Source organism: Streptomyces sp. MZ04, assembly GCF_004684775.1.
Taxonomy (GTDB): Bacteria; Actinomycetota; Actinomycetes; order Streptomycetales; family Streptomycetaceae; genus Streptomyces.
The window spans coordinates 1-45,937 of record NZ_SRIC01000038.1 but is presented as its reverse complement, the minus strand read 5'-3'; the positions used below and the strand labels follow the sequence as shown (position 1 = coordinate 45,937).

Genomic DNA, 45,937 nt, shown 5'->3' with positions numbered 1-45,937 from the left:
GGGTGGTCATGCTCCACGGGGGAGTTGTTGGGCGTGGCGGTTGTCCGTGGTGGATATAGCGGGGGTGCGCGAAGGCCGGGGACGTGCAGGGGGGCGATCGCCGCGTCCCGCACCGCCCCATTCCCGCAGGCCCGGCCGCGTATCCGGTGAACTCCCCCTGCGGGGGCACTAGATTGACCCGCGGAACAGCAGAGCGGCAGGTCAGGGGGCAAGGGGCATGGACTCCGACGGCACTTACGACGCACGCGGCACGCACGCCACACCGGTGCCGCGGCCGGCGGTGCCACCGTCCGGTGCCGCGGGGCCTCCGTCACGGGTGCCCGCCGCGCCGCCGATGCCCCGGCAGGCGCCCGGCGCCGACAGCGCCACTTCCGTCGCCGAATGGTTCGCCGCGCCGCGCCCCGAGGTGGCTCCGGGTCTCTGGCGCTACGCCTACCGGCCTCCCGCGCCCGAGGCCGACGGCGAAGGCACCGATCGGCGGCTGATCGTCGGCATGGTGATCTCCGCCCTGCTCGGTCTGCTGTTCTGGTCGCTGTGGCGGCAGGGCAGCATCCCCTATCAGTGGGCCCCGCTGAAGCTGTTCACGCCGGGCGACTGGTGGTGGGCCGGCAGCGTCCGGCCCAAGGGGTTGCAGGGCGGGGACGCCCGGATCGTCTACGACGGGGTGGTCTTCGGCGCGGTGCTGTACACCGTCGGACGGCTCGGCGCCTGGCCGGACGCGATCCAGCACTTCGTGGTGCGGCGCCCCCAGCCGGCCCGTGCCGTGCTCGCCTCCGTCGCGGCGGTCGGTGTCCTGGCTTCCGTCTGGCCGAGCGACCTCGGGCTCGACGTGCGGCCGCTGCCCGTGGTCCGCCCCGTCTTCTCACTGATCGCGCTCGTCGCGGGTGGGTACGAAGTCTTCGAATCGCGCCTGGTCACCGAGGTCCTGTACGTCCTGATCACCCTCGCCGTGCTGTGGCCCTTCGTGCGGATCGGCGGGTGGTGGCAGGCGATCCGCGACGCCAAGGCCGTGAAGGAGCGGCTGCCCGTCACGCCGCCGCGCCCTGCCGACGGCCCGGCGCGCGCCCACTGGCCCGAACTGCGCGCGGCGGGATACGACAAGGCAGCGGACCTGCTCTCCGCCGAACTGGTCGGCGGACGCATGAACGACGTCGACTGCGCCCGCGTGGCCCACGCCTGGCGCACGGCCGCCCCCGACCCGGGGGCGCTCGCCACCTTTGTGGACACGGTCGCCCGGCACGGCCGCGCCGCCTGGACCCACCCCTCCGGCCGGCGTGACCTGCCCGCTCGCAGCGCCGTCCACGACCTGCTCACCGGCCAGGTCAGGATCGGCCGCTACGCGAAGGACGAGCGCAACCCCTACGCCGTCCGCAACGCCGCCGCCGCGCTCGATCCCGCCGTGCTCGGCACCTCGCTGCTCGCCGTGGGCCCGTCCGGCGCGGGCAAGACCGGACGGCTCATGCGTCCGGTGGCCGAGTCGCTCGCCCTGGGCGCTCTCACCGGGCAGTGCGCCGTCGTCGCCGTGGGCGCGGCCGGCACGGCGCTCGGTGCCGACGACGCGTACGACGTCGTGGTCAAGCCGGGCGATCCGGGGTCGGTCCACGACATCGACCTGTACGCGGACTGCGCCGACGCGGACGAGGCCGCTGCCTTCCTCGCCGAGGCGCTGGTCGGCGACCTCGAAGCCGTCGAGACGCGGCGCGCCGTCACCACCCTCGCCCAGCTGCTCGGCCCCTACCGCGCCCTCCACGGACGCTTCCCCTCCGTCCCCGTGCTGCGCGAACTGCTCGAAGGGGATCCCGCCGGCCTCGCCGACCTCGGGGCGGGCCTCGCCACGGGCGAGCACACCGCCATGCGCCGCGAGCTCGACGCCCGTGTCCGCCAGTCCGGCTCTCCCAACGACCCGGGCCCCGCCCTGGCCGACCGGCTCGCCCTGCTCGACCGGCCCGCCTTCGCCGACTTCTTCGACCCAGGCGGCGAGGGGCGCCCCTTCTCCATGCGCGCCGTCGCCCACCACCCGCTCCGGGTCAGAGTGGATCTGCCCGAGCACGGACACGAGGACGCGTCGAGGCTGCTGGCCCGACTGCTGCTCGCCCAGTTCACGTACGTCGTCCGCGGCCGTGCCCGGCGACCGCACTTCGCCTGCCTGATCCTCGACGACGCCGCGCGCACCCTCACCACCGAGAGCGTGCGCGCCATCCAGCGGCTGCGGTCGCTGAACGCGGGCGTCGTCCTCGGTCTGCGCACCATCGGCGAGGTGCCGGAACCGCTCCAGGGGCCGCTCTACGCGGCGGTCGGCTGCCGGATGGCCTTCTCCGGCGTGACGACCTGGGACGGGCGCCGGTTCACGGAGGCGTGGGGCACCGAGTGGATCGAGACCAAGGAAGTCGCACAGCACACGGTCTTCGCCGATCAGCCGATGACGCGGGCGCTGCACTCGCTGCGCAAGCTCGTCACCGGCAAGGCGGTCACGACCGACGCCGTCACCGTGCGCAAGGTCGAACGCGAACGCTGGTCCGCCTCCGACCTCGCCCACGCCCTGCCCCCCGGCCACGCCGTACTCTCGCTCACCGACGTGCGCGGGGAGCACGCGCCGCCGCTCCTCGTGGACCTGCGGGGTTAGCCGGTCGGGCATAGGCAGGGATGTACGTACGGGGTAATCGGTCTCGTACGTACCGTACGGTGAGGCAGAATCGACACAGGTCGTTCATACGTACCGGCCAAAAGATCCACAACTCGTCCGGGATTCCATGTACGGACCGCCGGGCGGGTGCAGCCTCACCCTCACCCTCACCCGACGCCGACCCCAGACCTGCCACTGACCCGACCTGAAGGTCCCATGCCGCCCACGCTCGCCTCCCTCGTCCACCACTCCGCGCTCAAGCTCACCGTGCGTGCCGGTGAGGAGCATCTGGACGCGCCTGTGCGCTGGGCGCATGCCAGTGAGCTCACCGACCCCGTGCCCTACATGGAGGGCGGCGAGCTCCTCCTGATCACCGCGCTCAAGCTGGACGCCGAGGATCCGGACGCGATGCGGCGCTATGTGAAGCGGCTCGCGGCGGCCGGCGTCGTCGGGCTGGGTTTCGCGGTCGGCGTGCACTACGACGACATTCCGCAGGCGCTGGTCGAGGCCGCGGAGGGCGAGGGTCTTCCGCTCCTCGAAGTGCCCCGGCGCACGCCGTTCCTCGCCATCAGCAAGGCCGTGTCGGCCGCGATCGCCGCCGATCAGTACCGCGCGGTGACGGCGGGCTTCGCCGCCCAGCGCGAGCTGACCAAGCAGGCGCTGAGCGACGGCCCCGAAGGGCTGCTCGCCGCGCTGGCCGGCCAGGTCGACGGCTGGGCCGCGCTGTACGACGCGTCCGGCGCCGTCGTCGCCACGGCACCCGAGTGGGCGTCCCGCAGGGCCGCCCGGCTCACCTCCGACGTCGAGCGGCTGCGGGACCGGACGGCCCCCGCGAGCGCGGTCGTCGCCGGCGCCGAGGACCGCGTGGAGCTGCACTCGATCGGCACCGGACGGCGGCCGCGCGCCGCGCTCGCCGTCGGCACGGCGTCCACCCTCGGCACGGCCGAGCGGTACGCCCTGCACTCCGCCATAGCGCTCCTGACCCTCACCACGGAGCGGAACCGCTCGCTGCACGCCGCCGAGGCACGGATCGGAGAGGCGGTCCTGCGGATGCTGCTCGCCGGGGAGCCGGATCACGCGCGGACCGTGGCGGGCGAGCTGTACGGGAGCCTCCTCGACGCCCCGTTCCGCCTCGTGGTGGCAGAGGTGCCGGCCTCCGCCCCCGAGGGCGGTGACCCGCTGGCCGGGCTCACCGACGCCGTCGAATCGGCCGCCGCGCGGGCCGGCGAGGCGCTCCTCGTCGTGCCCTACGGCGAGCGGCTCGTGCTGCTCGTCGTGGACGGCGGAGCGGGAGCGGCCGCCTGCGTCGCGCACGCGGAGTCGCTGGAGACCGGGCGGACCGAGGCGGTGCGGGAGCAGGGCAACGGCGACGACGCCGCCCTGCTCATGGGCCTCTCCGCGCCCGCCGGGCCGATCGCCGCCGCCACCGCGTACAAGCAGGCCGACCAGGCGCTGTCCGTCGCCCGGCGGCGCGGTCGCACGCTGGTCGAGCACGAGGAGCTGGCGGCGGGTTCCGTCCTTCCGCTCCTCGCCGACGACGCGGTGCGGGCGTTCGCCGACGGGCTCCTGCGTGCGCTGTACGAGCACGACGCCACCGGCCGTGGCGACCTGATCGCCTCGCTGCGGGCCTGGCTGTCCCGGCACGGCCAGTGGGACGCGGCGGCGGCGGACCTCGGCGTCCACCGGCACACGCTGCGCTACCGGATGCGGAGGGTCGAGGAGATCCTCGGCCGGAGCCTGGACGACCCGGACGTCCGCATGGAGCTGTGGCTGGCCCTGAAGACGACGTCGAGCGGCACGGAGTAGGCGCCGCCGGGCCATCGGCGGTGCGCAAGTCCCCGGCCCCTGCCAAAGAGGTGCAGACCCGGTGGCCAACGCTCCGCGTCGGACAAACGCCCCGCACCCTTACCGCCCCTACGGTGGGGAACGTACCCCCCAAGACACACCTTCGCGGAAGGGCCGGGAATCGACATGACTTCCATCCACGCCTTCTGGCTCGCCGGTCGCCAGACCACCGGTGAGACCACTCTCGACGTCACCTCGCCCTGGGACGGGCGGCTCGTCGGCAAGGCGGCCGTCCCGACCGACGCCCAGGTCGAGGAGGCCGTCGCCGCCGCGTACGCCGTGCGCGACGAGTTCGCCGCGACCCCGGCCCACGTGCGCGCCGCGGCCCTCTCCCACGTGTCGAACCGCCTGGTCGAGCGCACGGAAGAGATCGCCCAGCTGATCTCCGCGGAGAACGGCAAGCCGATCAAGTGGGCCCGTGGCGAGGTCGGCCGCGCGGTCTCCGTGTTCCGGTTCGCCGCCGAGGAAGCCCGCCGGTTCAACGGCGGCGAGGCCCAGCGCCTGGACACCGACGCCGGCGGCCAGGGTCGCCTCGCCCTGACCCGCCGCTTCCCCAAGGGCGTCGTCCTCGGCATCGCGCCGTTCAACTTCCCGCTGAACCTCTGCGCCCACAAGATCGCCCCGGCCATCGCCGTCGGCGCGCCGATCATCCTGAAGCCGGCGCCCGCGACCCCCCTGTCCGGCCTCATCATCGGCGAGCTCCTCGCCGAGACGGAGCTCCCGGCCGGTTCCTGGTCCGTGCTCCCCGTCGCCAACGACAAGATGCCCGCCCTGGTCCAGGACGAGCGCATGCCGGTCATCTCCTTCACCGGCTCCGACAAGGTCGGCTACGCGATCATGGACTCGGTGCCGCGCAAGCACTGCACCCTGGAGCTCGGCGGCAACGGCGCGGCCGTCGTCCTGGACGACTTCTCCTCCGAGGAGGACCTGGACTGGGCCGCCTCGCGCATCGCGACCTTCTCCAACTACCAGGGCGGCCAGTCCTGCATCTCGGTGCAGCGGGTCATCGCCGACGCGACCGTGTACGACCGGCTCGTGCCGCGCATCGTCAAGGCCGTCGAGGCCCAGGTCACCGGCGACCCGTCGGACCCGGCGACCGAGGTCGGCCCGCTGGTCAACGAGGACGCCGCCAAGCGCGTGGAGTCCTGGGTCGACGAGGCCGTCAACGCGGGCGCGAAGCTGCTCGCGGGCGGCAAGCGGGACGGCGCCGCGTACGCGCCGACCGTGCTCGCCGACGTACCGGCCGATGTGACCATCGCCTGCGAGGAGGTCTTCGGACCGGTCCTCACGCTCAAGAAGGTGGACGGCGAGGCGGAGGCGTACGCCGCCGTCAACGAGTCCAAGTACGGCCTCCAGGCGGGCGTCTTCACGCACGACCTGCAGACCGCCTTCCGTGCCCACCGCGACCTCGAGGTCGGCGGCGTGGTCATCGGCGACGCCCCGTCCTACCGCGCCGACCAGATGCCGTACGGCGGCGTCAAGCAGTCCGGCGTGGGCCGCGAGGGCGTGGCGTTCGCGATGGCCGACTACACGTACGAGCGAGTCATGGTCATGACGGGCCTCGCCCTGTAAGGCACCTCACGAACCGAACGGTCGGAGCCCACTGTGCGGGGGCTCCGGCCGTTCTCGTGTTCGGGCCCGGCGGGGCAGGCGCGGGCCGGACGCGGTGCGGCCAAACGCTGCGCGAGGGCTGGTGGGGTTCGGGCGAATCGGGTACATACGATCCATACGATCGAGTAGCACCAGTCAGTAACCGACCGGGTCACGATCGGTCCCATCGGCACCGACGGGCCCCACTCCGCGGCGAGGTGAGCTCCTCATGTCCGCACCAACCCCCAAACCGTCCGTCAGCGAGCGCGAGGCCCGGCAGGTCGCCGAGGCCGCCCGCGAACAGGACTGGCGCAAGCCCAGCTTCGCCAAGGAACTCTTCCTGGGCCGCTTCCGGCTCGACCTGATCCACCCGCACCCGCTGCCCGCGGCCGAGGACACCGAGCGCGGCGAGGAGTTCCTGGCCAAGCTCCGCGACTTCTGCGAGACGAAGATCGACTCGGCCCGCATCGAGCGCGAGTCGAAGATCCCCGACGAGGTGATCAACGGGCTCAAGGAGCTCGGCGCGCTCGGCATGAAGATCGACACCAAGTACGGCGGGCTCGGCCTCACGCAGGTCTACTACAACAAGGCCCTGGCCCTCGTCGGCTCCGCGAACCCCTCGATCGGCGCGCTGCTCTCCGCCCACCAGTCGATCGGCGTACCGCAGCCGCTGAAGCAGTTCGGCACCCAGGAGCAGAAGGACGAGTTCCTGCCGCGCTGCGCCCGCACGGACATCAGCGCGTTCCTGCTGACCGAGCCGGACGTCGGCTCGGACCCGGCGCGCATGGCGATGGCGGCCGTGCCGGACGGTGACGCATACGTCCTGGACGGCGTGAAGCTCTGGACCACCAACGGAGTCGTCGCCGACCTCCTGGTGGTCATGGCGCGGGTGCCCAAGTCCGAAGGGCACAAGGGCGGCATCACCGCCTTCGTCGTCGAGGCCGGGTCGGACGGCATCACGGTCGAGAACCGCAACGCCTTCATGGGCCTGCGCGGCCTGGAGAACGGCGTGACCCGCTTCCATCAGGTCAGGGTCCCCGCGGCGCACCGCATCGGCCCGGAGGGCGCGGGCCTGAAGATCGCCCTGACGACCCTCAACACCGGACGCCTCTCCCTGCCCGCGATGTGCGTCGGCGCGGGCAAGTGGTGTCTGAAGATCGCCCGCGAGTGGTCGGGCGCCCGCGAGCAGTGGGGCAAGCCGGTCGCGTTCCACGAAGCGGTCGGCGCGAAGATCTCCTTCATCGCGGCGACGACCTTCGCCCTGGAAGCCGTACTCGACCTGTCCTCCCAGATGGCCGACGAGGACCGCAACGACATCCGCATCGAGGCCGCCCTCGCCAAGCTGTTCGGCTCGGAGATGGGCTGTCTGATGGCGGACGAGCTCGTCCAGATCCGCGGTGGCCGCGGCTTCGAGACGGCCGAGTCCCTGGCCGCCCGCGGTGAACGCGCGGTCCCGGCCGAACAGGTCCTGCGCGACCTGCGCATCAACCGCATCTTCGAGGGCTCGACGGAGATCATGCACCTGCTGATCGCCCGCGAGGCCGTGGACGCGCACCTGAAGGTGGCGGGCGACCTGATCGACCCGGACAAGTCCCTGTCCGACAAGGCGAAGGCGGGCGCGAAGGCGGGCGGCTTCTACGCACGCTGGCTGCCGAAACTGGTGACGGGTCCCGGCCAACTGCCGCGCTCGTACGCGGAGTTCCACCCCAGCGGGCACCCGGATCTCTCCCCGCACCTGCGCTACGTGGAACGGGGCGCCCGCAAGCTGGCCCGCTCGATCTTCTACGCGATGTCCCGCTGGCAGGGAAAGATGGAGACCAAGCAGGGCTTCCTGGGCCGCGTGGTCGACATCGGCGCCGAACTCTTCGCGATGAGCGCGGCCTGCGTGCGCGCCGAGCTGCTTCGGACCACGGAGGACCACGGCCGCGAGGCCTACCAGCTGGCCGACACCTTCTGCCGCCAGTCCCGCATCCGCGTCGACGAGCTCTTCGACCGCCTGTGGACCAACACCGACGACATCGACCGCAAGCTCGTCAAGGGCGTCCTCTCCGGTACGTACACCTGGCTGGAGTCCGGCGTCGTCGACCCCAGCGGCGAGGGACCCTGGATCGCGGCCGCGACTCCGGGCCCCTCGAAACGGGACAACGTCCACCGTCCGATTCGCTGAACGGAGGCCGGGGTGCTGGAGCTTCGGTCGAAGTTCCCGCCCCGGCCACGACTCCGAGAGACCGGATCGGGGCGCAGCGCCCGCGCACACAGTCGGCTAGGCAAGAATGGGGGCATGAGCGACAGCCCTGCCCCCCTCGCGGACCCGCATCTCGTCTTCGACCCCGTGGTCACGGACGGCCCGCGGGACATCGTCATCCTCGGCTCGACGGGGTCGATCGGCACCCAGGCCATCGACCTCGTCCGGCGCAACCCCGGCCGCTTCCGCGTCACCGCGCTCTCCGCCGCCGGCGGCCGTGTCGGGCTGCTCGCCGAGCAGGCGCGGCAGCTGCGGGTGCGGACCGTCGCCGTGGCCCGCGAGGACGTCGTACCGGCGCTGCGCGAGGCGCTGGAGGGGCAGTACGGCGGTGAGCCGATCCCCGAGATCCTCGCCGGGCCCGACGCGGCCACCGAGCTCGCCGCGTCCGCCTGCCACACGGTCCTGAACGGCATCACCGGCTCCATCGGGCTCGCGCCCACCCTCGCCGCCCTCGAAGCGGGCCGCACGCTCGCGCTCGCCAACAAGGAATCGCTGATCGTCGGCGGCCCCCTGGTGAAGGCCCTCGCCAAGCCGGGGCAGATCATCCCCGTCGACTCCGAGCACGCCGCCCTCTTCCAGGCGCTCGCCTCCGGCACCCGCGCCGACGTACGCAAACTGGTCGTCACCGCATCCGGCGGCCCCTTCCGCGGGCGGACGAAGGCCGAGCTGGCCGACGTCACCCCGGACGACGCGCTCGCGCACCCCACCTGGGCCATGGGCCCGGTCATCACCGTCAACTCGGCGACGCTCGTCAACAAGGGCCTCGAGGTCATCGAGGCGCACCTCCTCTACGACATCCCGTTCGAGCGCATCGAGGTCGTGGTCCACCCGCAGTCCTACGTGCACTCCATGGTCGAGTTCACGGACGGCTCGACGCTGGCCCAGGCCACGCCGCCCGACATGCGCGGCCCCATCGCCATCGGCATCGGCTGGCCCGAGCGGGTGCCGGACGCGGCCCCCGCGTTCGACTGGACGAAGGCGTCGAGCTGGGAGTTCTTCCCGCTCGACAACGACGCCTTCCCTTCGGTCGGGCTCGCCCGGCATGTGGGGAAGCTCGCGGGCACGGCCCCGGCGGTGTTCAATGCCGCCAACGAGGAGTGCGTGGACGCGTTCTTGAACGGCGCCCTGCCCTTCAACGGGATCATGGAGACCGTCACGAAGGTCGTCGCCGAACACGGCGACCCCGGTATGGGGGTGTCGGGAACTTCCCTGACCGTCGCGGACGTCCTCGAAGCGGAGACCTGGGCGCGTGCCCGGGCCCGTGAACTGACGGCGAAGGCGACAGCGGAGGCCCGCGCATGACCATCTTGATGACGGTCCTCGGCATAGTCGTCTTCGCGGTCGGGCTGCTGTTCTCGATCGCCTGGCACGAGCTGGGTCACCTGTCGACCGCCAAACTGTTCGGCATCCGCGTGCCGCAGTACATGGTCGGCTTCGGCCCGACGATCTTCTCGCGCAAGAAGGGCGACACCGAGTACGGCGTCAAGGCCATCCCCCTGGGCGGCTACATCCGCATGATCGGCATGTTCCCGCCGGGCCCCGACGGCAAGATCGAGGCCCGCTCGACGTCGCCCTGGCGCGGCATGATCGAGGACGCGCGGTCCGCCGCCTTCGAGGAGCTGCAGCCCGGCGACGAGACGCGGCTCTTCTACACGCGCAAGCCGTGGAAGCGCGTGATCGTGATGTTCGCGGGCCCCTTCATGAACCTGATCCTCGCCGTGGCGATCTTCCTCGGCGTGATGATGACGTTCGGCATCAGCACCCAGACGAACCAGGTCGGCAAGGTCTCGGACTGCGTCATCCAGCAGAGCGAGAACCGCTCGACCTGCGAGAAGGGCGACAAGCCCTCACCCGCCAAGGCCGCCGGACTGAAGCTGGGCGACAAGATCGTCGGCTTCCAGGGGCAGCCCGTCGAGGACTGGTCCACGCTCCAGTCCAAGATCCGCGAGACCATCGGCCCGGCCACCATCACGGTCGAGCGCGACGGCAAGCGGGTGGACCTGCACGCCACCCTGATCAAGAACCAGGTCAGCAAGACGGACGGCGACGGCGGCTACGTGGAAGGGAAGTACGTCTACGCCGGCTTCCTCGGCTTCACCCCCGCCACCGGCATCGTCCAGCAGGGCTTCGGCGACTCCGTGGACCGTATGGGCGACATGATGGAGAACGGCGTCGAGTCGCTCATCGCCCTGCCCTCCAAGATCCCCGACCTGTGGGACGCCGCCTTCGGGGACGGCGACCGCAAGCAGGACTCCCCGATGGGCGTCGTGGGCGCGGCCCGCGTGGGCGGCGAGGTCTTCACCCTGGACATCCCGCCGGAGAACCAGATCGCGATGATGCTGTTCCTGGTGGCGGGGTTCAACCTGTCGCTGTTCCTCTTCAACATGCTGCCGCTGCTCCCGCTGGACGGCGGCCACATCGCGGGCGCCCTGTGGGAGTCGGTGCGGCGGAAGGCGGCCAAGCTCCTGAAGCGGCCCGACCCGGGCCCCTTCGACGTCGCGAAGCTGATGCCCGTCGCCTACGTAGTGGCGGGAATCTTCATCTGCTTCACGATTCTGGTGCTGATCGCCGATGTGGTGAATCCGGTCAGAATTTCCTGAGAACGTCCCGGTTACGAGAAGTTTGCGGCGGCCGGGCACTGTATGTGTCCGGCCGCCCACTATTGGGTGGACTCCGGGACGTGATGTGCCCGCGCCCTGTGGGGTGCCGTAATCTCGAAGCCTGGAGCCCGCCGATCTCGGGACCTTGATCCACACTGTGATCCACACTCTTGGGGATGCTCGCCAGATGACTGCCGTTTCTCTCGGAATCCCGTCCGTTCCGACCAAGCTCGCCGACCGCAGGGTCAGCCGGAAGATCCAGGTCGGAACGGTCGCCGTCGGCGGCGACGCGCCCGTGTCGGTGCAGTCGATGACGACGACGCGTACGTCCGACATCGGGGCGACGCTGCAGCAGATCGCCGAGCTGACGGCGTCCGGCTGCCAGATCGTCCGCGTGGCCTGCCCGACGCAGGACGATGCGGACGCGCTCGCCACGATCGCGCGCAAGTCGCAGATCCCGGTGATCGCGGACATCCACTTCCAGCCGAAGTACGTGTTCGCGGCGATCGACGCCGGGTGTGCGGCGGTCCGCGTGAATCCCGGCAACATCAAGCAGTTCGACGACAAGGTCAAGGAGATCGCGCGCGCCGCGAACGACTCCGGCACCCCGATCCGCATCGGCGTCAACGCGGGCTCGCTGGACGCGCGCCTTCTTAAGAAGTACGGCAAGGCGACTCCGGAGGCCCTGGTCGAGTCGGCCCTCTGGGAGGCGTCCCTCTTCGAGGAGCACGGCTTCCGGGACATCAAGATCTCCGTCAAGCACAACGACCCGGTCGTGATGGTCAACGCCTACCGCCAGCTGGCCGCGGCCTGCGACTACCCCCTGCACCTCGGCGTGACGGAGGCGGGCCCCGCCTTCCAGGGCACGATCAAGTCGGCGGTCGCCTTCGGCGCACTGCTCTCCGAAGGCATCGGCGACACGATCCGCGTCTCCCTCTCCGCCCCTCCGGCGGAGGAGGTCAAGGTCGGCATGCAGATCCTGGAGTCGCTGAACCTCAAGCAGCGCCGCCTGGAGATCGTCTCCTGCCCCTCCTGCGGCCGCGCCCAGGTCGACGTCTACAAGCTGGCCGAGGAGGTCACCGCCGGCCTCGACGGCATGGAGGTCCCGCTCCGCGTCGCCGTCATGGGCTGCGTCGTGAACGGCCCCGGCGAGGCCCGCGAGGCCGACCTCGGCGTCGCCTCCGGCAACGGCAAGGGCCAGATCTTCGTGAAGGGCGAGGTCATCAAGACCGTCCCTGAGTCGAAGATCGTGGAGACCCTCATCGAGGAAGCCCTGAAGATCGCCGAGCAGATGGAGAAGGACGGCGTGGCATCGGGCGAGCCGACGGTGGCGGTGGCGGGCTAGGGCCTGTCCGATGGGTCCTGCCGGGGTCGCGGCCCCTGGCACGCACTCCCCCAAGCTCTCGGCTTCGCTCGAGCAGGGAGGTGCCCCCTCCTGCGTTGTCGTCGGTTGCCAACGCTCCGCGTTGCTGCCGCACGCACCAGGGCCCGCTCGGCCCCGGTGAACCGGCGCCCGGCGCGAAGGCCGGCCTGACCCATCGGACAGGCCCTAGCCGCTGCGCGCTTTGACCGTTGCGTGGGCCCTGTCACCGGGTGGTGGCGGGGCCTTCGCGCGCGTGGCCGCGACTTCGGCAGGAGAGGCGACAAAGGCCCCTCCAAGCCACCCCACGGCACAAGGCGCCCCCGCCAGGTACAGTGCGGAGATCAGCAGCCCGCCCCCGTGAGGCCCCCCGCACGTGTTGACTCAGACCACCTCCCGGGTCCTCGAACCGAGTGACCTGGACGCCGCGCTCGCCGTGCTCGACCGCGAGCCGGTGGCCAACGCCTTCGTGACCTCGAGGGTCCGCGTCGCCGGCCTCGACCCGTGGCGGCTCGGCGGCGAGATGTGGGGCTGGTACGAGGACGGCATGCTGGAGTCGCTCTGCTACGCGGGCGCCAACCTCGTCCCGATCTGCGCCACCCCCCGCGCCGTACGCGCCTTCGCCGACCGCGCCCGCAGGGCCGGCCGCCGCTGCTCCTCCATCGTCGGCCCCGCCGAGCCCACGGCCCAGCTGTGGCGGCTGCTCGAACCGTCCTGGGGCCCCGCCCGCGAGGTCCGCACCCAGCAGCCGCTGATGGTCACCGACCGGCTCCCGCAGGACATCACCCCCGACCCGTACGTCCGTCGCGTCCGCAAGGACGAGATGGAGACGATCATGCCGGCGTGCGTGGCGATGTTCACCGAGGAGGTCGGCATCTCGCCGCTCGCCGGTGACGGCGGCCTGCTCTACCAGGCGAGGGTCGCCGAACTGGTCGGCGCGGGGCGCTCGTTCGCCCGCCTCGACGGCGACGGCAAGGTCGTCTTCAAGGCCGAGATCGGCGCCGCCACGGCACAGGCCTGCCAGGTGCAGGGCGTCTGGGTCGCCCCCGAGTACCGGGGCAAGGGCCTGGCCGCCCCCGGCATGGCGGCCGTCCTGCGCTACGCCCTCGCGGACGTGGCCCCGGTCGTCAGCCTCTACGTCAACGACTTCAACACCGCTGCCAGGGCGGCGTACCGGCGCGTGGGGTTCCATGAGGTCGGGGCGTTCATGAGCGTCCTGTTCTAGCTCCCCGACGTCTCGAAGCGCGCCCCTCACGCACCCCCGTCCGCGAGTTAAAGTTCGGCGCATGACTGACGACGTCGTGATCGGGCCGCTGGACCTCGCCACGCACGTGGACGACGCGCTGCGCGTGCAGGCCCACGCGTTCGGGCTCAGCGACGACGAGGTGGCCGTGCGCCGGCAGATCGTGCTGCGGCACATCACCTACCCCGGCGCCCGCGCGCTCGGCGCCCGCACCCCCGAGGGGCGGCTCGTCGGCTTCGTCTACGGGATGCCCAATGACCGCGCCCACTGGTGGTCCACGGTCGTCGAGCCGTATCTGCGGGCCCGGGACCTGGACGACTGGCTCGACGACTCCTTCGTGATCACCGAGCTCCATGTGCAGCCCGGCCACCAGAACCGCGGCGTCGGCCGCACGCTGATCACCACCATCACCGACAGCGCCGCACAGCCCCGCTCGATCCTCTCCGCGATCGACATCGAGAGCCCGGCGCGCGGCCTCTACCGCTCCCTCGGGTACACGGACCTGGCCCGCAACGTCCTGTTCCCCAGCGCCCCGAAGCCGTACGCCGTGATGGGCGCGCCCCTGCCGCTGAGGCGGGTCGGCGCTTAACCGATTTCCGCACGCGCCGGGGCCCCGGCTAACCTCCTGCTCATCACTCTTTCCACGCAGGAGATCACCATGGCCCAGGTCCAGCGCATGTCCCGATTGATGATCAAGACACTGCGCGACGACCCGGCGGACGCCGAGACGCTCAACCACAAGCTGCTCGTCCGGGCCGGATACGTCCGCCGCACCGCCGCCGGCATCTGGTCCTGGCTGCCGCTCGGCAAGAAGGTCCTGGAGAACATCACGCACGTCGTGCGCGAGGAGATGGACGCCATCGGCGCCCAGGAAGTCCTCCTGCCGGCGCTCCTGCCCAAGGAGTCGTACGACGCCACGGGCCGCTACGACGAGTACGGCGACCTGCTCTTCCGCCTCAAGGACCGCAAGGGCGCGGACTACCTCCTCGGTCCCACACACGAGGAGATCTTCACCCAGATCGTCAAGGACCAGTGCTCGTCCTACAAGGACCTGCCGGTGATCCTGTATCAGATCCAGACGAAGTACCGCGACGAGGCCCGCCCCCGCGCCGGTGTGCTGCGCGGCCGCGAGTTCCAGATGAAGGACTCGTACTCCTTCGACACCACGGACGAGGGCCTCGCCGAGTCGTACGCGCTGCACCGCGCCGCGTACATCAAGATCTTCGAGCGCCTCGGCCTCGACCACCGCATCGTCTCCGCCGTCTCCGGCGCGATGGGCGGCTCGGCCTCCGAGGAGTTCCTGGCGCCCGCGCCGGCCGGTGAGGACACGTTCGTGGACTGCCCCGCGTGCGACTACGCGGCCAACACGGAGGCGGTGTCCTTCGTCGCCACCGAGACCGTCGACGCCTCGGCGCACGGACCCGTCGAGGACCTGGACACCCCCGACACCCCGACGATCGAGACGCTCGCCGCGCACCTCGGTGTCCCGGCCTCCGCGACCCTGAAGAACCTCCTGGTCAAGGTCGACGGCGAGATCGTCGCCGTGGGTGTCCCCGGCGACCGCGAGGTCGACCTCGACAAGCTCGGCGAGCACCTGTCGCCCGCCGTCGTGGAGCTCGTGACGGCCGAGGACTTCGTGGGCCGCGACGATCTCGTACGCGGCTACGTCGGCCCGCAGGGCCTGGAGAAGGTCCGCTACATCGCCGACCCGCGGGTGGCGGCCGGCACGGCCTGGATCACCGGCGCCAACAAGATCAACACGCACGCGAAGAACGTCGTCGCGGGCCGTGACTTCGAGGTCGACGACTACCTGGACGTCGTGGTCGTCCAGGAGGGCGACCCCTGCCCCAAGTGCGGCACCGGCCTGAAGCTGGACCGCGCCATCGAGATCGGCCACATCTTCCAGCTGGGCCGCAAGTTCGCCGACGCCTTCCAGCTGGACGTGCTCGGCCAGCAGGGCAAGCCGGTGCGCGTGACGATGGGTTCGTACGGCATCGGCGTCTCCCGCGCGGTGGCGGCGCTCGCCGAGCAGACGGCGGACGACAAGGGCCTGTGCTGGCCCCGGGAGATCGCCCCCGCCGACGTCCACGTGGTGGCCGCGGGCAAGGCGCTCCAGACGGAGCTGGCGCTGGACGTCTCCGAACAGCTGAACGCCGCGGGCGTCCGCGTCCTGGTCGACGACCGGGCCGGCGTCTCGCCCGGCGTGAAGTTCACGGACGCCGAGCTGATCGGCGTCCCGACGATCCTCGTCGCGGGCCGCCGCTCCGCCGAGGGCGTCGTGGAGCTGAAGGACCGTCGTACCGGGGAGCGCGAGGAGCTGACGGTGGCTGAGGCGGTTGCGCGTCTGACGGCCTGAGTGGGGCTCCGCCCCGTGCATCTTGCCAGTAGTGGGTAGGGGCTGAGCTGGGGATACCGGCATCCTAGGCGCCCCATCTGCCCGCGATGCACGGCGTATTGACACCCGAACCGTGTCCTCGGCGAGACCGTGCCGACGCACGGCGCCCCCGCCCCTCGTACGACAGGGGGCGGGGGCGCAATCACGAGTACAGTCGTATCTCTAGGCGTGGCATGGCAGGGATCGAATTCGAGCGACGATCTCTAGGAGCCATACACATGAAGGTCATCAGCGGACACGCGCCCGGACACGTGCGCGCCGCTTTCACGGACGCGGTCGCAGAGGCTGGAATCAGCGCCGGTCAGACGCTCAAGCGCGACGGGTGGGGACATCTCTGGAACGTGTCCGACATCCTGCCCGGCAGCTGCTGTGACGACCTGGACCTACCTCACGGGTCCTCGTACGCGCAGGCCGTCCGCTCGCTGCCCAAGACGTGATCAGATCGACCACCACAACGCCCCCGTTCCCTCCCCAGGGACCGGGGGCGCTGTCACGGGCGGCGGGGACCTCGGGGATCGACTCGCCGCCGCCCGGTCTAGGGGGTGGGCAGCGACGGGCACACCGGCGCGCACGCCCACAGTTCGGCGGTGACCTTGCGGCCGTAGTGGTCCCGGTACGTCACGGTGCCAAGCAGCCGGTCACGGTAGAGCCGCGCACCGCACAGGGCGCATGCCTGCTCTGTGAGCTGACGGCCGCTGAGGGTTGCCGGGTCAGGGAGCACCGGCGTAACTGCGATCTTCATGACGTACGCCCCCGCGTCTGCGAGGGCACCGACACGATCTCTTCGGGCCGCGCCGGGCGTACGTACTCCGGACTGACCTGCCACTCGGTCCCGCCTTGCGGGGGTCGGAGGTGCACGCGCGACAGGTAGCACCCCATGATCCGCCCGAGCCTCTGCCTGCTCTCGTCAACGACCAGCGCGCCGACGCCGAGATCGTCGACCTTGGCCTCCGCAGCGTCCGGCGGCGCCGTTCCGTGCGGGGCCTGCCCGCGGCTACTGTCGCTCATGTCGGTCTGCTCCTAGATCGGCCACGCCCCCGGACGCCTGACCGCGTTGCGGGGGTCTCAACTGGCCATGCTCGGGGGAGGTATCCGGCAGCACATCGACACGGCTAGACATCTACCGACATCTTCAGGACAAGCCCCTGTCCCAACGTGTCGGTCGGTGCAAGGCTGGCGGGGTGAACGAGAGACTCCGCCGCTCGGTACATCGATCAGGGCATGACATCGCGTCCTTGGCCGCAGCTGCCGAGGTCTCCACCAAGTCGGTCGAACGCTGGCTAGCGGGCGGCACTCCCTACCCGCGCACGAGATTCAAGGTCGCCGCACTGCTCCATGAGAGCGAGAGCTACTTATGGCCTGACGCGGTCGACGGTTCGTCGCTAGCGGGCGCAGAGCTGGTAGCGATCTACCCGCGACGCAGCGACGTCCCCCGGCACCTGTGGACGGACCTCTTGCGTGGCTCCGAACGGGACGTCGGTCTCCTCGCGTTCGCGGGGCTCTTCCTCACCGAAGAGCACTCAGAATGGCTCCCCACGATGGCCGCCAAGGCGCAAGAGGGGGTGCGGGTCCGGTTGCTTCTCGGTGACCCCGCAGGTGCCCAGCTTGCTTCCCGAGACACCGAATACCAGATCGGGGGCGGAGTCGCCGGGCGTGTATCCGCAGTGCTCGCCTACTACAAAGAGCACATGCCCGACGCGGTACAGATCCGCCTGCACGACACTCCGCTTTATAATTCGATCTATCGGTTCGATGACGAGATGCTCGTCAATGGTCACGTCTACGGGTTACTCGCCGCACACACCCCGACGATGCATATTCGGCGGATAGATGGCGCTTTCTTCAATACGTATGTCGAATCCTTTGAGCGGGTATGGGGATCGGCGCGGCCTTTCGACGTAGAGACGGAGTCACCGTGAGCAAGGCAACCCGCAGAATTGACTACTGGAAAGACCCGAACGCGCCCAAGCCGACCAGCCGCAAGACATCAGCGTCGGTATTCGTACGCGACGGACAAGGGAAACTACTCCTACTGCACCGGGTGGACAACGACTTGTGGACCATTCCGACCGGCGGGGTAAAGAAGGGCGAGACGGTTGGCCAGGCAGCCGTCCGGGAGTGCCGTGAAGAGACAGGGCTAGACGTCGAAATCACCGGTCTGGTCGGGGTATTCTCCACTCCTGAGCACGTGATCGCCTACATGCATGGCGAGCGGCTAGACGAAGTGCGTCAGCCGATCAATATCTGCCTGCGTGCTCACGTGGTGGGCGGGGACATCTCGCCAGAGCCGTCCGAGGCTTCCGAGGTCCGATGGGTACACCCGGACGACCTTGACGACTACTCGATTCACCCAGCACTTCGGGCGCGCATCGATCACGGGCTGACCGCCGAGGTCCCGTACATCAACTGAGAGCAACGCGCCCGGAAACGTTTGCTTTGTAAAATTGATCTCTCGCAGGCCGTCCCAGCTGGGCGATCACCACCCTGCGGCGATGCGATCAAGGGGTCACAGCACACCCTCCAGGTCGCCGATCACGCCCCTGACCTGCCGGTTTGCAGTGTTTGCACCAAGTCTCAGTAGAGGGTTCTGCCGGACACAGGGGATTTGGGGGTCTCCGTGATCATGGATCACGCACATGACCCACCCCCTTGTTTGCAGGTGTGATGCGGCATCGATGCAGGTCAGGGCTTGATCGACTCGCCGCCGACTGCAACATGATCGAGCCGCCGCGCCGACAGTGGACCATGGTGCGACGGTTAGCGATCGCGCGGATCATTCACCTAGGCAAAGTGCCGCGCCCGTGGTCATGCCCGATCCACGGGCGCGGCGGTCCGGCGCCGTGGAGCAGCGGCGCCGGGGATCATGCGGTCGTCGGCACGTCCAAGAGTCGGAAGGCCTGCGGCACCACCACGTCTGATCCAGTTCGGAAGGTCAAAAACGCGTGGCGCTGCGCCGTCGGACGCTGATTGGCGCCGTAACCGGGCAAGATCTCGACGGTCGCACCAATGCGATCAACGATAACGAATTGATTGAAGTCACCATAAAGCAACAGGTAGTTGTTAGCTGTTGCTGCTGCATTGACCGAGCCATCCATATTGCTCAGCTCATTCATGGTCTTGGTCAGCAGATAGGGCGGGTTGCCTGCCAGCTCAGGGAACTTGAGTGAGCCATTGGTGGTCTCGAACTGCCGCAGCGTGTTGATAGTGGCGATGTGTGCGCACCACTGCGCGTTGGCTGAGAAACGGGCAGGAAGGGCGTTCTGCACGGTGAATGCATCGGCCGCTATCAGGGCCTCACTGCCACCACTGTTCAGCTCACTGGCCGTACCGGCAAGGGCGGTGACAATACCCTTCGGCTGCCCGGACCCGCTGCCCGTCGTATAGGCCGCCACAGCGAGATTGTCCGCCGCGTCCATCATGACCCCCTGCATTTCCTGGGCGAAATTCAGAGCATCCATCCCCACTTCGTAGGAGTAGATGACATCCACATCACCCAAATGCACCGGAATTTCCGGTCCGGCGAGAGCGGGAGTGCCGTCCGCAGCCTGCGCGCCCTCGGCTTTCCACTCGGCTGAGGCGCCCGCGCTCGTAACCCCCTGCCATGTATTGCTCGCTGTCTGGACGACGCGCGAGATACGGCGCAGCGGATTGATCGAGCCGTCATTCGTGAGCATGATCGCCGGGTCCAGCGTGAGGGGGACCATTGTTGCCCCGCCCCCCGATCCGAGACCCAGCGCCGTCCGCACTTCGGCGACGTTCCGGTAAGCGTGCGCCTCGCGCTCTGTCCAGAGCAGGTGTCCCCTGACGGGGTCGGCCATCTGCTTGGCGAAGGCATTGAGGTATTCCGGGTCACCGGCCGCAGCCGCCCAGCGCTGGGAAAGTGTCTGGCTCTGCTCGGTGCCGATGGTCATCAGCTTCTCGACGCGTTCGGCTGCGTACTCGGGGAGTATCCGGCGCTTGATATCGGCGTCCAGGACTCGCATGACGGAGTCCTTCAGGCTGCCGCCACGGTCGCCGCCGTCCGAGCGGGGAGTGCCGTTCTCGGTGGCGTAGTTCCCGGATTCGATGAGCCGGGCGAGCGGAAGCAGCTTGTCTTCCTGGGTCTTCAGTTCGGTGAGCCGCGTCTCGATTTCGGTGAAGCGTGCGGTGTCTTCGTCGGAAAGGGTCTCGGACGAGCGGGTGAGCAGCGTCCGTGCTTCGGTGGCCAGCTGGTCGCGCTCGGCGTGGACCGCCTCAAGGGCAGGGAATTGGATAGGCATAAGTCACCAGGTCTTCAGGATGAGTTCGAGCCGTCGCCTTGCGACGTCGACGGAAATAGCCGGACGTGCGGTGCGGACTCCCGTGACCCCCGCCCCCTCATAGGCGGGCCAACTGACGAGACTGACTTCCATCAGGGCCGCTTCCACGCGTACCGTGACGCCGCTTTCCTGTCGGTCCCGGACGGGACGGAAACCCACGCTGAAAGAGTCGACGACCCCGTCTCTGACGAGTTGCAGCGCTTCGTCGCCGTCACGGGTCGCGGAGACGTGAAAGGCCGCGTGAAGGCCGTCTGCCGCCTCACGGAGTTCGGTCGCCCTGCCGATCGGCAACTTGCGCGACTCGTGATTGACACAGAGCTTGACCTTGCTGCCGCGCTCACGGATCGACCGGGCGAAAGCGCCGGGCGCGAACTGCTCGCGGTAGCTGCGGCCGAACTCCTCGATATCGACAGTCTGGCCGTACGGCACGGCTGTTCCGAACACGATGCGTCCGGTGCCGTCCGAGCGGACCAGGGCCTGACGGAAGTGAATAGCGCTCAAGGTGTCCACCTATGCGGGCATGCGGAAAGGGAATCCGCTGCATGGTGACCAGGTGTCCGGGTTACCTCACCCTGTGAGGTCCGGCGCCCACTGGATGCCGAGCTAGCAAGTCCCACGATACGGCACTGACGCGCCGTCACGGGGTATCGCCGTCCAGCCATTCGGCGGGGACTTCGTCGGGCGCCTCGACATCTTCGAGCCTGGCTATCGCGATGTGGTCGCCGAAGATCTGGAATGCGATCTCTCCCGCGATGAAGCCCTGGACGATCTCGGCAGCGTCGGGCCGCGCGAAGACGAGATCGAAGCGCGCGCAGATCGTCTTCATCACCGCGTCGATCGCGTCGGTGATCAGAGGGTTGTCGTTGTCCATGGTCGTCTCCTTTGTGTTCATGGATGTGCGGCCCGCAGAGGGCTGTTGGCGGGGGCGGCGCCGCCCCGTGCCGGGACGCGGTCGGTCGGCGCCTGAGGGGGCGTCCAGCGGACGGGGCGACGGGCTGCATGCTGGTCGTCCAGCGCCCTCTCTGTCTGGCCAGTTGCTTCCCAGTACTGCCCAGCTGCCTTGCTGCTTCTAGCTCTGCTCTGCCGCGTCCTAGCCGTTCCGTTCCCGTTCCAGCCCTAAAGGGCTGGAAACGAGTGGAACGAGACGACGAAGTACTAGGAACCCCGTTCCGGAACGGGATAGGAACGACTCCGGAACGGGGAACGGGCGATATCCGTGCCAGCTATTCCACCTGGTCGAAGAGGGTTTCAGCCGCTTCGGGCCAGGAGGAACCGGCGGCCTCGCCGTCGGGCTTGTCGAAGGACTCCGGCCCCGGAACGTGAAGCGTCCGGCGGTCCTTCGGTTCCGGCGTCAGGTGCCGCCGGAACACGAGCCAGTCGACACAGCGGCCGATCGCTCCGCTGTTGCCCTTCACGGCGCTGCGGATGTCCGTCTTGGTGGACGACTCGGGATGCTCGGTGACGTAGGCCAGGACCGTGCGGCACAGCTTCTCGGACGGGGCGTCGTATCCGCTGTCCTCCGTCTGAGGCGCCGGGTCGGCAACCCAGACATTCGCCTCGGGCCTCGCGGCGAACACGCCGAAGTCGACGACCAGACTGGCGAAGTACTGCGGCGTGCGGCCCGGTCGGGCGTTCTTTCTGATCCAGCCGCAGCGGTCCTTCTCGACTTTGAGGCGGGACACGCCCCGCAGGCCCTTGCCGATCGGTGCGACCGGATCGAGCAGGTACGAGACCCCGGAGATAATCGACTTCTTGTGCTGGCTGCCGATGACACGCTTCTCGGTAAGGGGGATATGGTCTGCAACGACGGCGGCCCAGCCGGCGGCGGCGAAAGGCTTCGTGTACTTCGCGTGCCATGTCGCTACGTCCGTGCCGGTCTTGTCGTCCAAGCCCTCCAATGCCATCGCCTCCGTCATTCCGTCGAACACTGCGAGGCTGCCGCGCATCGCGACCAGGGCCGCGAAATCCTCCATGTCGGCCTCGGTGAGCGGCCCCACGGGTTGGTGGTAGCGGAAGTAGGTCAGTACTGCTTCGCGGCTCGCTCCGAGCAGCCGCAGCCGCTGGACGATGGACTTCTTGTCGTCCTCGAAATCGATATAGGCGACGTGACGCCCCTTGGAAATTTCCTGGACTCCGGCCAGGCAGAGCAGCCAGGACTTACCGGCTTCGGGCCCGGCGTGCACCCCGTTGACCTTCGAGGAGTAGAACAGGCCGTAGAGGCATTCCCCCGCAACGTCGCGCAGAGCGCCTACGTCCGTCCGCGTCTCGGTTTCCGCCTCTTCCCATGCCTCGGCCAGATCCTCGTGGGCCCACGCGCGGGGAAGGTCTGCGGCCTTCTCCTCCGCTATGCGGCGCTTGGCGTTCTCGGCACCCTTGGCGCGCCTGTACGCCTTACGGTCCGCCTCTTCCTGGCAAAGGGCTTCAATCTTCTCGGCGGCCGACGCGCGCTCTTCGGGAGGCGTGGTATCCGTCGGCTCGAACAGCAGGCCGCGAGCGACATGCGGGCCGATTTCGGAAAGGCGCTGCTGCACGGCGTCGACAACCTGGGCGTCGTAAGTGTTAGGCGCCGGGCGCCAAGGGTCGCTCATTCCGCGCCCCCGTCCTCAATCCGCACGGCCAGCATGGACAGCCCGGCGCGACTCGCGGCGCGGAACACGTCGCCGGTATCGGCAACGGCGCCCGAAAGCACGGGGCATCCGCCGTCGTGCCGTACGTCAAGGTGTTCGATCCCGTGCGCGTCGCGGTGGATTCCGCGAACCTCACTGCGGCAACTCCCGCAGCGATACGACTTCGCAAGGCGCTGCGCGGCGCTGACGGGCTTCTGACGGCGGTTGCGGCCTACGCCGCCACGGCGGCTCATTCGTCGCCCCCGTGGCCGTTGTAGGGACTCCGCCGTACGCTGGCATAAGTCGACGCCGTGCCCCGGTTGTTGATATCGGCCCCCGAGTCCTTCGATTCGGGGGCTGCGTCGTTATGCGGCATCGGCGGCACCGCCGTCCGCAGCAGGCGCCAGAAGGGTGCGGAGGCGGTCGAGCAGTTCGGGGCTGGGCGGGGGCGCGGCGTCCACGATCTCGCGGACTCGCATTTCGAGCTTTGCCGCTTCAAGTTCGCGGCGTACGCGTGCGGCGGCTTCGTGATTGCCCTGGGCGACATAGCCGCCAAGGCGTCGCTTGAGTAGCTGGAGATCGGGGACGGGCGTCGGTTCTTCGGGCACGGAAAAGGGCACCTCGACAAGCCTCCGGAAATCGGAGTTGTCGCAAGCGCCCTCTTGCGTGTTGTGGCGGGGGAGCCAGTAGCATCCCGTCAGGCTTGGAGCCAAGCCTACGTCACAGCTTGACGGTTTGCGTCGCTCCCGCTTTGCGCGCGTCCCGGATCTTCGCCGCCAACTTCCCCTTGCTGATGGAGAGATTCCCGTCCGCAGGGCAGGAATAGGCAAGAGGAACCCCGGGATAGCGGCGGCGCCCCTTGACCAGCGTCTGAATGCTGCCGTTGGCGTCGTATTCCACCGTCGCGATGCGCTGACCACACCGCCTGCACCGCAGGTGCAGGACCGGGGCTCCGCGCGGGTAGTCGCCGCCGGTGAGCGCCCTCAACTGACGCTCGTAATCGGCTCCTTGGCGAGCCGCACTCTGCCCCCGTTGCAGCGCCCGTGCGAGGTTCTGGAAGGGGTCGAGCAGACTCCGAATGGTGCTCATGCCGCCTCCACCCACTGGGTCCGCTCATCAGCCGAGAGGCCGCGTCCGCGAGTGATGCGCACCTGCCCGAGCACGCCGGGGGCGAGCAGCAGCCGGGCCACCTCCCGGCGTGCGGAGACCGGGGCGGCCTGCCAGCGGGCGGCCACGTCCGTGCCGGGCTTGATGAGATCGGCGAGCACGGCGGGCATGGTCAACTGCCGCTCCCGCTCCTCAAGCCGGGTGATCTTCTGCTCCAGCTTGGTCACGTTCGCCGCGAGCAGACGCACCTCGGCCAGCGTCTGCGCCTCGGCCGCCTCCATCTCGTCCCGGTCGGCCCGCAGCCGGGCTAGCTCCGCCCGGATCTGCTCGGCCTCGGTCGTCTTGTCCGGCGTGGCCGCGAAGTCGGCATACACCCGTTGCGAGGCGACATAGGCCAGGATCACGCCCGGATGCCCGGCATCACCGATGATCAGTTCATCCACCTTGGTCTTGCTGATACTCAGGCACGAGTGATCGCGGCAGGTGTAGTTGCCCCCGACCGCCGAAATCGGCCCGGAGCACACATCGCAGCGCATCGTCATCGTCAGCACGTGCTTGGCGCGGCCGTTGCGCGTCGTGCGGCGCTCCGGTGCAGTCAGCATCCGCCGCACCACCCAGAACGTTTCCTCATCCACCAACGCATCCCACGTGGCGCGGGTCAGCTCGGCCTCTACCTGTTGCGCCTGGTAGGTGCGGCCCCGGGACTTGGGCGCGTGCACCCGGTAGCCGCCATAGGCGGGCCGCATGGCCATGGACCGCAGATGCGTGTCCGTGAACGGCCTGCCGGAACGGTTGAGGTAGCCCAGCTTCTCGAAGTCGCGGGCGATGCGTTTGAGAGCGTGGCCCGCGCGCAGTCGGCGGAACAGTTCGATGGGGACCATGGACTCGTCGAGGTTCTCGAACCAGTTGATCAGGTCGCCGCTCTTCTCGTCGTACACCGGGCGGTAGCCGTGCGGGCAGGGTCCGTTCGGCCGCCCGATCCTGGCCTGCGCGGTGGCGGTCCGGCGGTTGCGCAGCGAGGTCTTGAGCGACTCCTGCTCGGAGTCGATGGCGGCGGACTGCAACACCTTGCGGTCGGCGGCCCTGGCTGGGTCGTACAGCCGGTCGTCACAGGTGACCAGCACCCGCACGCCCTTGGCCTCCAACAGTTCGATCAGCAGAGCCCATTCGCTGACCTTCCGCGAGCCGCGCGAGTTCTCCCAGATGACCAATACCTCAGCGCCGAACAGATCTTGTTCGAGGTCGCTCACCAGACGCTGGAAGTCGTCACGGACCTTGGTTGCATAGCGGCTGGCCGACTTCCCGTTGTCGGCATACGGCGTGCCCAGCGTGATGCCGTGACCTTCGGCAGCCTCGCCATTCTCGGCGTGCTGCTCGGTGACGGAACGGGCCTCGCGGGAGTCGTCCTCGCTGACCCTGAGATACTCACGCCCGGTGAGTACGGCGGGAGGGGCTATGCCCGATCCCGTGACGGTACGTGTGGTGTTCGCCATGTCACCCAGCGTGCACCCGGCCACCCACCACAGGCAAAGTTCACCGCCCCAGACCCCGGTCCTCAAACGCCGGACGGGCTGAAAGATTTCAGCCCGTCCGGCGTTTGAGGACGAACTCGGCGAAGCCGGTGACCGACCGAGCCACGGCCGGCGAAGCCGGAACTTTCGGGAAGGGGCGGGGTTGGGGAAAGGAAACCGCCCCTACAGCCACCCCGCGAACTCCAGCAGCAGCTCCGCATCCTGCTCCCGCCCAACCCTGCGCGCCCGCACCCCGGACTCCACCGCCCGGAACAGCGTCCACCCCCGCAGCCGCTCCTGATCCACATCCAGCGACTCGGCCAGCTTCTTCACCCGGCGGCGGGTGATCGAAGCGCCCGAGGGCGAGGCGATGAGGTCCTCCACCCGGTCCCGCACCAGACGGGCCAGGTCGAACGCGCACTCCCCGACCACCGGGTCGGGGCCCACCGCCAGCCACGGCACCCGGTCACCCTGAAGCACCTTGCTCTGCCGGAACGTGCCGTGCAGCAGCCGCACCTCCTCCGGCGACCCCGCGAGCAGCTCGTCCCGGGCCGTCAGCGCCGCGTCCACCAGCGGCGCGACCTCCTCGTCGGCGGACGCCGATGCCCGCATCGCGTCGGCCTGCCGCCCGGTCCGCTCGGCGACCGTCTCGAAGCGGTGGTCCGGCGGCGGCTCCACCCACAGGCGGCGCAGCGTGCCCGCCGCTTCGAGGAGCGCCTTGGCCTCGGGCAGCGAACGTACCGACACGTCGCGGTGCAGCCGTTCGAGGAGCAGCGCGCCGTCCGTGGCCGACGGGTCAAGGAGCCGTACGGCACCGAGCCCGGCCCAGTGCGCGAGCGCCGCCCGCTCGCTCTGCGGCCGCGACCGGGGCGGCACCAGCTTCAGGACGGCGGGAGTGCCGTCCGCGCGCCGCACCAGGACGACGAGGCTGCTGCGCCCGCCGGGCAGATGGACCCGCTCGACGGTCAACTCGCGTAGCGCGACGGCCTGTTCCACCGCCTGGGGCAGCTTCTCCAGCCAGTCGTCGCCGTCCTGCGCCGTCTCACCGAGTGCGGTGATCAGACGCTGCGGCGGTTCGAAAGCCATGCGCGAGTTGTTTCCTTCCTGAGCCGGTCATGCCTGAGCCGGTCATGCCTGGGGTGCCGAAGAGCCGGACGTGGCGGACCGCTCGGCGAGACCAGGGAAGGTTACGCTCCCGCCCCGCCAGCGCGCCGCACGGACCGCCGCCTCCCGCAGCGCCTCGGCGGCGCTGCCCCGCCGGGCACCGGTGGAGGCGCGTACGAGGTCCGAGTAGACGCCCGCGAGCCGCTCCTCCAGCTCCGTGGCGAGCCGCACGGCGGCCGGGGAGTCCGGCACCGCGAACGGCAGCTTGTAGGCGGCCGCCGACGGCTCGGGCTCGCCGCCCAGGTCGCGCACGGCGCGCTGCAGCTCGTCGCGCCGGGCGCGATGAGCGTCGTACGCCGTGCGCGCCTCAGCCCTGCGCTCCTCGCCGATGCGGCCGCCGACGACCCCATAGCCGTACACGGCCGCGTGCTCGGCACCCAGCGCGGCCTGCACCGCTTTCAACTCGTCCTTGGAATCGCTCACTTGGCGTCCTCCGTCAGCAGATACGCGTGTGCCGCGCCGGCCGCCGCCACCGACGCCAGGAGCCTGGCGAGCTCGGACGGCGCGTCGAGCAGGGCGCCCGCCCGCTGCCCCGCAAGGTCACGCTCGGCCTTGGCCAGATCGCGTACGGCGGACTTCTCGTCCCCGGGTGCGGAGGGGGAAGGGGCCGGCGACGACGGTGCGGAGGCCGAGGCCGAGGCCGACGGGGACGGGGGAGCGGGCTGTCCCTCGGCGAACGCCGCCTGGTGCCGCTTCACCTCCGCCCGCAGCGGATCGAGCCGTCCGGCCAGTGCGGGATGGGCGGCGAGGACGGCGTCGTACCGCCCCAGAAGCTCACCGCTGTCCCGAGCGGCACGCGCGCGTAGCCGTTCGGCGGCGGAGGGACGCTCGTCCGCGTCCTCCGTAGAGGTGGAGTCCGAGCAGCCCGAGAGCAGCACGGCCCCGGCCGCTCCGGCGGCCCCGGTCAGCAGACTCCTCCGGCGCGGCCCTGACAGGGGGCGCGAGGGGATGGGATACGACGGCACAGCAGACGTCCTCGGAAGGAAGGCCAGCAAGGCGGGCAGTCAGCAGGTGGAGGCAGAACAGGCAGCAGACGGAGGCCGGCGGTCAAGGACCGCCGTCAACCTGGTGATCACCGTACCTTCGGCCCGGCTTCGTACTCGCGAGCGGCTCGGTGCCGGTCGGACGACGGTGCGACAACCGGACGACAACGGGCCGGCGACGGCCTCCGGCGGGCGGCAACACCCTTCGGGACCGGATACCCTTTGACCTGACACGCGACGATCCCACAACAGCACACGCGGCCGAGGAGTCACCCGGATGAGCACCACCCAGAGCGAGAGGCTGCGAGAACTGCTGGAACCGCTCGTCAGCTCGAAGGAACTGGATCTCGAAGAGATCGAAGTGGCCTCGGTCGGACGCAAGCGGGTGCTGCGCGTCGTCATCGACTCCGACGACGGCGTGGACCTGGATCAGATCGCCGATGTCAGCCGCGAACTCTCCGAGAAGCTCGACGAGAGCGACGCGATGGGCGAGGGGGAGTACACCCTCGAAGTCGGCTCCCCGGGCGCCGAGCGCCCGCTGACGGAGCACCGCCACTATCTGCGTGCCGTGGGCCGCCTCGTGAAGTTCCAGCTGACGGAGGGCGGCGACGAGTTGATCGCGCGCATCCTCGAGGTGGACGACGAAGGCGTGGATCTGGAAGTACCGGGCGTGAAGGGGCGCAAGCCCACCGCCCGCAGGCTCACCTTCGACGCGATCGCCAAGGCGCGCGTCGAGGTCGAGTTCAACCGCAAGGACAAGAAGGAAGAGGAGGCGTAGCCGTGGACATCGACATGAGTGCCCTGCGGGGTCTGGTCCGGGAGAAGGAGATCTCCTTCGACCTGCTGGTCGAGGCGATCGAGTCGGCCCTCCTCATCGCCTACCACCGCACCGACGGCAGCTTCCGTCGCGCCCGCGTGAAGCTGGACCGCGACAGCGGCCATGTGACGGTGTGGGCGACGGAGGACCCGGCGGATCTCGAAGAGGGCCAGGAGCCCAAGGAGTTCGACGACACCCCGTCGGACTTCGGCCGCATCGCCGCGACGACCGCCAAGCAGGTCATCCTGCAGCGCCTGCGCGACGCCGAGGACGACGCGACGCTCGGTGAGTACGCGGGCCGCGAGGGCGACATCGTCACGGGCGTCGTCCAGCAGGGCCGCGACCCGAAGAACGTCCTGGTCGACATCGGCAAGCTCGAGGCGATCCTGCCGGTGCAGGAGCAGGTGCCGGGCGAGGAGTACCCGCACGGGATGCGCCTTCGTTCGTACGTCGTCCGGGTGGCCAAGGGTGTCCGCGGACCCTCCGTGACGCTGTCCCGTACGCACCCGAGCCTCGTCAAGAAGCTCTTCGCGCTCGAGGTGCCGGAGATCGCCGACGGGTCCGTCGAGATCTCGGCCATCGCCCGCGAGGCCGGTCACCGCACCAAGATCGCGGTGCGCTCCACCCGGTCCGGGCTCAACGCCAAGGGCGCCTGCATCGGTCCGATGGGCCAGCGTGTGCGCAACGTCATGGCGGAGCTGAACGGCGAGAAGATCGACATCGTCGACTGGTCGGACGACCCCGGCGAGATGGTCGCCCACGCGCTGTCCCCGGCGCGGGTCAGCAAGGTGGAGATCGTCGACCTCGCGGCCCGTTCCGCGCGGGTGACGGTGCCCGATTACCAGCTGTCCCTCGCCATCGGCAAGGAGGGCCAGAACGCCCGCCTCGCCGCGCGGCTCACCGGCTGGCGGATCGACATCCGCCCGGACACCGAGCAGCCCCAGGACTCGGCCGACTCCTGATCGAGGACCGACCGAGCTCTGATCAAGACAACAACCGTTCGATTTTTGCCCCAAAGGGGTGAGGCCGGTGCGGGGAGGTAGACTTAATCGTGTCTGGCCGGACGCAAGCCCGCGCATGCCCTGAGCGCACCTGTGTGGGGTGCCGGGAGCGAGCGGCCAAGAGCGATCTGCTGCGCATCGTGGCGAAAAGGGGCGCCTGCGTCCCTGATCCAAGCGGTACGCTGCCCGGCCGGGGTGCGTATATACACCCCGTCCCGGTCTGTCTCGACCTGGCGGTCCGCCGCCGGGCGTTCCCGAGGGCCTTCCGAGTCCCGGGTCCGCTCGACACGGCGGAGTTGCGCCGAGTCGTCGAGTCAGTTGCCCAGCAGGCAACACCGTAAGGAAGGTCGCGCGGAACCCCGCGCGGCCCTGGTATTCCGCGAGTTGGAAGTAGGTCGAGATTGCGATGAGCACTCGATGAGCACGCGATGAGTACGCCCATGAAGTAGCGACGGTCCGGCGTAACCCGGACCTAAAAGGAGCGAAGTGGCTAAGGTCCGGGTATACGAGCTCGCCAAGGAGTTCGGCGTAGAGAGCAAGGTCGTCATGGCCAAGCTCCAAGAACTCGGTGAATTCGTACGTTCGGCGTCCTCGACGATCGAGGCGCCCGTAGTACGCAAATTGACTGACGCATTGCAGCAGGGTGGCAACGGCAAGCCCGCCGCCGCCAAGCCGGGAGCGCCGCGCAAGCAGGCCGCCCCCAAGCCGGCGACGCCGTCGGCCCCCTCTCCCGCGCAGGCCGCCCGTCCGGGTCCGGCCGCGCCCAAGCCGCCGGCGCCCAAGCCCGCCGTCGCGGCCGACAAGCCTGCCGCCTCCCCGGCGGCTCCCGGCCCGCGTCCCGGCCCCAAGCCGCCGACGCCCAAGCCGGCTCCGGCAGCTCCGGCTGCCCCCGTCGCGCCGGTCACCCCGGCTCCGGTCACCCCGGCTCCGGCCGCCCCGGAGTTCACCGCTCCGCCGGCCGCTCCGGTAGCCCCGGCAGCCTCCTCGGCTCCGGCAGGACCCCGTCCGGGCGCCCGCCCGGGTGCCCCGAAGCCCGGTGGCCGTCCGGCCCCCGGCCAGGGTGGTCAGGGTCAGGGCGGTCGTGGCGACCGCGGCGACCGTCAGGGTGGCGCTCCGCGTCCCGGCGGCCAGGGTGGCGCTCCGCGCCCCGGTGGCCGTCCGGCAGGACCGCGTCCCGGCAACAACCCCTTCACCTCTGGTGGCTCCACCGGCATGGCGCGCCCGCAGGCGCCCCGTCCGGGCGGCGCCCCTCGCCCCGGTGGCCAGGGTGGCCCCGGCGGTCCCGGCGGCGCCCCGCGCCCGCAGGGCCAGGGCGGCCAGGGTGCTCCTCGTCCGCAGGGTCAGGGCGGCGCTCGCCCCAGCCCCGGCGGCATGCCTCGCCCGCAGGGCGGCGCTCCCCGTCCGGGCGGTGCTCCCGGTGGTAACCGTCCCAACCCGGGCATGATGCCGCAGCGTCCCGCTGCGGGACCGCGTCCCGGTGGTGGCCCCGGCGGTGGCCGTGGTCCCGGTGGTGGCGGTCGTCCCGGTGGTGGCGGCGGCGGCGGTCGTCCCGGTGGCGGCGGCGGCTTCGCCGGTCGTCCCGGCGGCGGTGGCGGCGGCTTCGCCGGTCGTCCCGCTGGTCCCGGTGGCGGCGGCGGTGGCGGCGGCTTCGCCGGTCGTCCCGGTGGCGGCGGTGGCCGTCCCGGCTTCGGTGGCCGTCCCGGTGGTCCGGGTGGCCGTGGTGGCACGCAGGGCGCCTTCGGCCGTCCCGGCGGTCCCGCGCGTCGTGGTCGCAAGTCGAAGCGGCAGAGGCGCCAGGAGTACGAGTCGATGCAGGCCCCGTCGGTCGGCGGCGTCATGCTGCCGCGCGGCAACGGCCAGGCGGTCCGCCTGTCCCGTGGTGCCTCGCTGACCGACTTCGCCGAGAAGATCAACGCCAACCCGGCGTCGCTCGTCGGCGTGATGATGAACCTCGGCGAGATGGTCACTGCCACGCAGTCCGTCCCGGACGAGACGCTGAAGCTGCTCGCGGACGAGATGAACTTCGTCCTCGAGATCGTCAGCCCGGAGGAGGAGGACCGCGAGCTGCTCGAGTCCTTCGACATCGAGTTCGGCGAGGACGAGGGCGGCGACGAGGCTCTCGTCGCGCGTCCGCCGGTCGTGACCGTCATGGGTCACGTCGACCACGGTAAGACCCGCCTCCTGGACGCGATCCGCAAGACGAACGTCATCGCGGGCGAGGCCGGCGGCATCACGCAGCACATCGGTGCGTACCAGGTCGGCGCCGAGGTCAACGGCGAAGACCGCAAGATCACCTTCATCGACACCCCCGGTCACGAGGCGTTCACCGCCATGCGTGCCCGTGGTGCGAAGTCCACCGACATCGCGATCCTCGTGGTCGCGGCGAACGACGGTGTGATGCCGCAGACGATCGAGGCGCTGAACCACGCCAAGGCGGCCGACGTGCCGATCGTGGTCGCGGTCAACAAGATCGACGTCGAGGGTGCCGACCCGACCAAGGTGCGCGGTCAGCTCACCGAGTTCGGTCTGGTGGCCGAGGAGTACGGCGGCGACACGATGTTCGTCGACATCTCCGCCAAGCAGGGCCTCAACATCGAGAGCCTGCTGGAGGCCGTGGTCCTCACCGCGGACGCCTCGCTCGACCTGCGGGCCAACCCGGAGCAGGACGCGCAGGGTATTGCGATCGAGTCCCACCTGGACAAGGGCCGCGGCGCCGTCGCGACCGTCCTGGTCCAGCGAGGCACTCTGCGGGTCGGCGACACCATGGTGGTCGGCGACGCGTACGGCCGTGTCCGCGCGATGCTCGACGACAAGGGCGAGAACGTGGAAGAGGCGGGTCCCTCGACCCCGGTCCTCGTCCTCGGTCTCACCAACGTCCCGGGTGCCGGCGACAACTTCCTGGTCGTCGACGAGGACCGTACGGCCCGTCAGATCGCCGAGAAGCGTGCCGCCCGTGAGCGCAACGTCCGCTTCGCCCGCAAGGGTGTGCGGTTCTCCCTGGAGAACCTGGACGAGGCCCTCAAGGCCGGTCTGGTGCAGGAACTCAACCTCATCATCAAGGGCGACGCGTCCGGTTCGGTGGAGGCTCTCGAGTCCTCGCTGCTCCAGCTCGACGTCGGCGAAGAGGTCGACATCCGCGTCCTGCACCGCGGCGTGGGTGCGGTCACCGAGTCGGACATCGACCTGGCGACCGGCTCCGACGCGATCGTGATCGGCTTCAACGTCCGTGCGGCCGGTCGTGCCGCGCAGATGGCCGAGCGCGAAGGCGTGGACGTCCGGTACTACTCGGTCATCTACCAGGCGATCGAAGAGATCGAAGCGGCCCTCAAGGGCATGCTCAAGCCGGAGTACGAAGAGGTCGAGCTCGGCACGGCGGAGATCCGCGAGGTCTTCCGCTCGTCCAAGCTGGGCAACATCGCCGGTGTTCTTGTCCGGTCGGGCGAGGTCAAGCGCAACACCAAGGCGCGCCTCATCCGCGACGGCAAGGTCATCGCGGAGAGCCTCAACATCTCCGGTCTGCGCCGCTTCAAGGACGACGTCACCGAGATCCGCGAAGGGTTCGAGGGCGGTATCAACCTCGGCAACTTCAACGACATCAAGATCGACGACGTCATCGCGACGTACGAGATGCGCGAGAAGCCTCGCGGCTGATCAACGCAGCTCGAACCGGGGCCGGTCGAGGGGAGGTAAATCCCGTCGATCGGCCCCGGCCGTTCCGTGTACGGTTCTTGTGTCCCTGCCAAGTGGTTGGCGGGGCACGAACCCGAACCGGCGGGACATCCGGACATACATGTATGTGGGGACACTGTCCTTCGATCTGCTCCTCGGCGACGTTCGATCGCTGAAGGAGAAACGCTCCGTCGTCCGACCGATCGTCGCCGAACTCCAGCGCAAGTACGCGGTGAGTGCGGCGGAGACCGGGAACCAGGACCTCCATCGCAGGGCCGAGATCGGCCTGGCGATCGTCTCCGGGGAGACGGGGCACCTCACCGACGTACTGGACCGGTGCGAGCGCCTGGTCGCCGCCCGTCCGGAGGTGGAGCTGCTCTCCGTTCGACGCAGGCTCCACAGCGACGAAGACTGATTGCACAGCAAGGCGAAGAAGGAGACGGAGCAGTGGCCGACAACGCGCGCGCGAAAAGGCTGGCGGACCTCATCCGAGAGGTGGTTGCCCAGAAGCTGCAGCGCGGGATCAAGGACCCGCGGCTCGGTACGCATGTGACCATCACGGACACCCGGGTCACGGGTGACCTGCGGGAGGCGACCGTCTTCTACACGGTCTACGGCGACGACGAGGACCGCGCGGCGGCCGCCGCGGGCCTGGAGAGCGCCAAGGGCGTCCTCCGTTCGGCGGTCGGCGCGGCCGCGGGCGTGAAGTTCACGCCGAGCCTCGCCTTCGTGGCGGACGCCCTGCCGGACAACGCACGGGCGATCGAGGACCTCCTCGACAAGGCGCGGCTCTCGGACGAGAAGGTGCGCGAGGTGTCCGCGGGCGCCGAGTTCGCCGGCGACGCCGACCCGTACCGCAAGCCCGAGGACGAGTCCGACGAAGAAACGGACGGCAACGCCACCGCATGAGCAGCACCAGCAACAAGACGCCGGACGGCCTTGTCATCGTCGACAAGCCGTCCGGCTTCACTTCGCATGACGTGGTCGCCAAGATGCGCGGGATCGCCAAGACCCGCCGCGTGGGCCACGCGGGCACCCTCGACCCGATGGCGACGGGTGTCCTGGTCCTCGGCGTCGAGCGGGCCACCAAGCTCCTCGGCCATCTCGCGCTGACGGAGAAGGAGTACCTCGGCACGATCCGGCTCGGCCAGGACACGGTCACGGACGACGCCGAGGGCGAGATCACCTCGTCGGCCGACGCCTCGCGGATCAGGCGGGACGCCATCGACGCGGGGATCGCCAAGCTGTCCGGCGACATCATGCAGGTGCCGTCGAAGGTCAGCGCCATCAAGATCGACGGCAAGCGGTCGTACGCGCGCGCCCGCAAGGGCGAGGACTTCGAGATCCCGGCCAGGCCCGTGAAGATCTCCTCGTTCACCGTGTACGACGTCAGGGACGCCGTCGCCGAGGACGGCACGCCCGTACTCGACCTGGTCGTGTCGGTCGTCTGCTCGTCCGGGACGTACATCCGCGCCCTGGCCCGCGACCTCGGCGCCGACCTCGGGGTCGGCGGCCATCTGACCGCGCTGCGGCGCACCCGCGTCGGGCCGTACAAGCTCGACTCGGCGAAGACCATCGACCAGCTCCAGGAGGAGCTGACGGTGATGCCGGTGGCCGACGCTGCCGCCGCCGCGTTCCCGCGCTGGGACGTGGACGAGAAGCGGTCGAAGCTGCTGCTCAACGGCGTACGGATCGAGATGCCCGGTGAGTACGCCGGTGCGGGCCCCGTCGCCGTGTTCGATCCGGAGGGCCGCTTCCTGGTCCTGGCCGAGGAGCTGAAGGGCAAGGCCAAGAGCCTGGCCGTCTTCGTCTGAGGCTCTCTCGGGCTTGGCGCCTTCGTCGTGGAGCGGCGGGCAGTCGCCCGCCGCTCCACGTTTCCCCCCACCCCAAGGTGTATCCATCGCGCCTCGCCGATTCACCCCATCAGGCAGGCGCTCGGAGTGAACCGAGGGAGCGGAAGGGGGCGCGTTCGCCGCGCGTTCTGTCCCGCTGATCACCGCCGACCTACCGTCGGAAGGACGGGGCGCGTGGCAGGGAGGTTCGGGCATGACGGGACAGGGGGACCCGGCGGCCCTCGACAGGACCCTGGTGCGGATATGCGACCTGGCGGGGCGGCCGCGCGGGACCGGATTCGCCGCCGACGACCAGGGCACGGTGATCACCAGCCACGAGGCGGTCGACGGCCTTGCGCGCCTCGTGCTGCACGCCGCGGGGGAGCGCGTCTGCGTGGTGACCGCCGACGCCGTGGTGCCCCTTCCTGAAGCCGATCTCGCCCTCGTCCGCACGGAGGGGCTCGGGCTGCGCCCGCTGCCCGTCACCGTGCGCGAGGCCGTTCCGGTCGGCTCCTATGTGCGGATCGCCGCGCTCGGCTGGCGCGAGGCGCGCATCCTGGGCCCGGCGGTGGTGACCTACACCGCCACGGACCGCTTCCATCTGGTCGACGCCGCGCTGGAGCTCGCCATCGGCACCGACGGCGCGGACGCGCTGCGGCTCGGCGGCGGGGCCGCGGGCGGCCCGGTCGTCGACGCCTCGTCCGGAGCCGTGCTCGCCGTCCTCGGGACCGCGCTGCACGGCGAGCACAGCTCCGCGGGCTTCGCCGTGCCGCTGCGGGACGCTGCGACGGCCGACCCCGGCGGACCGCTCGCCGAGCTCCTCGCGCGGGCCGCGGCGACCGTTCCGGCGTACGGCCGGGATCTCAACCTGGCCGGCGTGCTGCATCTGACGGCGACGTCACTGGGCTCCGACGGGCCGTGCCCCGCCGTCCTCGAACCGGTCGAACGCCCGGATACGGCACGGGAGTTGGCGGAGTTCACCGACGGCCCCCGGCAGCTGCTCGGCCTGGTCGGCGACCCCGGCACCGGCCGCACCACCGAACTGGCGGCCCTCGCCGCGCGCCGGGCCCGCGGCGCCGAACCGGCCCCCACGCTGTGGCTGCGCGGTGCGGACCTGCAGGGCGCGGACACGGGCGTGGCCGATGCGGTGGAGCGGGCGCTCGAGCGGGCGGGGCGCATCGTCGAGGCCTCGGATGATCTCCTCTCCGGGGCGGACGACGGCCTCGGGGACATCTCGGCCGGGCGCGTCGCGCGGCTCGTGCGGGACCGGGGGCGGCCGTTGTTGCTGCTGCTCGACGGGCCCGAGGAGATGCCGCCGGTGCTCGCGCACCGCCTCGCGGAGTGGAGCGGCGGCACGGCCGAGTGGCTGCGGGACACGGGGGCGCGGCTCGTCGTGGCCTGCCGTGCGGAGTACTGGGAGCAGGCGGGGGAGCACTTTCCCGCGGAGCTGCTGGAGGAGTGTGTGTGCCTCGGGGATCTGCCCGAGCGGCAGGCGCGGCTCGCGCGGGCGCGGTACGGCATCCCGGAGGGCGCGCTCGCCGCCGCCGACGCCCGCCATCCGCTGGCGCTGCGGCTCCTGTCCGAGGTGCGCGCCGCGCTGCCGGACGCGCCACCGCCGGGGCGGCCGGGCCGCGAGGAGATCTTCGCCGCCTATCTGGACCTGCTGTGCCTGCGGGTCGCGGTGCGGCTCGCGGTGGCGAAGGGGCTGCGGGGCGGGGCCGTGCGGCGGCTCGCGGCGCAGGTGTCCGGGCAGGTGCACGAGGCGGCGCGGCGGTGTCTGGGGCCGGGGCAGGGGGAGCTGGACCGGGCCTCGTTCGAGGAGGTGTTCCCGTGGGGGACGGGGTGGGCCTCCGCGGTCCTCACGGAGGGGCTGCTGACTCCTGCGGGGGGCGGATACCGCTTCGCGCACGAGGAGCTCGCGGACTGGATCCAGGGGATGCATCTGGATGTGGACGGGGCGTTGTGGTCGTTGGTGCACCGGTACGGGGCGGCTGCGCCGCGGGCGGGGGCTGCCTTGCCGGTGCCCCGGCATCGGATCGGGCCGGTGATCCAGGCCCTGTTGCTGCTGGGGCGGCAGCGGGGGCCTGGCGAACTGGAGGCTCGGCTGCGGGAGTTGGCTCGGTTCGGGGAGATCTCCGTACCGCCCGGTGCATCGGCGCCCGGCAGTGGGCGTTGTGCCCACCCGTTCCGCCGTGCGGAACGCCTGCCCACAACGGAAGCGGCATCGTCCGCCCAGCCCCCGCTACCGGGCACCGATGTACCAGGGTGGTGGGCCACTCACCTGCTGGTGGAGACGGTCTGCCGGGTGCCCGACGCGAGGCCCTACCGAGCCCTGCTCGCCGAGCTGGCCCAGCAGGGGCGACACTCCGCCGAGTTCTGGCTCGCCCTCCCCCTCCCGGAGAGCGACCGCTTCGACCTCCTGCGGGACGCGGTGATCCACGACCCCCCGCCCGGCCCCCCGCAGGGGCGATGCCTCGACGCGGTCGCCGAGCTGCTCGCGCAGAACCCCGCCAAGGTGCAGCCGCACCTGACCCGCTGGTTCACCGACGAACGCCCGCTCGCGGCGACCCCGCAGGCCACCGTCGCCTCCGCCGCCCAGGCCCTGCTGCACACCCACCGGCACCGCGCCATCGACGACCTCACCGAAGCCCTCGTCGACTCCGCGCACCCCCGCGCCGACGAACTCCTCGCGGTGCTCGCCGAGGAGGAGCCATCCGCCATCTGCCGGGCCGTCGACCGCTGGGTCCACGACGAGCGGCCCGGCCGCCGCGTCGCCGCCGTCGCGTACGGCCTGCGCGCCGCCCCGCACGCCACCACGGACGCCGACCGCGAACTCCTGCGGTACGCGGCGTTCGCCCTGCTCGCCCGCCCCGCCGACGACACCCTGCACGGCGCGGCGCTCGCCCTCCTCGTCCGCGACCCGCAGACCCGCGCCCGCCATCTGCCGCCCGCCCTGCGGCGCTTCACCGCCGGGGATCCGCAGCTGCCCCCGAGCGCGCTCGTCGCCGCCTTCGACACCCACCCCGAGCCCGTCATCGCCGCCTTCCGGAAGCGGTTGTACGGTCCCGGTCCCGCGCCCGGGGACGTCCTGCGCAGCCTGGCCGACGTGACGGCGCCCGCGCTCGCGCGTCGGGTGGCCGATCTCGTACGCGATGTCCTGGAGCTCCGTCCCGACCTGGCGGGGCACGTGGCGGCCTACCTCGATCTGCGGCTCGAGCAGGGGCCGGGAGTCCGCGCCGTCCTCCTGCCGCTCGTGGTGGGGCTCCTGAACAGCCGGCCGCCCGCCGTGCGCGCCGCGCTCGCCTCCGCCGTCGCGGCACCCGGCACCGATGCCTCGCGGGCCCTGCGCGCCGAACTGCTCGACGTACTGCTCGACGGGGAGCGGGAGCCCGAAGTCCTGGACGCCGTGCTGTGCGCGGTCGCCGTCGGCGGTGACGCGAGCCGGGTCCGTGAGCTGGTGCGGCGCACGGGCGAGCTCCTTGTCCGCACCCCGGACGGCGCGACGTGCTTCGACCGCCGCCTGGTCGAGCTGGCCCGTTCCGTCCCCGGCTTCGCCGCGCTCGTCGCCCGGTGGATGTGCGACGCCCCGCAGGAGTGGGCCGCCCTCGTCGGCCCGAGCGCCCGCCGCATGATCGAGAACGTCACCGGGGCGGTTGTCCCGGCGTGAGGTCCGCCACCCCATCCGATGCGATCCGGATCGCGCGGGCATGGCAGTCTTAGACCTGCGCAATGGGCAATGGGACGTACACACACGTACACGGGTTCGGCGAGGAGCAAAGACAGTGCAGCGCTGGCGTGGCTTGGAGGACATCCCCCAGGACTGGGGGCGCAGCGTCGTCACCATCGGTTCCTACGACGGCGTACACCGCGGGCACCAGCTGATCATCGGGCGCGCGGTGAAGCGCGCGCGTGACCTCGGTGTCCCCGCCGTCGTCGTCACCTTCGACCCGCACCCCAGCGAGGTCGTGCGTCCGGGCAGCCACCCGCCGCTGCTCGCCCCGCACCACCGGCGCGCCGAACTCATGGCCGAGCTGGGGGTGGACGCGCTCCTCATCCTGCCGTTCACCACGGAGTTCTCGAAGCTGTCGCCCGCCGACTTCGTCGTCAAGGTGCTCGTCGACAAGCTGCACGCGCGCGTAGTCGTCGAGGGCCCCAACTTCCGCTTCGGCCACAAGGCCGCGGGCAATGTCGCCTTCCTGACCGAGCTCGGCGAGACGTACGACTACGAAGTCGATGTCATCGATCTGTTCGTGAGCGGCGAGGCGGGCGGCGGCGAGCCCTTCTCCTCCACCCTCACCCGGCGCCTGGTCGCCGAGGGCGACGTGGCGGGCGCCGCGGAGATCCTCGGCCGCCCGCACCGCGTCGAGGGCGTCGTCGTGCGCGGCGCGCAGCGCGGCCGCGAACTGGGCTTCCCCACCGCCAACGTGGAGACGCTGCCGCACACCGCCATCCCGGCGGACGGCGTCTACGCCGGGTGGCTGCACGCGCAGGGCGAGGCGATGCCCGCGGCGATCTCCGTCGGGACGAACCCGCAGTTCGACGGGACCGAGCGGACGGTCGAGGCGTACGCGATCGACCGCGTCGGGCTCGACCTGTACGGCCTGCACGTGGCCGTGGACTTCCTGGCCTTCGTGCGGGGCCAGGCGAAGTTCGACTCGATCGACGAGCTGCTGGTCGCCATCGCGGAAGACGTGAAGAAGTCCCGGGAGCTGATCGAGGCGCACGGCGAGTAGTTCTCCGGCGCCCCGCACCCCTTTAGGGGCGCGGGGAACTGCGCGACAAGCCCCCACCGGCGGGCAGTCGCACCCGAACCGGTCCCGGCCGACGCTAAGGCGCGCTGTCGGCGACCAGAGCATCGGCCCAGTGACAAGCTACCTGCGTCCGGCCACCGCCTGAAAGCACCGGCAAGTCCTCAGTCCTGCAGCGGTCCGCGACGCCCGCCCGCTGCGCCTCGCCCGAGGCAAGGACCTGGCAGCGGGCGTGGAAGCGGCAGCCGCCCGGAATGCGGGACGGGTCCGGCGGCTCGCCCGTCAGGACCACCGGGTCGCCGGAGGCCTCCGGGAGGACCGACAACAGGGCCTGGGTGTACGGGTGTTGAGGCGAGGTCAGGACCTCCTCCACCGTGCCCGTCTCGACGATCCGGCCCAGGTACATCACCGCCACGCGGTCCGCGATGTTCCACGCGAGCCCCAGATCGTGCGTCACCACCAGTGCGGAGAGCCCGAGTTCGTCGCGCAGGCGGAGCAGCAGCGCGAGGATCTCGCCGCGTACGGACGCGTCCAGCGAGGCCACCGGCTCGTCCGCGACGATCAGTTCGGGCTCGAGGACCAGCGCGCCCGCGATGACCACGCGCTGGCGCTGGCCGCCCGACAGCTCGTGCGGGTAGCGCAGGAAGAACCGCTCCGGCGGGCGCAGTCCGGCCCGCGAGAGCGCGTCGGCGACCGCCGCCTGCTCGTCACCCCCGTACCCGTGGATGCGCAGCCCCTCGGCGACCGCCTCGTACACGGTGTGGCGGGGATTCAGGGAGCCGCTGGGATCCTGGAGCACCAGCTGGACGCGCTTGCGGTACGCCTTGAGGGCGCGGCCCGAGTAGTTCAGCGGCTTGCCGCCGAACGTCACCTTCCCGGAGGTCGGCGCCACCAGGCCGAGCAGCGAGCGGGCCAGGGTCGTCTTGCCGCAGCCCGACTCGCCGACCAGGGCGACGATCTCGGCGGGCTTGATGTCGAGGTCCACGCCGTCCACCGCGCGCGCGGGCGGCGCGCCACGGCGGCCGGGGAACGTGATGTGCAGGTCGCCCGCCGAAAGGAGGGGGTCATCGGTGGTCATGCGTGGCCGCTCCTCAATGCGTGATCTGTCGGTGCTCACGGCGTGCGCTCCGCCGTCGCCGGGGCCGATGTCGGCTGCGCCGGGAGCTGGGAACCCGCGTGCACGCAGGCCGCCCGGTGCCGGGGGCCCGCGTCCCGCAGCACCTGGTCCTCCGTGGTGCAGGAGTCCAGAGCGACGGTGCAGCGCGGGTGGAACGTGCAGCCCGTGGGGAGCAGGGACGGGTCCGGCGGGTCGCCGGGCAGGCCGCGCGGGGCGAAGCGCGACGCCGTGTCGCCGATGCGCGGGAAGGCCGCCGAGAGGGCCTTTCCGTACGGGTGCCGGGCGTTCTCGTAGACCTCGGAGGCCGGGCCCTCCTCGACGACGCGGCCCGCGTACATCACCGCGAGCCGGTCGCAGGTGTCGGAGAGCACCGCGAGGTCATGGCTGATCATGATCAGGCCGAGGTCCTGCTCGGCCACCAACTGCTCGATCAGGCGCAGGATCTGGGCCTGGATCATCACGTCGAGGGCCGTCGTCGGCTCGTCGGCGATGATCAGGCGCGGGTCGCAGGCGAGCGCCATCGCGATCATGACGCGCTGGCGCTGCCCGCCGGACAGCTCGTGCGGATACGCCTCGGCCCGCGAGGCCGGCAGACCCACCTGCTCCAGGAGCTCGCCGGTCTTCTTCTTCGCGCCCGCCGCCGTCGCCTTCTTGTGCAGCAGGATCGGCTCGGCGATCTGGTCGCCGATGCGGTGCACGGCGTTGAGCGAGTGCATCGCGCCCTGGAAGACGATCGAGGCGCCCGCCCAGCGGACCGCGCGGACCTGGCCCCACTTCATGGTGAGGACGTCCTCGCCGTCCAGCAGGACCTCGCCGGTCACCTTCGTCCCCGCGGGCAGCAGCCTCAGCAGCGCCAGCGCGAGCGTGGACTTGCCGCATCCGGACTCGCCCGCGACGCCGAGCTTCTGGCCCGCGTCGACCGTGAGGTTCACACCGCGCACGGCGGCGGCCCCGGACGCGTACGTCACTTCGAGATTGCGTACGTCGAGGAGGCGCTGTTCAGTCATACCGGTCTCCGTCACTCCGGTCTCCGTCACCTTGTTCGGACCGCTCAACGGGAGACCCCCAGCCTGGGGTTGAGCACGGACTCCACGGCGCGCCCGCACAGCGTGAACGCGAGCGCCACGACGGCGATGGCGAGGCCGGGCGGGGCGAGATACCACCAGTCGCCCGCGCTGACCGCGCCCGCCTCACGCGCGTCCTGGAGCAGTCCGCCCCAGGAGACGACCGTCGGATCGCCGAGGCCGAGGAAGGCCAGCGTGGCCTCGGTGAGGATCGCGTTGGAGATGACGAGGGTGGTCTGCGCGAGCACCAGCGGCATGACGTTGGGCAGGACGTGCCGGCCCATGACATGGCCGTGGCCGCCGCCGAGCGCCTGGGCGCGTTCGATGTACGGACGTGACTCCACGGCCAGGGTCTGGGCGCGGACGAGCCGCGCGGTCGTCGGCCAGGTCGTCACACCGATCGCCAGGATGATCGTCCAGATGGACTTGGACATCACGGAGGCGAGTGCGATGGCGAGCACCAGCGTCGGCATCACCAGGAACCAGTCCGTGACGCGCATGATCACGGTGGCGTACCAGCCCTTGAAGTGCCCCGCCGTGATCCCCACGATCGTGCCGATGGCCACCGAGAGCACGGCGGCGAGCAGCCCGACGGTGAGCGAGATCCGTGCGCCCCACACCAGGAGCCCGAGCAGATCGCGCCCGAACTGGTCGGTGCCCAGGGGGAATTCGCCGCTCGGCGACTCCATGGGCTTGCCCGGCGCGTCGGTCACGCTCTGCGCGTCCGAGCCGACGAGGAGCGGCGCGAAGACGGCGATGAGCGCGAACACGACGAGTGCGGCCAGGCCGAAGAGCCCGGCGCGGTGGGTGCGGTACTCGCGCCAGAAGCGGGCGGCGGAGTGGCGTCTGCGGGTCCAGGCGAGCGCCCGAGGGCTCTTCGCGGCCTTGACCTCGGCCTCGGTCTCGGCTGTTTCGGTCGTCATCGGCCCACCCTCGGGTCGAGCAGCGGATAGATCACGTCGGCCAGGGTGTTCATCAGGATCACCGCGGCGGCGAACACGAAGAACAGACCCTGCACGAGGGGCAGGTCGGGCACGCTGAGCGCGGCGTAGAACAGCCCGCCGAGCCCCGGCCAGGAGAAGACGGTCTCGACGAGGATCGCGCCCGCCACGACCGTGCCGAGGTTCACGAACATCAGCGTGACCGTGGGCAGCATCGCGTTCGGGACGGCGTGCCTGCGGCGTACGAGATCGTCCCGCAGGCCCTTGGCGCGCGCGGTCGTCAGATAGTCGCTGCCCATCTCGTCGAGCAGCGAGGAGCGCATGACGAGCAGCGTCTGCGCGTATCCGACCGCCACGAGCGTGATGACCGGGAGCACCATGTGGTGCGCGACGTCGATGACGTACGCGATGCCCGTCTCGCCACCCGATTCGAGCCCGCCGGTCGGGAAGAGCCCGGGAATCGGACCGACCCCCACCGAGAAGGTGATGATGAGGAGAAGCCCGAGCCAGAAGGACGGCACGGAGTAGAGGGTGAGCGCCAGGCCGGTGTGGACACGGTCCCCGAGCCCGCCGTTGCGCCAGGCCGTGCGGGTGCCGAGCCAGATGCCGATGAGGGTGTAGAGGACGAACGCGGTGCCGGTGAGCAGGAGCGTCGCGGGCAGCGCGTCGGTGATCTTGTCGAGCACCGGGGTGTGGAACTGGTACGAGGTGCCGAAGTCGCCGGTCAACGCGTTGCCGCAGTAGTCGAAGAACTGTGTCATGACCGGCTGGTCGAGGCCGAACTCCTTGCGCATGGCCGCCAGTTGCTCGGCCGATACACGCTTGCCGCCCGTCATCTGCTTCACCGGGTCGCCCGGGATGAGACGGAACAGGAAGAAGCTGGTGACGAGGACGGCGAACAGCGAGACGGCGGCGCCGCCCAGCTTGCCCGCCACGTACAGGAGATAGGCGCGGGTGTTACGGGCCCGGGGGCCGCGGGCCGACGGCCCGGCGGGTGCCGGATCGTCGGTCGCCGCGGCGCCCTCGGTGTCGAGCAGTGCGGGATTGCTGTCAGCGGTCATGCGTTACTCGCGGTCCTCTGCGGTCGAACGGCGGCGCAGGGCGAACAGGACTCCACCGCCGACGAGCACCACCGCGGCGGCGGCGATACCGATGATGACACCGGTCGAGCTTCCATCCTTGGAGGAACTCTTCCCATCCGCGGGGACGGCGGACCACCAGCTCCAATATCCGTCCTGGCCGAAGATGTTGCCCGCGGCCGTCGGCATGGTGGTGATGGACTTGATCTGGTCGGTGCGGTAGGCCTCGACGGCGTTCGGGTACGCGAGAACGTTCATGTACCCGGAGTCGTAGAGCCAGGACTGCATCTCCTTGACGGTCTCGGCGCGCTTGGCCGGGTCGTACTCGGCCAGCTGCTTCGCGTAGAGGTCGTCGTACTTCTTGTCGCAGATGAAGTTGTCGGTCGCGGCGCTCTCCTTGGCCTTCTTGGGCAGCGCGGCGCAGGAGTGGATGCCGAGGACGAAGTCCGGGTCGGGGTTGACCGACCAGCCGTCGAACGCGAGGTCGTACTCACCCGCGTACCAGGGCACGGACACGTCATCGAGGCAGTCGACCTTGAGCCCGATGCCCAAGTCCCCCCACCACTCCTTCAGATACTTGCCGACCGCCTTGTCGTTCGGGTCGGTGGCGTGGCACAGGATGCGGAGGTTGAGCGGCTTGCCGTCCTTGCCTACGCGCTCGCCGTCGCCGTTCTTCTTGTAGCCCGCCTCGTCGAGCAGCTGGGCCGCCTTCTTGGGGTCGTACGACAGCTTCTGCTCGGCGGAGGGCTGCCAGGCGTACTCCGAGAAGCGCGGCGGGATGTATCCCGCGCCCTCGACGGCCTGCCCCTGGAAGACCTTGTCGACGATCGCCTCGCGGTCGACGGAGAGGAAGAGGGCCTGGCGGACCTTCTTGTCGAGGAGCGCCGGATTGCCGTCGCCGAACTTCTTGCCGTCCAGGGTCTTGGCGCCCGGGTTGGTGGCGAGGGCGAAGAAGCGGCGGCCGGGGCCTTCGTTGACCTTGACGTTCTCCGTGCCCTTGAGTTCCTTGGCCTGCGCCGGGGTGAGCGCGGGCTGCCCGGCGACGAAGGAGACCTCACCCTTCTTGAGCGCCGCGACGGCCGCGTCCTGGTCCTTGTACGTCTTGAAGACCAGCTCGTCGAACTTGGGTGCGCCGCGCCAGAAGTCCTTGTTGGCTTTCAGCTTCACGTACTGGTCGGTCTTGTAGTCCGTCAGGATGAACGGCCCGTTGCCGACGACGGGGAAGTCCTTGTCGTTGTTGAACTTCGAGATGTCGTCGACCTTCTCCCACACATGCTTGGGAACGATCGGCACGTCCAGGGCGGCCATGGTGGCCTGAGGCTTCTTCAGCTCGATGACCAGCTCGGTGGGGCTGGGCGCCGTCACCTTCTTGAAGTTGGTGACGAAGTTGGAGTTCGCGGTGGCGGTGCCCTCCTTGGACATCACCTTGTTGAACGTCCACGCCGCGTCCTCGGCGGTCGCCTTCTTGCCGTCCGACCACTTGGAGTCGTCCCGGATGGTGTACGTCCAGGTCAGCTTGTCGGCGGAGGGCTTCCAGGCGGTGGCGAAGCCGGCGATCGCCTTGTTGTTCTTGGCGTCGTAGTTCGTCAGGTACTCGTACGTGAGGCGGTGGATGCTGGTGCTGAGCAGCCGCTGGGCGAGGAAGGGGCTGAGCGAGTCGACGCTCTGCGCCACCGCGACGGTGAGGGTCTTCTTGCCGTCGGCCTTGGCCTCGGCCTGCTGGGGCGCCGGGTTGAGCGGCGTCGCGAGGCCTGCGGTGAGGGTGAAGGCGGCGGCTGCGGCCGCAAGGAGGATGCGGAGGCGGGGTCCGTTGCCGCGCCTGCGGGGTGGCGCCTTGGTGGCGCCGTGAGACCGTACTCTGCCGTGCTGATCTTGTGTGTCCATGGATCGGTGACCTCGCGTCATCGCTCGCGCAGGGATGGCTAGTTGATCAAGGAACGCCAGCTGGTTGATGTGTGTGTCTACCAGCGCCAGTCTGCGTCAGTCAACGGCAGGTGAACCCCATGTGGCCTGCGGAAATAACGAGTTGACCCGGATTTCATCCGCATTGGTCAAGACCTGTGAAGCGTGGCTGGTCGGGGGGTGATGGTGGGGGGAGG

Annotated in this window: 39 protein-coding genes; 22 read left to right on the top strand and 17 right to left on the bottom strand. The window is 70.3% G+C overall.

Features of this window, described 5'->3' with window-relative positions:
• Positions 1-217: 217 nt before the first annotated feature.
• The 11 genes from E2651_RS11665 to E2651_RS11610 all read left to right on the top strand — a co-directional run bounded on the left by E2651_RS11665 (position 218) and on the right by E2651_RS11610 (position 16,338).
• Positions 218-2,623, top strand: a complete 2,406-nt coding sequence (locus E2651_RS11665; RefSeq protein ID WP_135331010.1) for an ATP/GTP-binding protein — start codon at positions 218-220, stop codon at positions 2,621-2,623.
• 216 nt (positions 2,624-2,839) lie between these two features.
• Positions 2,840-4,429 carry a PucR family transcriptional regulator gene (locus E2651_RS11660; protein ID WP_135331009.1) on the top strand — a complete coding sequence of 530 codons (1,590 nt, stop codon included), beginning with the start codon at positions 2,840-2,842 and terminating at the stop codon, positions 4,427-4,429.
• 165 nt (positions 4,430-4,594) lie between these two features.
• Positions 4,595-6,040: an aldehyde dehydrogenase family protein gene (locus E2651_RS11655; protein ID WP_135331008.1), complete on the top strand. Its 1,446-nt coding sequence runs from the start codon at positions 4,595-4,597 to the stop codon at positions 6,038-6,040.
• A gap of 247 nt (positions 6,041-6,287) precedes the next feature.
• Positions 6,288-8,225: an acyl-CoA dehydrogenase family protein gene (locus E2651_RS11650; protein WP_135331007.1), complete on the top strand. Its 1,938-nt coding sequence runs from the start codon at positions 6,288-6,290 to the stop codon at positions 8,223-8,225.
• Between the two features lie 114 nt (positions 8,226-8,339).
• On the top strand, positions 8,340-9,605 hold the full coding sequence (gene dxr, locus E2651_RS11645) for a 1-deoxy-D-xylulose-5-phosphate reductoisomerase (RefSeq protein WP_135331006.1): 1,266 nt from the start codon (positions 8,340-8,342) through the stop codon (positions 9,603-9,605).
• On the top strand, positions 9,602-10,903 hold the full coding sequence (locus E2651_RS11640; protein ID WP_135331005.1) for a site-2 protease family protein: 1,302 nt from the start codon (positions 9,602-9,604) through the stop codon (positions 10,901-10,903). Before dxr ends, E2651_RS11640 begins: the two co-directional genes overlap by 4 nt.
• 187 nt (positions 10,904-11,090) lie before the next feature.
• The gene (gene ispG, locus E2651_RS11635; RefSeq protein WP_135331004.1) at positions 11,091-12,248 is read left to right on the top strand and encodes a flavodoxin-dependent (E)-4-hydroxy-3-methylbut-2-enyl-diphosphate synthase; all 1,158 of its coding nucleotides are present in this window, start codon (positions 11,091-11,093) and stop codon (positions 12,246-12,248) included.
• A 391-nt stretch (positions 12,249-12,639) separates the two neighbouring features.
• Positions 12,640-13,488, top strand: coding sequence for a GNAT family N-acetyltransferase (locus tag E2651_RS11625; protein ID WP_135331003.1), 849 nt, complete (start codon positions 12,640-12,642; stop codon positions 13,486-13,488).
• A 61-nt stretch (positions 13,489-13,549) separates the two neighbouring features.
• A complete protein-coding gene (locus E2651_RS11620; protein ID WP_135331002.1) occupies positions 13,550-14,095 on the top strand; it encodes a GNAT family N-acetyltransferase in 546 nt (181 codons plus the stop codon).
• A gap of 69 nt (positions 14,096-14,164) precedes the next feature.
• Positions 14,165-15,862, top strand: a complete 1,698-nt coding sequence (locus E2651_RS11615) for a proline--tRNA ligase (protein WP_135331001.1) — start codon at positions 14,165-14,167, stop codon at positions 15,860-15,862.
• Positions 15,863-16,119: 257 nt separating this feature from the next.
• Positions 16,120-16,338, top strand: coding sequence for a hypothetical protein (locus E2651_RS11610; RefSeq protein ID WP_135331000.1), 219 nt, complete (start codon positions 16,120-16,122; stop codon positions 16,336-16,338).
• A 98-nt stretch (positions 16,339-16,436) separates the two neighbouring features.
• On the opposite strand, the gene E2651_RS11605 is transcribed toward E2651_RS11610, so the two are convergent.
• Positions 16,437-16,643, bottom strand: coding sequence for a hypothetical protein (locus E2651_RS11605; RefSeq protein ID WP_135330999.1), 207 nt, complete (start codon positions 16,641-16,643; stop codon positions 16,437-16,439).
• Positions 16,640-16,909, bottom strand: coding sequence for a hypothetical protein (locus E2651_RS11600; protein WP_135330998.1), 270 nt, complete (start codon positions 16,907-16,909; stop codon positions 16,640-16,642). Before E2651_RS11600 ends, E2651_RS11605 begins: the two co-directional genes overlap by 4 nt.
• Before the next feature lie 227 nt (positions 16,910-17,136).
• On the opposite strand from E2651_RS11600, the gene E2651_RS11595 reads away from it, so the two are divergent.
• Positions 17,137-17,820 carry an XRE family transcriptional regulator gene (locus tag E2651_RS11595; RefSeq protein WP_245238748.1) on the top strand — a complete coding sequence of 228 codons (684 nt, stop codon included), beginning with the start codon at positions 17,137-17,139 and terminating at the stop codon, positions 17,818-17,820.
• The gene (locus tag E2651_RS11590) at positions 17,817-18,311 is read left to right on the top strand and encodes an NUDIX domain-containing protein (RefSeq protein WP_245238747.1); all 495 of its coding nucleotides are present in this window, start codon (positions 17,817-17,819) and stop codon (positions 18,309-18,311) included. The genes E2651_RS11595 and E2651_RS11590 overlap by 4 nt, the downstream gene beginning before the upstream one ends.
• Positions 18,312-18,762: 451 nt before the next feature.
• Here the strand turns inward: E2651_RS11590 and E2651_RS11585 are convergent, their stop codons facing one another.
• The 10 genes from E2651_RS11585 to E2651_RS11540 form a co-directional block, all read right to left on the bottom strand.
• Positions 18,763-20,160: a phage major capsid protein gene (locus E2651_RS11585; protein ID WP_135330995.1), complete on the bottom strand. Its 1,398-nt coding sequence runs from the start codon at positions 20,158-20,160 to the stop codon at positions 18,763-18,765.
• Positions 20,161-20,163: 3 nt separating this feature from the next.
• A complete protein-coding gene (locus E2651_RS11580) occupies positions 20,164-20,709 on the bottom strand; it encodes an HK97 family phage prohead protease (RefSeq protein WP_209446118.1) in 546 nt (181 codons plus the stop codon).
• A 127-nt stretch (positions 20,710-20,836) separates the two neighbouring features.
• Complete coding sequence (locus E2651_RS11575; protein ID WP_135330994.1) at positions 20,837-21,070, bottom strand: hypothetical protein; 234 nt, start codon at positions 21,068-21,070, stop codon at positions 20,837-20,839.
• 352 nt (positions 21,071-21,422) lie between these two features.
• Complete coding sequence (locus E2651_RS11570) at positions 21,423-22,787, bottom strand: hypothetical protein (protein WP_135330993.1); 1,365 nt, start codon at positions 22,785-22,787, stop codon at positions 21,423-21,425.
• Positions 22,788-23,170: 383 nt separating this feature from the next.
• Positions 23,171-23,413, bottom strand: a complete 243-nt coding sequence (locus E2651_RS11565; protein ID WP_135330992.1) for a hypothetical protein — start codon at positions 23,411-23,413, stop codon at positions 23,171-23,173.
• Positions 23,414-23,525: 112 nt separating this feature from the next.
• Entirely contained in the window at positions 23,526-23,894 is a 369-nt protein-coding gene (locus E2651_RS11560) for a hypothetical protein (RefSeq protein ID WP_135330991.1), read from the bottom strand.
• The gene (locus E2651_RS11555) at positions 23,891-25,405 is read right to left on the bottom strand and encodes a recombinase family protein (RefSeq protein ID WP_135330990.1); all 1,515 of its coding nucleotides are present in this window, start codon (positions 25,403-25,405) and stop codon (positions 23,891-23,893) included. Before E2651_RS11555 ends, E2651_RS11560 begins: the two co-directional genes overlap by 4 nt.
• Positions 25,406-25,606: 201 nt before the next feature.
• On the bottom strand, positions 25,607-26,509 hold the full coding sequence (locus E2651_RS11550) for an aminoglycoside phosphotransferase family protein (RefSeq protein WP_135330989.1): 903 nt from the start codon (positions 26,507-26,509) through the stop codon (positions 25,607-25,609).
• A 42-nt stretch (positions 26,510-26,551) separates the two neighbouring features.
• Positions 26,552-27,010 carry a ferritin-like domain-containing protein gene (locus E2651_RS11545; protein ID WP_135330988.1) on the bottom strand — a complete coding sequence of 153 codons (459 nt, stop codon included), beginning with the start codon at positions 27,008-27,010 and terminating at the stop codon, positions 26,552-26,554.
• Complete coding sequence (locus E2651_RS11540; RefSeq protein ID WP_135330987.1) at positions 27,007-27,552, bottom strand: hypothetical protein; 546 nt, start codon at positions 27,550-27,552, stop codon at positions 27,007-27,009. Before E2651_RS11540 ends, E2651_RS11545 begins: the two co-directional genes overlap by 4 nt.
• A gap of 295 nt (positions 27,553-27,847) precedes the next feature.
• Between E2651_RS11540 and rimP the strand changes: the two genes are divergently transcribed.
• The 9 genes from rimP to E2651_RS11495 all read left to right on the top strand — a co-directional run bounded on the left by rimP (position 27,848) and on the right by E2651_RS11495 (position 39,622).
• Complete coding sequence (rimP, locus tag E2651_RS11535; RefSeq protein WP_135330986.1) at positions 27,848-28,348, top strand: ribosome maturation factor RimP; 501 nt, start codon at positions 27,848-27,850, stop codon at positions 28,346-28,348.
• Positions 28,349-28,350: 2 nt separating this feature from the next.
• On the top strand, positions 28,351-29,349 hold the full coding sequence (gene nusA / locus E2651_RS11530) for a transcription termination factor NusA (protein WP_135330985.1): 999 nt from the start codon (positions 28,351-28,353) through the stop codon (positions 29,347-29,349).
• An 89-nt stretch (positions 29,350-29,438) separates the two neighbouring features.
• Positions 29,439-29,729, top strand: a complete 291-nt coding sequence (locus tag E2651_RS11525; protein WP_135330984.1) for a YlxR family protein — start codon at positions 29,439-29,441, stop codon at positions 29,727-29,729.
• Positions 29,730-29,874: 145 nt separating this feature from the next.
• Entirely contained in the window at positions 29,875-33,039 is a 3,165-nt protein-coding gene (gene infB, locus E2651_RS11520; RefSeq protein WP_135330983.1) for a translation initiation factor IF-2, read from the top strand.
• A 139-nt stretch (positions 33,040-33,178) separates the two neighbouring features.
• Positions 33,179-33,472: a DUF503 domain-containing protein gene (locus tag E2651_RS11515; protein WP_135330982.1), complete on the top strand. Its 294-nt coding sequence runs from the start codon at positions 33,179-33,181 to the stop codon at positions 33,470-33,472.
• Positions 33,473-33,504: 32 nt separating this feature from the next.
• Positions 33,505-33,966, top strand: a complete 462-nt coding sequence (gene rbfA, locus E2651_RS11510) for a 30S ribosome-binding factor RbfA (RefSeq protein WP_135330981.1) — start codon at positions 33,505-33,507, stop codon at positions 33,964-33,966.
• Entirely contained in the window at positions 33,963-34,871 is a 909-nt protein-coding gene (truB, locus tag E2651_RS11505) for a tRNA pseudouridine(55) synthase TruB (RefSeq protein ID WP_135330980.1), read from the top strand. The genes rbfA and truB overlap by 4 nt, the downstream gene beginning before the upstream one ends.
• Before the next feature lie 232 nt (positions 34,872-35,103).
• Complete coding sequence (locus E2651_RS11500) at positions 35,104-38,556, top strand: trypsin-like peptidase domain-containing protein (RefSeq protein WP_167828767.1); 3,453 nt, start codon at positions 35,104-35,106, stop codon at positions 38,554-38,556.
• A 115-nt stretch (positions 38,557-38,671) separates the two neighbouring features.
• Complete coding sequence (locus tag E2651_RS11495) at positions 38,672-39,622, top strand: bifunctional riboflavin kinase/FAD synthetase (protein WP_135330979.1); 951 nt, start codon at positions 38,672-38,674, stop codon at positions 39,620-39,622.
• Between the two features lie 94 nt (positions 39,623-39,716).
• Here E2651_RS11495 and E2651_RS11490 read toward each other — a convergent pair whose 3' ends face one another.
• Genes E2651_RS11490 through E2651_RS11470 form a run of 5 tightly spaced genes read right to left on the bottom strand, consistent with a single transcriptional unit; the run spans position 39,717 to position 45,722 of the window.
• Positions 39,717-40,715 carry an ABC transporter ATP-binding protein gene (locus E2651_RS11490; RefSeq protein ID WP_135330978.1) on the bottom strand — a complete coding sequence of 333 codons (999 nt, stop codon included), beginning with the start codon at positions 40,713-40,715 and terminating at the stop codon, positions 39,717-39,719.
• Positions 40,716-40,750: 35 nt separating this feature from the next.
• Positions 40,751-41,761, bottom strand: a complete 1,011-nt coding sequence (locus E2651_RS11485) for an ABC transporter ATP-binding protein (RefSeq protein ID WP_135330977.1) — start codon at positions 41,759-41,761, stop codon at positions 40,751-40,753.
• Between the two features lie 44 nt (positions 41,762-41,805).
• Positions 41,806-42,741 (bottom strand): ABC transporter permease, encoded by a 936-nt coding sequence (locus E2651_RS11480; RefSeq protein WP_135330976.1) that lies wholly within the window; start codon positions 42,739-42,741, stop codon positions 41,806-41,808.
• The gene (locus E2651_RS11475; protein ID WP_135330975.1) at positions 42,738-43,820 is read right to left on the bottom strand and encodes an ABC transporter permease; all 1,083 of its coding nucleotides are present in this window, start codon (positions 43,818-43,820) and stop codon (positions 42,738-42,740) included. The genes E2651_RS11480 and E2651_RS11475 overlap by 4 nt, the downstream gene beginning before the upstream one ends.
• 3 nt (positions 43,821-43,823) lie before the next feature.
• Positions 43,824-45,722 (bottom strand): ABC transporter substrate-binding protein, encoded by a 1,899-nt coding sequence (locus E2651_RS11470; RefSeq protein ID WP_135330974.1) that lies wholly within the window; start codon positions 45,720-45,722, stop codon positions 43,824-43,826.
• Positions 45,723-45,937 lie beyond the last annotated feature (215 nt).

Coding starts and splice junctions, on each gene's coding strand:
- E2651_RS11550 (WP_135330989.1), bottom strand. CDS start 26,509: ATGGCTTTCGAACCGCCGCAGCGTCTGATCACCGCACTCGGTGAGACG.
- E2651_RS11610 (WP_135331000.1), top strand. CDS start 16,120: ATGAAGGTCATCAGCGGACACGCGCCCGGACACGTGCGCGCCGCTTTC.
- E2651_RS11575 (WP_135330994.1), bottom strand. CDS start 21,070: ATGGACAACGACAACCCTCTGATCACCGACGCGATCGACGCGGTGATG.
- E2651_RS11585 (WP_135330995.1), bottom strand. CDS start 20,160: ATGCCTATCCAATTCCCTGCCCTTGAGGCGGTCCACGCCGAGCGCGAC.
- E2651_RS11470 (WP_135330974.1), bottom strand. CDS start 45,722: ATGGACACACAAGATCAGCACGGCAGAGTACGGTCTCACGGCGCCACC.
- E2651_RS11560 (WP_135330991.1), bottom strand. CDS start 23,894: ATGAGCACCATTCGGAGTCTGCTCGACCCCTTCCAGAACCTCGCACGG.
- E2651_RS11605 (WP_135330999.1), bottom strand. CDS start 16,643: ATGAAGATCGCAGTTACGCCGGTGCTCCCTGACCCGGCAACCCTCAGC.
- E2651_RS11485 (WP_135330977.1), bottom strand. CDS start 41,761: ATGACTGAACAGCGCCTCCTCGACGTACGCAATCTCGAAGTGACGTAC.
- E2651_RS11600 (WP_135330998.1), bottom strand. CDS start 16,909: ATGAGCGACAGTAGCCGCGGGCAGGCCCCGCACGGAACGGCGCCGCCG.
- truB (WP_135330980.1), top strand. CDS start 33,963: ATGAGCAGCACCAGCAACAAGACGCCGGACGGCCTTGTCATCGTCGAC.
- E2651_RS11475 (WP_135330975.1), bottom strand. CDS start 43,820: ATGACCGCTGACAGCAATCCCGCACTGCTCGACACCGAGGGCGCCGCG.
- E2651_RS11480 (WP_135330976.1), bottom strand. CDS start 42,741: ATGACGACCGAAACAGCCGAGACCGAGGCCGAGGTCAAGGCCGCGAAG.
- dxr (WP_135331006.1), top strand. CDS start 8,340: ATGAGCGACAGCCCTGCCCCCCTCGCGGACCCGCATCTCGTCTTCGAC.
- E2651_RS11665 (WP_135331010.1), top strand. CDS start 218: ATGGACTCCGACGGCACTTACGACGCACGCGGCACGCACGCCACACCG.
- E2651_RS11660 (WP_135331009.1), top strand. CDS start 2,840: ATGCCGCCCACGCTCGCCTCCCTCGTCCACCACTCCGCGCTCAAGCTC.
- E2651_RS11655 (WP_135331008.1), top strand. CDS start 4,595: ATGACTTCCATCCACGCCTTCTGGCTCGCCGGTCGCCAGACCACCGGT.
- E2651_RS11640 (WP_135331005.1), top strand. CDS start 9,602: ATGACCATCTTGATGACGGTCCTCGGCATAGTCGTCTTCGCGGTCGGG.
- E2651_RS11620 (WP_135331002.1), top strand. CDS start 13,550: ATGACTGACGACGTCGTGATCGGGCCGCTGGACCTCGCCACGCACGTG.
- E2651_RS11650 (WP_135331007.1), top strand. CDS start 6,288: ATGTCCGCACCAACCCCCAAACCGTCCGTCAGCGAGCGCGAGGCCCGG.
- E2651_RS11570 (WP_135330993.1), bottom strand. CDS start 22,787: ATGAGCGACCCTTGGCGCCCGGCGCCTAACACTTACGACGCCCAGGTT.
- ispG (WP_135331004.1), top strand. CDS start 11,091: ATGACTGCCGTTTCTCTCGGAATCCCGTCCGTTCCGACCAAGCTCGCC.
- E2651_RS11490 (WP_135330978.1), bottom strand. CDS start 40,715: ATGACCACCGATGACCCCCTCCTTTCGGCGGGCGACCTGCACATCACG.
- E2651_RS11500 (WP_167828767.1), top strand. CDS start 35,104: ATGACGGGACAGGGGGACCCGGCGGCCCTCGACAGGACCCTGGTGCGG.
- E2651_RS11555 (WP_135330990.1), bottom strand. CDS start 25,405: ATGGCGAACACCACACGTACCGTCACGGGATCGGGCATAGCCCCTCCC.
- rimP (WP_135330986.1), top strand. CDS start 27,848: ATGAGCACCACCCAGAGCGAGAGGCTGCGAGAACTGCTGGAACCGCTC.
- E2651_RS11515 (WP_135330982.1), top strand. CDS start 33,179: ATGTATGTGGGGACACTGTCCTTCGATCTGCTCCTCGGCGACGTTCGA.
- E2651_RS11615 (WP_135331001.1), top strand. CDS start 14,165: ATGGCCCAGGTCCAGCGCATGTCCCGATTGATGATCAAGACACTGCGC.